The organism is Nitrospira sp., from assembly GCA_024760525.1.
Lineage (GTDB): Bacteria > Nitrospirota > Nitrospiria > Nitrospirales > Nitrospiraceae > Nitrospira_D.
In genome coordinates this window covers 3,031,445-3,088,349 of sequence record CP060499.1, presented here as the reverse complement: position 1 = coordinate 3,088,349, position 56,905 = coordinate 3,031,445, and the positions used below count along the sequence as shown (strand labels likewise).

General features: G+C 55.9%; 58 protein-coding genes, 2 tRNA genes, 1 other RNA gene and 2 pseudogenes (2 of these 63 cut by a window edge). 49 read left to right on the top strand and 14 right to left on the bottom strand.

Features of this window, described 5'->3' with window-relative positions; genetic code table 11:
• Positions 1-58: the final stretch of a hypothetical protein gene (locus tag H8K04_14525; GenBank protein ID UVT15027.1), read on the top strand. Its footprint begins 401 nt before the window's first position; 58 of the gene's 459 nt are visible here — the last part of the coding sequence; the start codon falls outside the window, past its left edge; its stop codon occupies positions 56-58.
• 32 nt (positions 59-90) lie between these two features.
• Here H8K04_14525 and H8K04_14520 read toward each other — a convergent pair whose 3' ends face one another.
• From H8K04_14520 to H8K04_14470, 11 genes are all read right to left on the bottom strand, one after another.
• Positions 91-1,197, bottom strand: a complete 1,107-nt coding sequence (locus H8K04_14520; GenBank protein UVT15026.1) for an alpha/beta fold hydrolase — start codon at positions 1,195-1,197, stop codon at positions 91-93.
• A gap of 206 nt (positions 1,198-1,403) precedes the next feature.
• Positions 1,404-1,479: transfer RNA gene (locus tag H8K04_14515), tRNA-Asn, on the bottom strand.
• Positions 1,480-1,542: 63 nt separating this feature from the next.
• Complete coding sequence (locus H8K04_14510; GenBank protein UVT15025.1) at positions 1,543-1,812, bottom strand: hypothetical protein; 270 nt, start codon at positions 1,810-1,812, stop codon at positions 1,543-1,545.
• 75 nt (positions 1,813-1,887) lie between these two features.
• Entirely contained in the window at positions 1,888-2,166 is a 279-nt protein-coding gene (locus H8K04_14505) for a pyruvate ferredoxin oxidoreductase (protein UVT15024.1), read from the bottom strand.
• An 18-nt stretch (positions 2,167-2,184) separates the two neighbouring features.
• Entirely contained in the window at positions 2,185-2,892 is a 708-nt protein-coding gene (locus tag H8K04_14500) for a 2-oxoacid:acceptor oxidoreductase family protein (protein UVT15023.1), read from the bottom strand.
• 14 nt (positions 2,893-2,906) lie between these two features.
• The gene (locus H8K04_14495) at positions 2,907-3,818 is read right to left on the bottom strand and encodes a ferredoxin oxidoreductase (protein UVT15022.1); all 912 of its coding nucleotides are present in this window, start codon (positions 3,816-3,818) and stop codon (positions 2,907-2,909) included.
• A 55-nt stretch (positions 3,819-3,873) separates the two neighbouring features.
• Positions 3,874-5,085: a ferredoxin oxidoreductase gene (locus H8K04_14490; GenBank protein UVT15021.1), complete on the bottom strand. Its 1,212-nt coding sequence runs from the start codon at positions 5,083-5,085 to the stop codon at positions 3,874-3,876.
• A 39-nt stretch (positions 5,086-5,124) separates the two neighbouring features.
• The gene (locus H8K04_14485; protein ID UVT15020.1) at positions 5,125-5,757 is read right to left on the bottom strand and encodes a carbon monoxide dehydrogenase; all 633 of its coding nucleotides are present in this window, start codon (positions 5,755-5,757) and stop codon (positions 5,125-5,127) included.
• A 323-nt stretch (positions 5,758-6,080) separates the two neighbouring features.
• Positions 6,081-7,352: a hypothetical protein gene (locus H8K04_14480; protein ID UVT15019.1), complete on the bottom strand. Its 1,272-nt coding sequence runs from the start codon at positions 7,350-7,352 to the stop codon at positions 6,081-6,083.
• 82 nt (positions 7,353-7,434) lie between these two features.
• Positions 7,435-7,713 carry a hypothetical protein gene (locus H8K04_14475; GenBank protein ID UVT15018.1) on the bottom strand — a complete coding sequence of 93 codons (279 nt, stop codon included), beginning with the start codon at positions 7,711-7,713 and terminating at the stop codon, positions 7,435-7,437.
• Between the two features lie 53 nt (positions 7,714-7,766).
• Complete coding sequence (locus H8K04_14470) at positions 7,767-8,183, bottom strand: DUF2203 domain-containing protein (GenBank protein UVT15017.1); 417 nt, start codon at positions 8,181-8,183, stop codon at positions 7,767-7,769.
• 475 nt (positions 8,184-8,658) lie between these two features.
• Here H8K04_14470 and rho point away from each other — a divergent pair, with 475 nt between their 5' ends.
• The 12 genes and pseudogenes from rho to H8K04_14410 all read left to right on the top strand — a co-directional run bounded on the left by rho (position 8,659) and on the right by H8K04_14410 (position 17,793).
• Positions 8,659-9,906, top strand: a complete 1,248-nt coding sequence (rho, locus tag H8K04_14465) for a transcription termination factor Rho (protein ID UVT17998.1) — start codon at positions 8,659-8,661, stop codon at positions 9,904-9,906.
• A 95-nt stretch (positions 9,907-10,001) separates the two neighbouring features.
• Positions 10,002-10,208: a 50S ribosomal protein L31 gene (rpmE, locus tag H8K04_14460; protein UVT15016.1), complete on the top strand. Its 207-nt coding sequence runs from the start codon at positions 10,002-10,004 to the stop codon at positions 10,206-10,208.
• Between the two features lie 98 nt (positions 10,209-10,306).
• The gene (gene prfA / locus H8K04_14455; protein ID UVT15015.1) at positions 10,307-11,386 is read left to right on the top strand and encodes a peptide chain release factor 1; all 1,080 of its coding nucleotides are present in this window, start codon (positions 10,307-10,309) and stop codon (positions 11,384-11,386) included.
• A 14-nt stretch (positions 11,387-11,400) separates the two neighbouring features.
• On the top strand, positions 11,401-12,279 hold the full coding sequence (gene prmC, locus H8K04_14450) for a peptide chain release factor N(5)-glutamine methyltransferase (protein ID UVT15014.1): 879 nt from the start codon (positions 11,401-11,403) through the stop codon (positions 12,277-12,279).
• A 10-nt stretch (positions 12,280-12,289) separates the two neighbouring features.
• Entirely contained in the window at positions 12,290-13,558 is a 1,269-nt protein-coding gene (murA, locus tag H8K04_14445; GenBank protein UVT15013.1) for a UDP-N-acetylglucosamine 1-carboxyvinyltransferase, read from the top strand.
• A 9-nt stretch (positions 13,559-13,567) separates the two neighbouring features.
• On the top strand, positions 13,568-14,266 hold the full coding sequence (locus H8K04_14440) for an ATP phosphoribosyltransferase (GenBank protein UVT15012.1): 699 nt from the start codon (positions 13,568-13,570) through the stop codon (positions 14,264-14,266).
• Positions 14,263-15,546 carry a histidinol dehydrogenase gene (gene hisD, locus H8K04_14435; protein UVT15011.1) on the top strand — a complete coding sequence of 428 codons (1,284 nt, stop codon included), beginning with the start codon at positions 14,263-14,265 and terminating at the stop codon, positions 15,544-15,546. Before H8K04_14440 ends, hisD begins: the two co-directional genes overlap by 4 nt.
• Positions 15,543-16,151 (top strand): imidazoleglycerol-phosphate dehydratase HisB, encoded by a 609-nt coding sequence (gene hisB, locus H8K04_14430; GenBank protein ID UVT15010.1) that lies wholly within the window; start codon positions 15,543-15,545, stop codon positions 16,149-16,151. The genes hisD and hisB (H8K04_14430) overlap by 4 nt, the downstream gene beginning before the upstream one ends.
• 20 nt (positions 16,152-16,171) lie before the next feature.
• On the top strand, positions 16,172-16,456 hold the full coding sequence (locus H8K04_14425) for a BrnT family toxin (GenBank protein UVT15009.1): 285 nt from the start codon (positions 16,172-16,174) through the stop codon (positions 16,454-16,456).
• The gene (locus H8K04_14420; GenBank protein UVT15008.1) at positions 16,437-16,658 is read left to right on the top strand and encodes a hypothetical protein; all 222 of its coding nucleotides are present in this window, start codon (positions 16,437-16,439) and stop codon (positions 16,656-16,658) included. Before H8K04_14425 ends, H8K04_14420 begins: the two co-directional genes overlap by 20 nt.
• A gap of 2 nt (positions 16,659-16,660) precedes the next feature.
• Positions 16,661-16,771: pseudogene (gene hisB / locus H8K04_14415) on the top strand (imidazoleglycerol-phosphate dehydratase).
• A gap of 683 nt (positions 16,772-17,454) precedes the next feature.
• Positions 17,455-17,793 (top strand): hypothetical protein, encoded by a 339-nt coding sequence (locus tag H8K04_14410; protein ID UVT15007.1) that lies wholly within the window; start codon positions 17,455-17,457, stop codon positions 17,791-17,793.
• Positions 17,794-17,856: 63 nt separating this feature from the next.
• Here the strand turns inward: H8K04_14410 and H8K04_14405 are convergent.
• Positions 17,857-18,269, bottom strand: a pseudogene (locus tag H8K04_14405) (DUF86 domain-containing protein).
• A gap of 262 nt (positions 18,270-18,531) precedes the next feature.
• Between H8K04_14405 and hisH the strand changes: the two are divergent.
• The 10 genes from hisH (at position 18,532) to H8K04_14355 (ending at position 27,359) form a co-directional block, all read left to right on the top strand.
• Positions 18,532-19,140: an imidazole glycerol phosphate synthase subunit HisH gene (gene hisH, locus H8K04_14400; protein UVT15006.1), complete on the top strand. Its 609-nt coding sequence runs from the start codon at positions 18,532-18,534 to the stop codon at positions 19,138-19,140.
• Positions 19,131-19,880, top strand: coding sequence for a hypothetical protein (locus tag H8K04_14395; protein UVT15005.1), 750 nt, complete (start codon positions 19,131-19,133; stop codon positions 19,878-19,880). The genes hisH and H8K04_14395 overlap by 10 nt, the downstream gene beginning before the upstream one ends.
• A gap of 2 nt (positions 19,881-19,882) precedes the next feature.
• The gene (gene hisA / locus H8K04_14390) at positions 19,883-20,620 is read left to right on the top strand and encodes a 1-(5-phosphoribosyl)-5-[(5-phosphoribosylamino)methylideneamino]imidazole-4-carboxamide isomerase (protein UVT15004.1); all 738 of its coding nucleotides are present in this window, start codon (positions 19,883-19,885) and stop codon (positions 20,618-20,620) included.
• A 1-nt stretch (position 20,621) separates the two neighbouring features.
• Positions 20,622-21,404: an imidazole glycerol phosphate synthase subunit HisF gene (gene hisF, locus H8K04_14385; GenBank protein UVT17997.1), complete on the top strand. Its 783-nt coding sequence runs from the start codon at positions 20,622-20,624 to the stop codon at positions 21,402-21,404.
• A gap of 4 nt (positions 21,405-21,408) precedes the next feature.
• Positions 21,409-22,077 carry a bifunctional phosphoribosyl-AMP cyclohydrolase/phosphoribosyl-ATP diphosphatase HisIE gene (locus tag H8K04_14380; GenBank protein ID UVT15003.1) on the top strand — a complete coding sequence of 223 codons (669 nt, stop codon included), beginning with the start codon at positions 21,409-21,411 and terminating at the stop codon, positions 22,075-22,077.
• A 90-nt stretch (positions 22,078-22,167) separates the two neighbouring features.
• A complete protein-coding gene (locus H8K04_14375; GenBank protein ID UVT15002.1) occupies positions 22,168-22,512 on the top strand; it encodes a histidine triad nucleotide-binding protein in 345 nt (114 codons plus the stop codon).
• Between the two features lie 147 nt (positions 22,513-22,659).
• On the top strand, positions 22,660-24,483 hold the full coding sequence (locus H8K04_14370) for a DNA primase (protein UVT15001.1): 1,824 nt from the start codon (positions 22,660-22,662) through the stop codon (positions 24,481-24,483).
• A 2-nt stretch (positions 24,484-24,485) separates the two neighbouring features.
• Complete coding sequence (gene rpoD / locus H8K04_14365) at positions 24,486-26,300, top strand: RNA polymerase sigma factor RpoD (GenBank protein ID UVT15000.1); 1,815 nt, start codon at positions 24,486-24,488, stop codon at positions 26,298-26,300.
• 155 nt (positions 26,301-26,455) lie between these two features.
• Positions 26,456-26,532 (top strand) — tRNA-Ile (locus H8K04_14360).
• Between the two features lie 53 nt (positions 26,533-26,585).
• On the top strand, positions 26,586-27,359 hold the full coding sequence (locus tag H8K04_14355) for a hypothetical protein (protein UVT14999.1): 774 nt from the start codon (positions 26,586-26,588) through the stop codon (positions 27,357-27,359).
• Here H8K04_14355 and rnhC read toward each other — a convergent pair.
• Positions 27,356-28,024, bottom strand: coding sequence for a ribonuclease HIII (gene rnhC / locus H8K04_14350; GenBank protein ID UVT14998.1), 669 nt, complete (start codon positions 28,022-28,024; stop codon positions 27,356-27,358). The genes H8K04_14355 and rnhC overlap by 4 nt on opposite strands.
• A gap of 113 nt (positions 28,025-28,137) precedes the next feature.
• On the opposite strand from rnhC, the gene H8K04_14345 reads away from it, so the two are divergent.
• The 15 genes from H8K04_14345 (at position 28,138) to queA (ending at position 43,163) form a co-directional block, all read left to right on the top strand.
• The gene (locus H8K04_14345) at positions 28,138-29,007 is read left to right on the top strand and encodes a M48 family metallopeptidase (protein UVT14997.1); all 870 of its coding nucleotides are present in this window, start codon (positions 28,138-28,140) and stop codon (positions 29,005-29,007) included.
• Positions 29,008-29,096: 89 nt separating this feature from the next.
• Positions 29,097-29,525, top strand: an RNA gene (rnpB, locus tag H8K04_14340) — RNase P RNA component class A.
• A gap of 226 nt (positions 29,526-29,751) precedes the next feature.
• On the top strand, positions 29,752-31,527 hold the full coding sequence (ilvB, locus tag H8K04_14335) for a biosynthetic-type acetolactate synthase large subunit (GenBank protein UVT14996.1): 1,776 nt from the start codon (positions 29,752-29,754) through the stop codon (positions 31,525-31,527).
• 78 nt (positions 31,528-31,605) lie between these two features.
• A complete protein-coding gene (gene ilvN, locus H8K04_14330) occupies positions 31,606-32,124 on the top strand; it encodes an acetolactate synthase small subunit (GenBank protein UVT17996.1) in 519 nt (172 codons plus the stop codon).
• Between the two features lie 47 nt (positions 32,125-32,171).
• A complete protein-coding gene (gene ilvC / locus H8K04_14325; protein UVT14995.1) occupies positions 32,172-33,185 on the top strand; it encodes a ketol-acid reductoisomerase in 1,014 nt (337 codons plus the stop codon).
• A 139-nt stretch (positions 33,186-33,324) separates the two neighbouring features.
• The gene (locus H8K04_14320; GenBank protein UVT14994.1) at positions 33,325-33,975 is read left to right on the top strand and encodes a phosphatidylserine decarboxylase family protein; all 651 of its coding nucleotides are present in this window, start codon (positions 33,325-33,327) and stop codon (positions 33,973-33,975) included.
• Positions 33,972-34,778, top strand: coding sequence for a CDP-diacylglycerol--serine O-phosphatidyltransferase (gene pssA / locus H8K04_14315; protein UVT14993.1), 807 nt, complete (start codon positions 33,972-33,974; stop codon positions 34,776-34,778). Before H8K04_14320 ends, pssA begins: the two co-directional genes overlap by 4 nt.
• Positions 34,779-35,316: 538 nt before the next feature.
• Positions 35,317-36,864, top strand: coding sequence for a 2-isopropylmalate synthase (locus tag H8K04_14310; GenBank protein UVT14992.1), 1,548 nt, complete (start codon positions 35,317-35,319; stop codon positions 36,862-36,864).
• Positions 36,865-36,930: 66 nt separating this feature from the next.
• Positions 36,931-37,293, top strand: coding sequence for a cupin domain-containing protein (locus H8K04_14305; GenBank protein ID UVT14991.1), 363 nt, complete (start codon positions 36,931-36,933; stop codon positions 37,291-37,293).
• A 35-nt stretch (positions 37,294-37,328) separates the two neighbouring features.
• On the top strand, positions 37,329-38,402 hold the full coding sequence (gene leuB / locus H8K04_14300; protein ID UVT17995.1) for a 3-isopropylmalate dehydrogenase: 1,074 nt from the start codon (positions 37,329-37,331) through the stop codon (positions 38,400-38,402).
• Between the two features lie 15 nt (positions 38,403-38,417).
• Positions 38,418-39,620: a hypothetical protein gene (locus H8K04_14295; protein UVT14990.1), complete on the top strand. Its 1,203-nt coding sequence runs from the start codon at positions 38,418-38,420 to the stop codon at positions 39,618-39,620.
• Between the two features lie 7 nt (positions 39,621-39,627).
• Positions 39,628-40,650, top strand: coding sequence for an aspartate-semialdehyde dehydrogenase (locus tag H8K04_14290; GenBank protein ID UVT14989.1), 1,023 nt, complete (start codon positions 39,628-39,630; stop codon positions 40,648-40,650).
• Positions 40,651-40,678: 28 nt separating this feature from the next.
• Positions 40,679-40,933: a DUF2905 domain-containing protein gene (locus H8K04_14285; GenBank protein UVT14988.1), complete on the top strand. Its 255-nt coding sequence runs from the start codon at positions 40,679-40,681 to the stop codon at positions 40,931-40,933.
• Positions 40,930-42,144, top strand: coding sequence for a SpoIID/LytB domain-containing protein (locus H8K04_14280; GenBank protein ID UVT14987.1), 1,215 nt, complete (start codon positions 40,930-40,932; stop codon positions 42,142-42,144). The genes H8K04_14285 and H8K04_14280 overlap by 4 nt, the downstream gene beginning before the upstream one ends.
• Positions 42,144-43,163, top strand: coding sequence for a tRNA preQ1(34) S-adenosylmethionine ribosyltransferase-isomerase QueA (gene queA / locus H8K04_14275; GenBank protein ID UVT14986.1), 1,020 nt, complete (start codon positions 42,144-42,146; stop codon positions 43,161-43,163). Before H8K04_14280 ends, queA begins: the two co-directional genes overlap by 1 nt.
• A gap of 22 nt (positions 43,164-43,185) precedes the next feature.
• Here the strand turns inward: queA and H8K04_14270 are convergent, their stop codons facing one another.
• Positions 43,186-43,884, bottom strand: coding sequence for a SurA N-terminal domain-containing protein (locus H8K04_14270; protein ID UVT14985.1), 699 nt, complete (start codon positions 43,882-43,884; stop codon positions 43,186-43,188).
• 249 nt (positions 43,885-44,133) lie between these two features.
• Between H8K04_14270 and H8K04_14265 the strand changes: the two genes are divergently transcribed.
• The 11 genes from H8K04_14265 to H8K04_14215 all read left to right on the top strand — a co-directional run.
• Positions 44,134-44,592 carry an RDD family protein gene (locus tag H8K04_14265; protein ID UVT14984.1) on the top strand — a complete coding sequence of 153 codons (459 nt, stop codon included), beginning with the start codon at positions 44,134-44,136 and terminating at the stop codon, positions 44,590-44,592.
• An 83-nt stretch (positions 44,593-44,675) separates the two neighbouring features.
• Positions 44,676-45,707: a rod shape-determining protein gene (locus tag H8K04_14260; protein UVT17994.1), complete on the top strand. Its 1,032-nt coding sequence runs from the start codon at positions 44,676-44,678 to the stop codon at positions 45,705-45,707.
• Between the two features lie 12 nt (positions 45,708-45,719).
• Positions 45,720-46,592, top strand: a complete 873-nt coding sequence (mreC, locus tag H8K04_14255) for a rod shape-determining protein MreC (GenBank protein ID UVT14983.1) — start codon at positions 45,720-45,722, stop codon at positions 46,590-46,592.
• Positions 46,589-47,089, top strand: a complete 501-nt coding sequence (locus H8K04_14250; GenBank protein UVT14982.1) for a hypothetical protein — start codon at positions 46,589-46,591, stop codon at positions 47,087-47,089. The genes mreC and H8K04_14250 overlap by 4 nt, the downstream gene beginning before the upstream one ends.
• An 8-nt stretch (positions 47,090-47,097) precedes the next feature.
• Complete coding sequence (mrdA, locus tag H8K04_14245) at positions 47,098-48,969, top strand: penicillin-binding protein 2 (protein ID UVT14981.1); 1,872 nt, start codon at positions 47,098-47,100, stop codon at positions 48,967-48,969.
• A complete protein-coding gene (gene rodA, locus H8K04_14240) occupies positions 48,966-50,087 on the top strand; it encodes a rod shape-determining protein RodA (protein ID UVT14980.1) in 1,122 nt (373 codons plus the stop codon). The genes mrdA and rodA overlap by 4 nt, the downstream gene beginning before the upstream one ends.
• 162 nt (positions 50,088-50,249) lie before the next feature.
• A complete protein-coding gene (locus H8K04_14235; GenBank protein ID UVT14979.1) occupies positions 50,250-51,758 on the top strand; it encodes an Rne/Rng family ribonuclease in 1,509 nt (502 codons plus the stop codon).
• 102 nt (positions 51,759-51,860) lie between these two features.
• Positions 51,861-52,979, top strand: a complete 1,119-nt coding sequence (gene dprA / locus H8K04_14230; GenBank protein UVT14978.1) for a DNA-protecting protein DprA — start codon at positions 51,861-51,863, stop codon at positions 52,977-52,979.
• Between the two features lie 94 nt (positions 52,980-53,073).
• The gene (topA, locus tag H8K04_14225; protein ID UVT14977.1) at positions 53,074-55,413 is read left to right on the top strand and encodes a type I DNA topoisomerase; all 2,340 of its coding nucleotides are present in this window, start codon (positions 53,074-53,076) and stop codon (positions 55,411-55,413) included.
• An 89-nt stretch (positions 55,414-55,502) separates the two neighbouring features.
• On the top strand, positions 55,503-56,108 hold the full coding sequence (locus H8K04_14220; protein UVT14976.1) for an acyloxyacyl hydrolase: 606 nt from the start codon (positions 55,503-55,505) through the stop codon (positions 56,106-56,108).
• Positions 56,109-56,272: 164 nt separating this feature from the next.
• Positions 56,273-56,905, top strand: the start of a protein-coding gene (locus H8K04_14215) for an MFS transporter (protein ID UVT17993.1). The gene runs 669 nt beyond the window's last position; the window shows 633 of its 1,302 coding nt (coding positions 1-633); it begins with the start codon at positions 56,273-56,275; its stop codon lies beyond the right edge, outside the window.

Genomic DNA, 56,905 nt, shown 5'->3' with positions numbered 1-56,905 from the left:
AAAATGCGTTCCGCTCGTTTCATCGACAAAGCCTCATAAACTGGACAAGGCGGCATAGTCCAATTCAGCCGCAACCCCGGCATGGCTTTGTTAGATCCGTCTCGTTAAAAAGTCTACGATTCGATTCTCCGCCCAGTAGGGATCCTCTCCGTTCCGGCTTCGATGAAAAAATCCACAATGACCTCCGTAGCGAGGAGCGATCATGCGAATTCTGGGATGCCGTTGAATCTTCGGCACAGTGAACATCGGGTAGGGAATGAAGGGGTCGTCTTGTGCTGTAATGATGACGGTAGGAACGGAGATGTTTTCGAGCACATGGCGTGCCCCCGCCCGATCGTAGTAATCGGCGCCGTCCCGATATCCGCCGTCTCCAGCGGTGTAACAATCATCAAATTCACTGATCGTGGCGATCTGATCGAGTGCCGACAGATCCCACTTCCCAGGCAATAGCGCCGCTTTTCGCCGAAGGCGTGATTTCAACCTCGTCAGAAAATGACGATGGTAGAGCCAATTGCGCGGTTCTTCCAACGCGCGTGCGCATACAGTCGGGTCGATATTCGGGCATACAGCTGCAACTCCCGCGAGGGCCGGTTCGGATTGGCCGAACTCACCGGCTGCCTTGAGCACCAGATTCCCTCCCATGGAATAGCCGACCAACCAGATGTCGTCCAATCCGTCTCGATGAACCAACTCGCTGATGATCGCGCGGTAATCTGCGCTCAAGCCGCTGTTATACAGAGTTGAGGAGAGATGTTCGGTCCCGCCACAAGTTCGTTGATTCATACGAACGACGTTGAAACCCGAGCGATAGCTCTTTGCCGCGATGCCGCGCATGTATCGAGAATCGCTGCAGCCTTCAAGTCCATGGACCAAGATCACGGTGGGAGACGTCTCGCGATTGTCTTGCCAATGACAGAATCCTTGGAGTTGCGCGTGTGGTTCGACGGAAAAGAGACGTGACTCTTGAGGCAATCCTGCCAGGGACGTGTCCCGCGGCAGGTAGCGAGGGACGAGCGTCATGAGATGAGCGTTCCGAAGGGGGGCCGGAGGCTGAAAGGACGAGGCAATATCAAGTATCGTGTGATTGATCATAGGCTGCAGTATGGTGCACCAGGCCTTTTCGATGGAGAGTGGACCTTGCTGCCCATTTTTCTCATACCATATGCGTCCGATGAGAAGCATCGATTTCTGAACCATACCGCCATTCTAATAGAGGAATTGTGCTTCGGCTATCGGTGAAGTCATGAGGATTTGTTGTGAGCAGGGTTGGATTCCGGCAAGAGATGGCTATATCGTATGAAGAAGCGAGCACTGAATCGCCGGCCGGATTGTCGACATTGCATGGGAGAGAAAGCCACTACAGGGAGAAGTCTCAACGAAGGGCAATCCGACACAAGATAAATTGGCTCCCCGGGCAGGACTCGAACCTGCGACCAGCCGGTTAACAGCCGGCTGCTCTACCAACTGAGCTACCGGGGAACAGAGGTTCAAGTGAAAGAAGGTAATATTCTAGCAAAACTTTTCGTGCAATAGGGAGATTTTTTAGACGTCGAAATCTTCGGTCTCGTCTTCATCGGATAAAGCGTCGGTGTTGCCTTTGGCCAGTGCGGCATAATGTTTGGCCCATGTGAGATAGAGATTGCCGCTATCGCGCATGGTGTCGGCTGCTTTAACGAGTTTTTCGACGAGTTCCGGGTCCTTGCCCGTGGCTTGGATGACCGCTGCCCGTCGCTCGATCGCCTTTGGATATTCGTTGACCAAGCCGGCAATTTCCCCGAGCAACTCATCAATCACGTTGTCTTCATTTTCCATAGGGACCTCACTAAGCAGCAACAAAAAGCCCCATAGCGCTGACGCTATGGGGCTTTCAATTCGAATCGAATCGGTTTAGCCCTGGTAGGCTTGCCCCAAGGCTGCGGATTCGCCCTTTTTCGACATCAACTGTCCGGTAGCGCTAACAGCCTGCATTGTGATGGCTTCGTGCTTGGCGGCGTTGCAGACGACGACACATAGTTCGCAGCCTTTGCAGCGGTCGATAATAACTTCGGCTACCATCTTGCTGGTGTTCAAATCTAAACAGTTGGCCTCTGGACAGTACATGATGCACAGCCGACAGCCTTTCTTGGCCGTGCATTTTTCATCGATGACTTGCGCGACATTATACATGCAACGTGATTCCTTCTGTTACGCAGCGACGGCCGGATTGCCGACTCGCAGCTCGATCTTGTTCTTCTCGGCCCATTCTCCGGCGATTTCGTAAGCCCGCTTCACGGTTGCTAGATTTTTCGCCAGGAGCATTTCTTTCTTGGCGAACTTCTTCTTGATCGCTTCGTCCAGTGAGGCGGTTCCACCGGAAGCGACAAACTTCTTGCCGAATCTTTCTTGGAGGGCACCATCTAAAGCTTCCATCGATACGCAATTGGTAATGCCGGCAACCGAACCGATCATGGTCATGTTGGTCGACAATTCCGTACCTGCAGTCTCGATTGCCAGCTCGGTTCCGGCGATATAAAAGACGGCCACATTCAAGTCTTCGAGGCGCTGAACGTCTTCTTCCGACAACAGAGGTTGGCCGGAATTGATAATAACTACGCCGCCTTCCTTAATCCCTGAGTAGAACGGCATGGTATAGCTTTTCCCCATCGTAATGACCTGAGGATGGAATACCTCGATCACATCCGGGAATACGAGTTCGCCGCGATCATAGATCCGTTCAATGCCGATTCGGCAATAGCTTTCTGCCGGCGCCATGCGTTTCTCGGCACCAAAGAATGGGTTTGAGATGGAGAATTTCCCATCCCGGTTGGCAGCCATGGCCATGACATGAGCGGCGGTGACGGCGCCCTGCCCGCCCAAACCAGACATCCGGATATTGAGTCGTTTCTTGATCATGAATGGCCTCCGGTCTAATTCGCTTGTGCTTGTGCAGCCAATTGTTTAGCCGCTGCTTTCCGCTCTTTGTCCTTTGCGGCCAGTTCAGCCAACAGTTGCTTTGCCGGTTCGCTGACGTATTCCTTATACGCGAAACGCTCGGTCGGCTTTTCTGAGTCACGCATTTCTTGCAACCCCTCCATGCTGTTCTTGCCGATTTCGAGAATGCATGGCGTGTAGAGCTGGAGATAGGTGGGGCCGATTTCTCGGGCGATATGTACCGCGTTGCGGATGACTTTTTCGACCAGCGACGGTTTGCTGACGGTGCAGTTCACAACATAGTGACAACCGGACTCACGAGCGATCTCAGGCAGCCGCACCTTATCGAACAACTTCCCGACGGGTGCCATCTTGGCGACAAATCCTTTTTGCATGAGCCCGCTCTCCTGGCCGCCGGTGTTGGCGTAAAGCTCATTGTCGAAGCAAATCGTCGTGAATTTCTCTTGCCGGAACCATGCTTGCAGCGTCATGTCCAATCCGATGTCGACAGTGGCACCATCACCGGCGAGGACGACGACGTCCTTCACGCGATCGGGGAATCGGACGCTGAGGGCGCGCTTGAGGCCGGATGCGATTGCGTTCTGGTTTCCGAACAACGAGTGGATGTTATGAACGGCGACCATTGGAAATACTAGGCTCGTACAGCCGGTAGAGCCGACCATGACGGTATCTTCTGGATTCGGGAGAGAGGCCAAGATGTAACGGAAGGCCATCGATTCAGGGCAGCCGGCACACAGTGAGTGCTGCTCAATCAATTCCTTGGATGTCCCGATGTCTTTCCAGCCCCGGTCTTCCTTGCCGTAGGTCGCACTTTTCACGAGGTCTTGGTAGTCCGACGGCATGATGTCGTACAGGGCTTCGGAAATTTGGATACGTTCTTTGCTCATTATGGCCTCCTCAGGTGCGCTCATCTAGAGCGAACAGGTTCGAAATCAACACAACTCAGCTTCCACGACCAGCCAGGGAGAAGGTCTTCATCCCGAGGGCTGTCTTGATCTCCGATACGATAATTTCGGGTGGCATGGTCATGCCGCCGCAGACATGCGGACCGGCATGAACACGATGAGGATTTGGGATCGTCGCCCGGATTTCCTTGGCGAGCCAACCGGTCACGTTGAACTCTGGCACAAAAATGTGTTTCGCGTTCTTGGTAGCCTCTCGAATTTCTTCTTCCGGCCAGGGGCGTAAGGTTTTCACCTTCACCAGACCACATCGCACGCCTTCGTCCTCCAACAACCGGATCGCTTCTCGACCCTGAGAAACAGCAGTGCCTGAAGCTACGATCACGACATCTGCGTCTGTATTTTCCGTGTCGATCAGGCCATTTAGCCAATGGATCGAATGTTTTCGCGAGCGTTCGACAGCAGCCCAAATCTCTTGCTGCCAACTGGCATGGGTTGCATAGCTGATATAGTTACTCTTCATGACAAATGGGTCGCGCATCATGCGAACAGGCGGACATTCCATATCCATACACGGTACGGGGGATCGGTAGGGATCATATGGCGGGAGGCACATGTTCGCAGGAGTGAGATTCACAACATCTTTTGTGTGTGTAACAAAGAATCCGTCGCAGCAGAGTGCGAGCGGGAGGTGTACATCCGGCTCTTCAGAGACCATGTACCCTTTCAGAATCCAATCGAAGAAGTCTTGAGCAGTTTCTGCGTGCCACACCAGCATGCCGGTATTCAGCAAGTAGGCAATCTCAAGAGTGTCCGGTTGTATTGACAAAGGCGAGTTGATACCTCGGCAGGTTACGATCATTTGGATCGGCAACCTCGACCCAGCCCACATTGGAAAGTTTTCCATGGCGCGCATGGTGCCGGGTCCTGCGGTTGTGGTGAATACCCGAGCCCCACCGAACGCGGAACCTGCGCATTGCGACATGACGGCAAATTCGCTCTCGCCTCGGAAATAGTCTCCGATATAGCCTTCCGCAAATAATTCGCCGATCAATGCGGCGGCTTCACTCTGTGGTGTGATCGGATACGCGATCATGACATCGCAGCTTGCCCGACGGAGAGCTTCCTTGATGACTTCGCTACCCGTGAAGAATGAAGGCGTGCGCGGAGCCTCATTCATCATTTTCCAGGTATCTGTATAGGTCTGCCCTTTTTTATTCTGCGTTCCAATGACTGATTTTGTTTCTGCCATGGACTCGGCCTCCTTTCACACGCTCGTGGGTCTCAATCGTTAATTCGAAGCCCCGTTCTTGGTTGACGAACGTGGCTGGACGGTCCCTTTCAATCGCTTCACGGTATCGGCCAATCGCATGATCTTGTCGACGGATGCATCGCGGAATGAAAGCATGGCGTCCTCATGGCCGGCCTGCGCACACATAGCAATAGTATAACAGGATGTTCCACCACGAATGATTTTTAGCGACAGATTAGCCTGGTGACAATGGACGCCGATAAATATGCAGCAGTCGATCTTGTTGTGCCAGATCGTCAAATTGGGATGATTCGGGTTGATCTCGACTTCAGGGTTGATCTTTGGATACTTGGGGCGGTAGTCCGGCATGGGGATCAACATCGGCTTTTGGGTCGGCTGAACGCATTCCTTGAGCGTGTTAAAAAGATGGCGAATGGCCGTCGCTTTCTTTGCAGCCTTTTCGTTCCATGCCCACAGCACCAAAGGCCCGGGGAAGATTGTCGGGACTTTTGCCATTAAGAACTGACGCGCCGCTTCTTCATAGGCTTGTTCTTCCGAGGTGATCACGCCGTTGATGTGGGCTTCTCCAGGATTCGGTAGTCGAATCCCCATGCTGGCAGCGGCTGGTGGAAGAAAGTGTTCTGGCCCTGGGAGCACACGATAGTCACTCATCACAACCTACACTCCGGGAAAATATTGGGTTGATGAAAGAAATGGTGTTTGTTCAGCCACTTGATTCTCCAAGCACTTTAAGCTGTTTCTCAATCATTCCGCAACATCGCAGAAGGCCCACGGAAATGAGCGTTCGGGCCACTAGTAGGATAGACGAATTAGGCCCTTTGTCCCAAGTCGGTCAAGGAACTTGGGGCGTCGCGCACAATGCCCGCCGCATTATAGGTAGCACTCTTTTGGATTGTCAAATGAGGGTTCTACGAGCGGTCCAAAACATGGGTTTGCGCAATGACCCCAAGGAAACTCCGAGCGAAGAAAAGTCGCTATGGGAGCTGTTCGCAGGCTTCCGTTGATCCGAGCATGCACGCTCGTTCGAAATCGTCTTTTGCGGAGCGCCCTTCCAGTCCTTCCTGATAAAGCTGTGCTCTTGCGAGCAAGGTATGAATATCGGTGGGGTCGGCTCGTAGGATCGCGCTGAGGTCGTCGATTGCCTGGATCGGTCTTTCCAACTTTCTATAGACCGTGCTCCTGAGAAAATACGCCTCTTTCTGGTAGGGAATCCAACTATCAGGAATTCGAGGCGGCAAGCACTTATGTAAGACTGTTAGAGCCGCGGCCCACTGTTTGAGCGCGACCAATTTGCGGGCCTCGGCGGTGTACAAAACAATGAGCCGGTGACGCGCCAGGTCAAAGAAGGGATCGAACGCGAGGGCCTGCTCGAACGAGTGCGCGGCTTCCTCGGGGCGATTGAGCCACGTGTTCACGTCGCCATGACCAAGAAGAGCCCAGGTATTCCTGGGATCCATGAGCAGTGCGCGATCGAAATCCATCCGGGCATTGTCGACATATTCGGAATATTCGCTCGGTCTGGATTTGTTGGAATATGCAGCGGAAGCGAGCCGCAGGTACGTTTGGCCGCGTACGATCAAAGGTTCGACGGATTGAGGGTCCAAAGCAGCGGCCTGCGAGGTCAAGTCAAGCTTCTGGGGAAGCAGTTGAGCGAGAATCGCTTTCTCGACCAAGGTCCGAGCCTGTTCACGGGCCTTATGGGTGCGGCCAAGAGGCTCGATAATGAGCGTCCGTGCTCTGATCGGAGAAGTTCTCAGCTCATCAAGCTGCGCCTTGAGTTCAATATTCTCTTTCTGAAGACGACGAAAGTGTTCGGCAAAACGCTGTTCGGAATGCCATCGCTGAACCGCTGCTTGAAGGTTATCAAGGTCGACGACCGCGCGAATACGAATATAGAAACTAGGCCGGTCATTTACGAAAGAGCGGCGTGACTCCAGAATTTCGGTTCTTGTTATTGCGGCAGCAATTGTGCGAACCTCCAATGAACTTGATTGGAGGCTTGTGCCCGACTCGATTCTTTCTAGGTCGTGAAAGGTTGACTCAATGTATAGCCCTGCTTCCTCAACCGCCCTACGTTGGGCTCGCTGGAGCACTCGTTCCTCGGCTGAGGCGAGTGTGTCACCATCTCCCATCACGTAGTGTCCTTCAGCCACGACGGTGGTTTCCGAAGCATTCGTGTGTTGATACAGAGCGAGTATTGAGACAGTGATGAGTGAAATCACACCCAACATGTGGCGAAAAGTCATGCCACAACTATACCGCTCGGGTTCAGGTCAGACAATGCTTCAAAAGTGAAGGGGAAGTCTTGTACGGCGCACGAGGGAGGCGTCAGGCTTGTTTGGGAAAGACCTGCATAAATGGGTGAATTTCAAGTCTTTCGAAGACGCCTTGAACCGTATATGGGTCATTGCGGGCGAACTCTTCGGCCTCCGCCTGAGTCTCGAACTCCAAGACCAGCAAGCTTCCGGCTTTATCCGTCAGGGGGCCGGCCAAAACCACTCGACCTTCCTTATCCAGCGGTTCGAGATTGGCTAAATGAGCAGGCCGATGCACCTTCCGCTTGGCTTCTCCTTCTGGGCTATCATAACCGATGATGACGAACTTCATATCACTGGTCGGCTGATCAGGTTGTCACTATTGGATCGGACCCAGAGATCGGACTAGGTGGGTTCTTCTTCAATGGGACAACGATCGTTGTATCCGGTTGTGACTTCATGCCACCACCGGATTTCTTTTTCGCCGAGTTTCCAGCACAAGTAGACGATTCGCCCGTTGCGAATATGCGGAAAGTCGCACAACCCTAGGTCGATGTCCTTCACAACGACTCCCAATTCATGGATAGCGTGGAGGTTGGTGCTGATGTCTTGGAGGCTTTTTACATACGGGACTCCAGCGGGCGTCCCACCTCCAAAACAAGCCTTGGCCGAGGCTTTGCTCACTTCCTCACGCGTTCGCAGAAGCACGGCCTTACTTTCTTGGACGGTCGACAGGTGCGCCTGGAGCTGAGGGATTAACTGATTCGCCTCGAAGAGGGAGAAGACCCGGTCTGGGCTGGTTTCGTTTTCGTCCCGTGCCATATGGTGATCGTGGAGTCTGTGTAACATACTTTACATTCTGTGAACAAGTCGAGAATACGATTATGTTCGAATTGGCTACGACGAGAAAGTTTCTGCAGGAAACAAAAAATCCAAATGCTAGTTGACAACCGATTGGTGCGTGGGTATCATTGCCACAGGATCTAAAACGAGCTGACTCTCTCCCATTTAGAATTCAATTCCGGAACCTATCTCGAATCAAACCTAGCAGCAGTGTGAGTGAAGTCATCAGCAAGCCGACCAGCAGACTTTGTTTGGGCAGCCATAGTTTCCTGAGAAGAAAAATAGACAACGAACTTCCACGAGTTCTTCCAACCCGACAAACCAAGACTTAATTAAGCTCATCGCCGAGACCAAAACGCGCTTTGCATGGCCAATCAGCTTGGGCGAATTCTTCTAGACGGTATCCGAGCCAAGGATGGAGAGGAGTTGTATGTCAGTAGCTAGGGGGGAAGTAATGCATCTTGCAGAGTTAAAACAGAAATCCATTGCCGACCTGAACGATGTGGCCCGGGAACTGAAAATCGAAGGAGCCGCCAATCTGAGAAAGCAGGAGCTGATCTTTGCGATCCTCCAAGCTCAGACGGAAAAAAACGGGGTAGTCTTCGGAGAAGGGGTGCTGGAAACTCTTCCCGATGGATTTGGCTTTCTCCGCGCACCGGACTCCAATTATCTGCCGGGTCCCGACGACATTTACATCTCGCCGTCACAGATCCGCCGGTTCAACCTTCGCACAGGCGACATTGTGTCGGGTCAAATCCGTCCCCCGAAAGAAAGCGAGCGGTATTTCGCCCTGCTCAAGGTCGAGAAGGTCAACTACGAAGACCCTGAAGTCGCGCGGGATAAGATTCTATTCGATAACCTCACCCCCTTGTATCCCGAAGAGCGACTCAATCTGGAATTCGACCGCGAGGAATATTGTACCCGCGTGATGGATTTGACGACTCCGATCGGTAAAGGCCAACGGGGGTTGATCGTGGCGGCTCCCCGGACCGGGAAGACGATGCTGCTGCAGGCGATTGCCCGAGCGATCCTCAAGAATCACAAGGAAGTGACTCTTATTGTGTTGCTGATCGACGAACGACCGGAGGAAGTCACCGACTGGCAACGACAGGTAAAGGCGGAAGTCATCAGCTCCACCTTTGATGAACCGGCTCAGCGGCATGCCCAAGTGGCTGAAATGGTATTGGAGAAGGCAAAGCGGCTTGTTGAACACAAGAAGGACGTCGTCATTCTCCTGGACAGCATCACGCGCCTTGCTCGTGCCTATAACACTATTGCGCCGCCCAGCGGGAAGGTGCTCTCCGGCGGTCTAGATTCCAATGCTCTACAACGGCCGAAGCGCTTCTTCGGAGCGGCTCGCAACATTGAGAACGGCGGGAGCCTGACCATCATGGCGACCGCGCTTGTGGATACCGGCAGCCGTATGGATGACGTCATCTTTGAAGAGTTCAAGGGAACCGGGAATATGGAAGTTCACTTGGATCGCCGTCTGGCCGACAAGCGCCTCTTCCCCGCGATCGATATCAGTCAGTCCGGGACGAGAAAGGAAGAATTGTTGGTGGACAAGGATCGGCTCAATAAAATGTGGATTCTGCGCAAAGTCCTCAGCCCATTGGGGACGATGGAAGCGATGGAGTTCTTGATGGATAAGATTAGTGGCTCCAAGAGCAATCAAGAGTTTCTCCAATCGATGAACCGATAGGCGGTGCTTGTTTCTTGGGCTTCCTTCAGATAAAGTATTGCCCTTTAGGAATGGGGCACTTGCGTTTGAAATTTTTCGGCAAGGAGTCGTAAGTCATGCAGAAGGGTATTCATCCGGTCTATCGTGAAGCGACCGTCCACTGCGCCTGTGGAAACTCGTTCAAGACACGTACTACCATCGGTGACGTCAGCGTTGATATCTGTTCCAATTGCCACCCGTTCTTCACGGGTACGCAAAAGATCGTGGATACTGAAGGACGCGTTGAGCGGTTCAAAAAGAAGTACGCGAAGACGGGCAAGTAGCGCAGCACCCGGTATGAAAGAGACCCTGCTTCGTGAGCGAAGCAGGGTCTCTTTTTTTATTCCCTCGACGTGACCGTGTAAGATTACAGGTAGGAACGATGGAAGCGGTGTTACTCAAGAAATGGGAGAGCCTCGCGTCACGGTTTCAGGAGTTGACCGATCAGCTCATGGATCCGTCCGTTGTCAGCCAACCGACCTTGTTGCACAAGCTCAGTAAGGAGAGGACTGATCTCGAACCGGCGGTCAGACTTTTGGGCACTTACCACGAATACGCGAAACAACTGGAAGACGCGATGCAAATTCTTGCCGACCCCTCTGCCGGCAGCGAGTTGCATAAGCTCGCGGTGGAAGAGAAAGCCGACTTGGAGCGACAACGGGAGGAAATAGAAGGGCAAGTCAGAGAATTCTTGATTCCAAAAGATCCACGGGACGAGAAGAGCTTGGTGCTTGAAATTCGAGCCGGAACCGGCGGAGACGAGGCGGCATTGTTCGCCGGTGAGCTGTTTCGGCTGTACATCAAATATGCTGAAAAGAAAGGGTTTAAGGTTGATACCGTTGAAGCATCCGAAACGGGCATCGGCGGCTACAAGAACATTGTTGCTTTGATCGAGGGCAAGGGAGCGTACAGCCACTTCAAATATGAAGCCGGTGTGCATCGAGTGCAGCGGGTCCCCGTGACGGAGGCGAGCGGCCGCATTCACACATCCACCGTGACCGTGGCGGTCATGCCGGAGGTCGACGAAGTGGACGTGCAGATTGATCCGAAGGATCTACGAATCGATACGTTTTGTTCATCTGGTGCAGGTGGGCAAAGCGTGAACACGACATACTCAGCTGTTCGAATCACGCATCTTCCAACCGGTGTCGTCGTGACCTGCCAGGATGAGCGGTCGCAGCTGAAAAACCGAACCAAGGCCATGCGGACCTTGCGTGCCAGGATCGTCGAGGCTGAACGGGAAAAGCAAGATGCGGAGATTGCTCAGAACAGAAAGTCGCAGGTGGGAAGCGGCGAGCGGAGCGAGAAGATTCGCACCTACAACTTTCCACAGAACCGGGTCACGGATCACCGAGTCGGTATGACGCTTCACAAGCTGGAATTGGTGATGGAAGGCGACCTTGATGAGATCGTTCAGGCACTGAAAGCTCAACAGCAGCAGGCTGAAACGGCGAAGGTATAGGTGCGGAAGTCTCTATGAATACTGAGCTGAAGACGGTCGGTACGCTTATGGCGTGGACGCGCCAGGCATTGGATCGCTCTGGGACCGCCAACTCAGCACAGGAAGCCGTATGGCTGTTGGCCAATGCTCTGGGTCTGGAGCACCATCAGTTGGCAAGTCGGGCGGAACAACCGGTGACCCCCGATCACCTGGCGCGGGCAGAAGCCTTGGTGTCTCGGCGGATAAAACGAGAACCCCTGCAGTACATTTTGGGCACGCAAGAGTTTTGCGGGCTCGAGTTTCGTGTGAACCCAGCGGTGCTGATTCCTCGACCGGAGACGGAACTGCTGGTCCAGGCTGTTCTCAAGGAGGGTGGGCTTGCCAAAGGTGCGACGCTTGTTGATGTTGGTACAGGGTCAGGTTGTATTGCCGTGACGATCGCGACCGTTCTCGAGGGGGTGCGAATTCTTGCTCTTGATTGTTCCGCTGCTGCGCTGACGGTCGCAAAGGGTAATGCAGAGCGACATGGAGTGGGTGACAAGATTGTCTGGATAGAAGGGGATCTCGTATCGCCGCTTCGAGACCGTGATGTGGGTAGAGCGGTTGATGTCATTGTCTCCAACCCTCCATACATTTCTGACGAGGAATGGGTTCGCCTTCAACCTGAGGTGCGGAATTTCGAGCCTCGCGGTGCCTTGCTTGCCGGGCCACGAGGAACGGAGGTCCACGAACGATTATTCCAAGACTCGAAGGAATTCCTTGTCCCTGATGGATTACTCGTCATGGAAATCGGCCTGGGACAGGGAGCGCTTGTGCGACAGGCGGCGGAACAAACCGGAGGCTACACGGGACTTCAATCTGTAAAAGATGAGGCCGGTATTGAACGAGTCCTCATCGCGAGGCGGGCAGGGTAGGAACCACTGCATGGATGAAATTCTCATCAACGGCGGCAAACGGCTGTATGGGGAAGTCCCCATCAGCGGTGCAAAGAATTCCGCGCTCCCGATTCTGGCCTCAACCATTCTGGGCGGCGGGGAATGTGTGATCACCAATGTGCCAAGGGTCGTTGACGTGCTCACAATGGGAAAGCTCCTGGGAATTCTCGGTGCCAAGGTCTCGCACGAGGGGAATCGCGCGGTCATCCAAGCCGGTGTGATTGAATCGACCGAGGCTCCCTACGACCTTGTCAAGACCATGCGCGCATCCGTATTGGTGCTTGGACCCTTGGTTGCACGGTGGGGCGAAGCCAAAGTGTCTCTTCCCGGAGGTTGCGCGATTGGCTCCAGGCCGGTGAACCTTCATTTGGCGGGATTGGCGAAATTAGGAGCTGACATCGCGATCGAACATGGCTATATCACGGCCAAGGCGAAACGATTGAGGGGTGGACACATCTACTGTGACACACCGACGGTAACCGGTACCGAAAACATCATGATGGCGGCATCGCTGGCCGAAGGCGTGACTGTACTGGAGAATGCGGCGAAGGAGCCGGAGATCGTGGACCTTGCCGACTTTCTCGTGAAGCGCGGCGCCAGAATCCAAGGGGCCGGAACAGACGTGATGACGATCGAAGGCGTGCGTGAGCTCCATGGCGGAGACCACGAAGTGATCCCTGATCGCATTGAGGCCGGCACCTACCTGGCTGCGGCTGCCATGACCCACGGCGATGTGACGGCTAGGCACTGCCGTCCGGGGCACCTTGAGGCCGTGCTGATGAAGTTGCGCGAGATGGGGGCTGATGTGCAGGAGGAGAAGGACCTGGTGCGTTTGACCATGCCTGACAAACTTAGGGGAACCGACGTGAAAACCTTGCCGTTCCCTGGGTTTCCCACCGATATGCAGGCTCAGGTGGTTGCCTTGATGAGCCTGGCCGAAGGTACAAGTGTGGTAACGGAGACGGTGTTTGAGAGCCGGTTCATGCATGTGGAAGAATTGCGACGGATGGGAGCTGATATCCGTGTGGAGGGTAATCGACTGGTTGTGACCGGACGAAAGAAACTCACCGGTGCCCCGGTCATGGCGTCCGACCTTCGTGCCAGTGCCGGTCTGATTGTCGCGGGTTTGGCTGCAGAGGGGACGACTCAAGTCCAACGGGTCTATCACCTTGATCGGGGGTATGAGCGGATCGAAGAGAAACTAGGAGCGTTAGGGGCCGACGTTCGGCGCCGGCAGGTTACGGCGAAGACTCACTAGGGGTTGTCGATGTTGACGATCGCACTATCCAAGGGAAAACTCATAGAATCCGCGCTGGATCTCTTCCGCCGAGCCGGGTACAAAATTGCCGGATTGTCGGGGGAGAGCCGCCGGCTGATCTTTGTCAGTCCCGAAAATGATATGACGTTTCTCATTGTTCGCCCCAGCGATGTGCCGACCTATGTGGAATATGGGGGTGCCGATGCCGGAATTGTCGGAAAAGACGTCTTGATGGAGCAGGATAGTGACGTATACGAACCATTGGATTTGGGATTCGGAGCGTGTAGAATCTCCGTCGCCGCGCTCCAGGGAGAGGCATCGAATGATCGCCTGTCGTCCAAGATTCGCATCGCCACGAAATACCCTCGAATCACCGAGCGCTATTTCAACACGCGTGGAATTCCGGTTGAAATCATCAAGTTATACGGCTCCATTGAGTTGGCTCCGGTGGTGGGACTGGCGGATCGAATCGTGGATTTGGTCGAGACCGGCAGCACACTCAAAGCGCATGATCTTGTCGAAGTAGAAGTCATTGCCCAATCGACGGCTCGTTTCGTCGTCAATCGGGCGAGCCTTCGACTCAAGCAGGAACCACTGATGATGTTGATACGCAAGCTTCGGGCTGTGGTGCCGAACCAGCGTTCTCTATCCGGTAACGGTCGCCCATCGACCACCGGCGCGCGCAGGAAAAAGATGGTTCGTTCATGAAGATCGTCACGCAGGCAGATCGCAACTTTCTCCCATCCTTGAAGAAAGCCGCTCTTCGAGGTCGGACGACCGGCGCGGCAGTTGAAAAGATCGTGCGCACAATCCTGCAAGCGGTCGAGCGAGGCGGCGATAAAGCGGTCCTTCGTTATACCAAGCAGTTCGATAAGGTGGCGCTGAAAGCCGACGCACTTCGTGTGACGCCGGAAGAGATCAAGAACGCCTACTTTCATATCAGGAAAGACGAAGGGGACGCGCTTCGTCTGGCAGCCCAACGGATCACCTCCTTCCATGAGCGGCAGCGGACGAAGACATGGATGTATCAGGACGGGGATGCCACGCTGGGACAAGTCGTCGGACCGGTCGACGCCGTCGGGGTGTATGTGCCTGGAGGAAAGGCGGTCTATCCGTCCTCCGTGCTGATGTGCGCAATTCCAGCCAAAGTAGCCGGTGTGCCTCGCATCGTGATGGTCACGCCGCCCCAGAAGGGCGCGATTAACCCGTATTTGCTGGTTGCGGCCGACATTGCCGGGGTCACGGAAATTTACCGCGTCGGTGGAGTTCAAGCAGTCGCGGCCCTTGCCTATGGGACGAACACGATCGGGCAAGTAGACAAGATCGTCGGACCAGGAAATATCTACGTCGCCACAGCCAAGCGACTGCTCTATGGTACCGTGGGAATCGACATGGTTGCTGGCCCCAGTGAATTGCTGGTGGTGGCTGACGAGGACGCGAAACCCGCCCATGTGGCTGCCGATCTGCTCTGCGAAGCCGAACATGACGAGGACGCGCAGGTATTCCTTGTCACGACCTCCGAGCGGTTGGCCAAGGATGTATCGAAATTGATCGAGGATCAACTCAGAGGGCTGAAACGAGAAAAGATTGCGTCAAAGTCGATTGCGCACCATTCCGTGGCGTTTGTCGTGCCCACCATGGACGAAGCCATAGCGGTAGCCAACGAAATCGCGGCGGAACATCTGACGCTCTCAGTGGATAATCCCTTCGATTATCTCGAGAAGATCCGTCACGCCGGAGCATTGTTCTTGGGGCGCTATACGCCGCCGGCAGTCGCCGATTATATGGCGGGGCCGAATCACGTCTTGCCGACGGGTGGAACCGCGCGCTTCTTCTCACCGCTGTCCGTCAACGACTATGTGAAGGTCAGCAACATCGTCCATTACACGAAACAAGAACTGGCCAAGATCAAAGATCCGTTGGTCCGGTTGGCGCAGATCGAAGGATTCGACGCGCATGCCAAGTCGGCACAGAGCAGGTTCTCATGAAGAAAAACGGGTCGGCACCACGACAAGCCAGCATCCAACGCGCCACCAAGGAAACCGACATCCGTGTCGAGTGGACCCTGGACGGCAGCGGACAGGGGAAGATCGACACCGGAATCCGGTTTTTCGATCATATGTTGGAGCTGCTCTCCAAACATGGGTTTTTCGATCTGACGGTACACGCCAAGGGCGATCTCGACATCGACGAACATCACACGGTGGAAGATGTCGGCATTGTGATGGGGAAGGCGCTGCACCAGGCCTTGGGTGAGAAGGCGGGCATCAAGCGATTTGGGTTTGCCTCGGCGCCGCTCGATGAAACATTGGCGCAGGTCACCGTCGATCTCAGCGGCCGACCGTTCCTCGTCTACAACGTGAATCTGCCGGATCGAAAGATCAAGGCGTTCGATCTCGGCCTGTTCGAGGATTTCTTTCAGGCTTTTGTCACCCACGGCGGCCTAAACCTCCATGTGAATCTCCTCTATGGCCGTAACCCCCACCACATCATGGAAGCGATCTTCAAGGCGCTGGCCAAGGCGCTCGACCAAGCGACGATGCTGGAGGAGCGACTGGCCGGGAAGGTGCTCTCGACCAAGGGTATGCTGTAGCGGATTGGGGTGGGGTATGAATGGGGCTGCTGTTCGAATGGGATGAACGAAAGGCCAGACAGAACCTCCGCAAGCACGGCATCTCATTTGAAGAAGCGAGTACCGTATTTGGCGACACACTGTCGGTCACGATCGACGACCCTTTCCATTCGGTGAGGGAGCATCGGTGTGTGACATTGGGGCATTCATCGAAGCATCGGTTGCTCGTAGTAGTCCATGCGGACCGAAGCGGACGCATCCGTATCATCAGTGCTCGCCCTGCTACGCGCCGTGAAAGGAACACCTATGAAGAAGCTTCTCCGTGAGAGGCGGCCCGACATGCTGCCGGAGTACGATTTTAGCAAGGGTGTTCGCGGGAAGTACGCAAATCGGTATGCAGAAGGCAGTAACGTTGTCGTACTCTCGCCCGATGTCGCAAAAATATTCCGTACGTCGGAGTCCGTGAACGAAGCATTACGAACGTTGGTTCGAGTAGTAGGAAAACCGTCGAGAAAACTGACGGCGTGACGCACCACATCATGGAAGCGATCTTCAAGGCGCTGGCCAAGGTGCTCGACCAAGCGACGATGCTGGAGGAGCGACTGGCCGGGAAGGTGCTCTCGACGAAGGGGATCTTATAACGCAAGAAGCACAGCCGAATATGATTTCTCCACAGGGCAGGTTTCTGAAAGGGAGCCTGCCCTGTGTCTTTGATTATTGGCCATAGACTGACTCAAGGACCATTCGAACTAACTTCCTAGCAATGAGGGTTTTGATTGTCTGACCTGGTGACGAGGTGCCCGTTCGTTGGAAAGAGGTTTTATCTACGGCTTGGAAGAAAATTGAGTTGGGGACGAGGGTGAAGCATCGCGCCAGTGCGTATGAAGGTTGGATAGGAGGGTGGACAGATAATCGGCAATCATTCGAGGGGAATAAGGTCAACCCTGATGGAATGCAGTGTCGCGTTTATATTCATCAGCATCACTCCTTTCGTTTCGCCGCTGAAGAAGACTTGGAGGTCTATGATGACCTAACCGGAGTTCTTGACCGCACAAAACTAGACTTTGAGCATCCAATAGGTGGTGACGAGTTTTCACAATTGCCCATATCTTGTCGGATTCTAGCCTTGGGGCTGTATCGTGCTCGTCCTCTGCTGAAAAGCTCTCCTGAGTACCTCTTCCATACCAACAGGATTGACGGATTAAAGCAAGAATGGGAGCACAATACTTAGATTTTAGGTGAGGAACAATCTGGAGAGGGCAATGTTGGATATTTCTTTAATCGACTGGACCCTATCCTCAAAAAAGGATTTCCGATAGCAATCGTGCCTAGCCATGACCCTGACAAGCCTAACTGGGGACTCTCTAAATTGGTCCGCAAGCTTTCTGAGGCCGGTCGTATCGATGCGACTTCTTGCCTAATTCGCATCAGAAAAATCGACCCCCCTCAGCATAAGCTCAAGGAGTTGAGGGAGAGGAAAAGACTAAAGCGACACCTGGATAGTATCGAAGTTCAAAATGAGTTGCTCGTAAAATCAAAGACGGTTCTGTTGTTAGACGATATCGTAAAAGCAGGAGCGTCTCTTATGGCATGTAAGAAACTGCTTCTTGATGCGGGAGCATCAGAAGTCGTCTGCCTGGCGCTAGGAAAGGCCGTGCAGTAAAAAGGGCAATTCGTGTTAGTTGTAAGTGTTGATTCTTCGAAGGACAAAAAGTAACAAGTCGATCTAGGATTCCGACCGTAGTAAGTGCTTGCCGAACCTCAGTATATCGTCGAGTTTGGTGGCAATGATGGATTTAACGATATCGAGGTTCAACTTGTCATACTCCTCAATTGCCACGTTCCTAAATCCCACCATGCGCTTCATTGCTGCGGCTAATGCCTCATCGGGCAGGGAATGAGCTTGCAAGAGGTCGAACGCATCCCGGCGTCTCGCGGGACGCCCAGCGTGCACTTTCTCACGACATGCATCGCGAGATCGATCGAAACTTCGCAGGCTCGTTGGAGATTGAGCAGAATGGAATCCTGTGTCGTAAGGTCCTGATAGAGGTTGGACGCTATGCCACCGTAGACCGTGCGGATTCTTTCGACGCAGGGTTCCAGACTGGTGACCTTGTTGATGACCACATCATCCGGCAGATACCGATCCGCGCATGCGAATCTCGTTGAGAATTTCTCGCCGCTCTTTCCTCAGACGGGCATAGGCCGAGCAGACAAGATCCTCGAATTCTCCTTGTAGTCGTTCGCTGACCTTGAAACTGGTTCAGTCTCATCCTGTCAATTGAAACACTTGGACTTTCGACTCCGTACTCCCGGTATCCAGTGAACTTGGCGATACAGATTGCCAGTGGCAGGAACCGTTCAGTTGCGGTATTGTTACGGCCTCTTACGTGTGACTGACATGATTGCCATTATTGATTACGGCATGGGGAATTTGCGCAGTGTTTCGAAAGCCTTTGAGGCTGTCGGACACCAGGCGATTGTCACACGCGATGCGTCGACAATTCAGAATGCCAGCCACGTGGTGTTACCGGGTGTCGGGGCGTTCGGGGACTGCATGGCGAACTTAAGACAGTATGGTTTGATCGAGCCGATCAAGACCACGATTCAGTCGGGAAAGCCGTTTTTGGGGATCTGCCTGGGATTTCAGCTCCTGTTCACCGAGAGTGAAGAGTTCGGCACTCATGAGGGGCTCGACATTCTTCCGGGGAAAGTCAGACCCTTTTCACAGGAGCGGGCCCTCAAGGTTCCACACATGGGCTGGAATCAGGTCAGCATCCAACGGCATTGTCCCATATTCGAGAATATCCCGGACGGGGCCGATTGGTATTTCGTCCATTCGTTTTTTGTGGAACCACGCGACAAGCAGATTACGGCTACGACGACGACATACGGCATCCCCTTCACGTCGAGTATCTGGAAGGACAATGTGGTGGCGTGCCAGTTCCATCCGGAGAAGAGTCAAGCGGTAGGGCTGCAATTGATCAAGAATTTTGGAGCATGGGAGTGATGCGGCATGTCCGGCTGTTCCGTATGATTCTTGCGGTCGGTCTCGTGGCGCTGGGGGGCATCGAGATAGGCTGCAGCGGACCAAAAGTCGAAACGAAGTTGTCCAATGAACTCCCCCGGTATGCCATTCGATCCATTGCCCTCATACCGTTTACATCGATCGCGACGCCCCAAGCACCTGATCAAGGCGAACTCTACCTCCCGACTCCCGACAGCGTCCGCCGGTCCGATATTTCTTTGGTGATTCCGCCGAATACGCAGCCCGCTCCGAAGCAAACGATGATTGTGCCGGGATATGCGGCTGAGAAGGTGACGGAGCTGTTTTGGGGGCGCCTGCAGGATCGAAAAGGGGTTCGCGTGTTGTCTCCTGCCGATTCGGCGAGAGTTTCCTTGGGTAATGGAGCGCAGGCTGGAATGAGGCCGGAGAAAGCCGCAGCCGAAGTTGCGAAACGCCTGAAGGCGGATGCCGCATTGATGGGTCTCGTATCCGTGTACCAAGAGCGGGTCGGCAGTCGATTAGGGGCCAATCCTCCGGCGACCGTCGGCTTTAATGTTAAGGTGGTGGCGTCGGACGGGCAAGTGCTCTGGGCTGGGGGATACTATGAACGTCAGCGGCCCATGACCGAAGACCTTATGGGGTTTTTGCAGCGATGGGCCTTCATCACGGCGGATGAACTGGCAGAATACGGTGTCGACGAGATCCTGAAAGAGTTTCCATTCGGCGCGGCGGAGGATAAGTAATTATGTTGGTTATTCCTGCCATCGATCTGAAGGACGGGCGTTGCGTGCGGCTCCGGCAAGGCGATATGGCCGCCGAAACGATCTATTCTGACGATGTTGCGGAAGTCGCATGCAGGTGGCAACAGAGCGGAGCCGCTTTGATCCACGTCGTGGATTTGAACGGAGCGGTCGACGGCGAGCCCAAGAATCTGCCGTACATCCAATCCGTCATGAGGTCGGTCAGTATATCGGTTCAGGTCGGTGGCGGCATCAGGACTCTGGAAACGGTTCGGCAGTATCTGAGTGCCGGCATCTCGCGCGTGGTGCTCGGTACGGCCGCGCTGATGGATCGGGCCTTTCTCGATCAGGCTTGCCGGGAATATCCGCGGCGGATCGTGCTTGGGCTCGATGCGCGGGACGGCCGAGTGGCGGTCAAGGGCTGGACAGCCGTGTCGGATGTCAAAGCGATCGAACTCCTGAAAGACCTCTCGAGTTGTGCCATTGGGGCGGTGATCTATACCGACATTGCGCGAGACGGCATGCTGAGCGGGCCGAATCTGTCTGCCTTGAAAGATATCGTGGACGCCTCGCCATTTCCGGTGATCGCCTCGGGAGGAATTGCTCGTCTAGAGGATCTTCGTGCGGTCCAGTCGCTTGGTCCCAAAATTGAGGGAGCGATTGTCGGCAAGGCACTCTACGATGGCAAGCTGGACTATCGGGCCGCAGTCGCCGCTCTTACTCCCAATCCCATCGCCGGGTGACATGCTGACCAAGCGCATCATTCCCTGTCTTGATGTCAAAGAGGGCCGAGTGGTCAAGGGTGTCAGCTTCGTGAATCTCCGCGATGCCGGTGATCCGGTTGAAGCAGCCGTGGGGTATGATCACGAAGGGGCGGATGAACTCTGTTTTTTGGATATCACAGCCTCGCATGAAAATCGGAAGACGATCATCGACGTCGTCGAGCGGACGGCGGCCCGTGTATTCATGCCGGTAACGGTCGGCGGCGGCGTGGGAACGCTCGACGATATTCGAGCCTTATTGAATGCAGGGGCAGATAAAGTAAGCATCAATACCGCAGCGGTCCGACGGCCTGAGTTCGTGCAAGAAGCCGCTCAGCGGTTCGGCACGCAATGCATCGTCGTGGCCATCGACGCAAAGCAAGCCACGGGGGGGCACTGGGAAGTCTACACGCATGGTGGGCGGCAACCGACCGGACTCGATGTGGTCGAGTGGGCAAAGCGGATGGAACAGTACGGCGCCGGTGAGATCTTATTGACCAGCATGGATCAGGATGGCCGACAGACCGGGTACGATTTGGACCTGACAGCCGCCGTATCAGGAGCCCTCCCGATTCCTGTGATTGCGTCGGGTGGAGTGGGGACGCTCGACCATCTCTACGATGGTTTTGTGAAGGGCAAAGCGGACGCGGTCTTGGCCGCTTCCATTTTTCATTTTCGGACCTATACGATCTCCCAAGCGAAGGCCTATTTAAAGGAACGTGGTGTCCCAGTCCGCATCAATCATACTATCGCTCGAGTCGCGTGATCGAATGAACCAAACAGAGGTTGATCGCTTTAAATTCGATGAGCAGGGCCTTCTCCCGGCGGTGATTCAGGATTGGCTCGATGGGACAGTGTTGATGCTCGGGTATATGAATCAGGAAGCGCTTGCCAAGACGGTTGCCACAAGAAGGGTGCATTTTTGGAGCCGGTCCCGAAACAAGCTATGGGAGAAGGGGGAAACGTCCGGTCATACGCTCCATGTGAAAGAGCTCTTCATTGACTGCGACGATGACACCATTCTCGTGAAAGCTCAACCGGCCGGGCCGACCTGTCATACAGGGGAACGGGCCTGTTTTTTTTCGAGACTAGATGAACAAGGCCGTGTCGTTCGTCCGAACTCACAAGATGCCCAGGGAGGAATTCTTGAAAGCGTGCTCCGGACCATCAAAGATCGCCGCTCCACCCCGCAGGCAGGCTCTTATACCTCGAAGCTATTCGAGGGGGGGCATGACAAAATCCTCAAAAAGGTGGCCGAGGAAGCCGGGGAAGTCCTGTTGGCGTCAAAAGGCGGTAAGAAAGAGGAGGTCGTCTACGAGATCGCCGATCTGTTTTTCCACACGCTGATGGTCCTAGGGTACCACGATATTTCGTTGCAGGACATTTATGAAGAGTTGGGACGTAGATTTGGGAAGCCGGGCTTGCGGTTGGAGAAGTAGGCATAGGCCATCCTCGACGAGCGCTGCTTGGTTCGATGGTTGGATCCGGCCTCGCATAGTGGAAAAAGAAACCTGCTTCATGAGGTCGATATGAGCGATTGTCTCTTTTGTAAGATCGTGGAGAAGAAGATTCCGGCGAAGCTGGTCCAAGAGGATGAGCACACCGTGGCCTTTGACGACATTCATCCTCAAGCGCCTGTCCATACGCTGGTGATCCCCAAACGGCATGTGTCGGCCATTCAGGATCTCGGGGCCGGCGATGAATCCTTGCTGGCGCGATTGCTGATGAGTTGTACAAAAGTCGCAGCCCTTAAAGGGCTTCAGGAGTCCGGCTATCGGCTGGTGACGAATACCGGGAGAGATGCTGGGCAGACGGTCTTCCATCTCCATTTTCACGTGCTCGGCGGGCGACACATGAGTTGGCCTCCAGGCTGAACCCGATGGTGAAAATGCCGGCCGGCTTCGTTCTCAGTCAATTGACACCTTTCGTTTTCGTCTGTTAGTCTACTCGGTCAATTATTCTAGTCATTTAGCAACCGTTCCGTCCGGTCGTGCGAGACGGCATGAAGGAGCCCGGCTCTCGTGGGTAGAGGTTTGATTTCTGAAGATGTGATCAACCGGATCAGGGATCGCGTCGACATTGCCGATGTCGTCGGACAACATATCTCCCTCACCAGAACCGGACAGAATCTCAAAGGGCTCTGCCCGTTTCATGCGGACAAAAATCCCTCTTTCACGGTGAGTCCTTCCAAACAAATTTTTCACTGCTTTGCCTGTGGCGCAGGCGGGAACGTCTTTACATTTCTGACCAGGCTGACCGGTGAAAGTTTCCCGGACGTGGTTCGGGATCTTGGACGAAAGGTCGGGATCGAGGTTCAGGAGGCTTCTCCGCATGCCCAGGCTCAGATGTCACAGCTGCAACGGCTTGAGCAGCTGAATCAGGCGGCGGCGCTCTGGTTCCAGCAAAACCTGCGGGATGGTCGAATCGGAACCGGTGGGCGCCAGTATTTGGAAGCCCGTGGAATTCAACAAGCTACTATTGATCGCTTTTTGATCGGCGTCGGCTCGGCGGAATGGGATGGCTTGCTCAGAGCATTGACGAAGCAGGGCTTCTCAACCGCCGAACTTCTTACCGCCGGATTGATCAGTCCCAGAAAAAACGGGTCGGGCTATTGCGACAAATTTCATGACCGGGTGATGTTCGCGATCACCGATCTTCGCAAGCGCGTGGTGGGGTTCGGCGGGCGCGTGCTGGGCGAGGGCATGCCCAAGTACCTTAATTCACCGGACACCCCTCTGTTCAAGAAAAGCCAGACGCTCTTTGCTTTGGACCACGCGCGTGACGCCGTCGGCCGAACGAAAACCGTGATTGTGGTCGAAGGATATTTTGACGCGATTGCGCTGCATCAAGCCGGCATTGCACATACCGTCGCCACGCTGGGCACCGCCTTGACCCCTGAACATGTACAAATCATGCGGCGTTTTGCCGACAATGTCGTTCTGCTCTTCGATCCGGACGCCGCAGGGGTGCGAGCAGCCTTGAGGGGGTTGGATTTGTTCGTGAACAGCGGGTTGGGGGTCAAAGTGGTCACGTTACCGGCAGGCGAGGATCCCGACACGTATGTTCGAAAACATGGTCCCGACTCGTTCGTACGTTTGGAGGAACAGGCGCCGAGTCTACTGGACTTCGCGTTGGAGCATAGTCTCAAGGCGACGGAAGCGGGTACGATCGAGGGCAGAATCCGCAGCGTGGATGAGATCCTCCGAATTCTACAGAGGAGCGAACATCCGATCGAGCGGGAAGAACGCCTCAAAGTTGCGGCCGAACGGTTGGGAATCAATCAATCGCGTTTGATCGAACGCTATCCCGCACTCATTGCCCGGCAGAGACAGGATTCCGGGACAGCGCGACCAGGGGGTGCAGGTAAGACGGTAGATTTCCTCTTCAAAGGCATGCCGGAAGAGCGGGACTTGGTGGTCCTCATGTTGGGTGGCATGCTTTCGGCGACCGATGTGCGGCGTCTGCAGCCAGAGAAATTTTCTGTGGAGGCCTGTCGCAAGCTTGTGAAACTGGCGTTGACCCACGTGGGCCGCGACGGACGCATTCAGATCCAGCCGGTATTGGATGAGTCCATGGATGATCCCGATTGCGGGACCCTGGCCACGGAGCTGTCGCTTCGTGAGGATCATTTCGACGACGTGCCGGCTCACATCAACGATTGTCTGGATCGTCTGGACCGAAAGCGATCGGAACAGGCGCTGAGGGAGCTTATTGCGGGACTGAAAACGGCCGAACGCGAAGGTCGGGTGGACGATGCGCGTTTGTTGAACGCGAAGATCAACGAAGTACGGATGCGGAAAGCCGGCACGCAGGCCGCCGGTGTGGTTTCATTGGTGAAGGAGTAGTCATGCCGAAACAAGAGTTGCTCGGTGAGGTGAAGAAGCTGATTACGATCGGGAAGGAAAAAGGATTCCTGACATATGACGAGCTCAATAGCACTTTGCCCGCTGAAGTGGTGTCTTCAGACCAGTTCGGCAGCATTATGGCGATGTTCGGTGAGATGGATATCGAAATCGTCGAGGGGGCGGAGGGGGAGCGGCTACAGAAACGATCTGAAGGCGAGGGCGGCGAGGATGTGGAGGACGTCGAGGCGGAGGCCGAGGAAGAGAACGATAAGGCGATCGATCTGACGCCTGGGGCGCTCAGCCGTACCGACGATCCTGTGCGCCTCTATCTCAAGGAAATGGGGAGTGTGGCGCTGCTCAGCCGCGAAGGCGAGATCGAAATCGCCAAGCGAATTGAAGAGGGCAAAAAAGATATCGCCTCGGTGATCTACGGCATGCCGATGACCATCGAGTTCGTCCTGGCTCTTCGCGATCAGCTCAAGAACGCCAAGATCGATGTGCGCGAAATCGTGCCGGTTCAAGAGACCGAGGAGGATTTTGAGGAAGAGCAGCAGCCGGTGGAGCGGGATTACGAAGAGCTGCGGGTGAAGACGCTGGAAGCATTGAACTCCGTTCGGAAGGTCTCGCTTGCGCTCAAGGCGCTGGCGGAGAAGGGCAAGCATATCGGCAGTGATCCGGTCAAACAAAAGAAGTACAAGAAGCAATTCGATGCGATCCGCCAGCAAGTGGTGAACAAGATTGAATCGGTGAACCTCCATGGTGTCTTGAAAGACCGGATGGTGCAGCGCGTTCGCGATCTCGCGGTCCAGATTAGGGCGGCGGAACGGGAGGCGGTCAGTTGCCAGCGCCGCATCGGGGTGGGCGGAGAGGCCGGGGCCGAGCTTCTGCGAAAGATGTGCCGGAGTCGTCAGGATTTCTTGGCGGTCAAACGGAAAACCGGAGTATCGGAAGAGACCCTGCTGGAGATTCGGAAAGTCTATCAAGCCGCCAAAGGGAAGGTCCGCCAACTCGAAACGGAAGAAGCGCTTGTCCCGGCTGAAGAAATCAAGGACGCGGTCAAACATCTGGACATTGCCGAAGAGAAGGTCAAGCGCGGGAAGGCGGAGTTGGTCGAAGCGAATCTGCGTCTCGTGGTCAGCATCGCCAAGAAGTACACCAACCGGGGCCTGCAGTTCCTCGATCTCATCCAGGAAGGCAATATCGGGCTCATGAAGGCGGTGGACAAATTCGAGTATAAGCGCGGGTACAAGTTCAGTACCTACGCCACCTGGTGGATTCGGCAGGCGATCACCCGGGCCATTGCCGATCAGGCGCGAACGATCCGGATCCCGGTGCACATGATCGAAACGATCAATAAACTCATCCGGACCTCCAGGCATCTCGTGCAGAAGCTGGGGCGAGAACCGCTTCCCGAAGAGATTGCCGAGCGCATGGATTTGCCGTTGGACAAAGTTCGGAAGATCCTCAAGATCGCCCGCGAACCCATCTCGCTTGAAACGCCTATCGGAGAAGAGGAAGACAGTCATCTTGGTGATTTCATCGAGGACAAAAAGGCCGTGTCTCCGTTGGAAGCCGCGATTCGTTACGACTTGCAGCGGCAGATCAACAGTGCCTTGGAAACTCTGACGCCGCGCGAGGAAAAAGTCTTGCGGAAACGGTTCGGTATCGGAGAAGCGACCGACCATACGTTGGAAGAAGTCGGCCAGGATTTCGAAGTGACACGCGAACGTATCAGGCAAATCGAAGCCAAAGCTCTCAGGAAATTGCGGCATCCGAGCCGCAGTAAGAAGCTGAGGAGTTTTGTCGAAAGTCTCTAGAGGGCGAATCTCACGGTGGTCTGATTTGACTCCATTCGGAGGGACAGCCTAGAATCCAGGTTCAGGTTGATGCGAATACCGAGATTGAGGACGACGAAGTCGTCAGGCGCAAGTGGTCACTCAGACATCAGCCTGAGCTCGAACCCTTTCCGATCGGGCCCATAGCTCAGGTGGTTAGAGCGGCTGACTCATAATCAGCTGGTCCTAGGTTCAAGTCCTAGTGGGCCCACCAGCCGGAAGCGCGCCTGATGCCTTCAGGGCGCCAGTCGTGATGGAAAGGACACGTTGAATCAAAAACTCTCCCCACTCATCGAACTGCAAAAGCTCGACCTCCGCATCATGGAGGTCAGTGAGATCCGCAGAAAAATCCCTGAACGTCTCCATGCCGCCGAATCTCCACTCCGGGAAGCAGCTCAGCTCCTGAATGATACGAAGGCAGCCGTTGAAGCCGCCACCAAGGAGCGGCGCTCCCACGAAAAAGATCTCGAAGCCCATGAGGCACACACCGAGAAGATGAAGTCGCACGCGGCAAGCCTGAAGACCAACAAAGAATATCAGGCACATTTATTCGAACTGGAGCTGGCGAACAAGAAGCGGGGAGATTTCGAGGAAAAGATTCTGTTGTCGATGGAGAAGATCGACGAGCTCCAGAAGACCGCAAACGAGCTTCACGAGAAGCATCGTGCCCTTGAGAAGGTTTTTGTCCAAGAGAAGGAAAGGCTGGATACGCAGGACAAGGAACTCGCTGTGGAACTGGCTCAACTTGAAACGCACCATCGCGAAGCATCGGCTCGGGTTGAGAAATCTCTGCTCGATCGCTACACTCAGGTCAAGGCCTCACGGAGGGATCAGCCGCTTGCCGCGGTGCGTGACGGCATCTGTCTCGGATGCCGCCTTCAGATCCCGCCGCAGCTCATTGCGCAAGTCAAACGATCCGACAATTTACACCTCTGCCCCTACTGCCGTCGTATTTTGTACTGGGAAGGCGAGCCGGTCACGGAAGCTCCCTCAATAGTGGGAGGGAAGCCGTCGGACTTCGAAGTGGGAGAATCGGTCTAGGGTAGTTCCGCCAGGATGGCTTGGGTGGTTTTGAAGTGGAGCTTTGCCACGGAGTCCAGCCGTTCCTGCCCGTGTTTCTTGATGATCATCTTCGCAGCGAGTTCGACGGCCGGAGAAGCGCCTTTCGGTAGGGTGGTGCCGACTTCGCCTGACAATCGCTTCAATCGGAGTAAAAATTCGGCCCGAGCCAGGATAGACGCCGCAGCGACGGCAAGATCCGATTCCGCTTTCGTCCGTTGTTCAAGCACGATCTTCCGGCCCTTTTCCTGCAACACATTGAGGATCAATCGCTCATCTCCGAACTGGTCGGAGATGGCTCGCTCGCAGGTTACGCGTTCAAGCAAGGTCTCGAGCGCTTTGGCGTGTCCCCAGGCGAGCAGGCGATTGAGGTTACGGATCTTCCCGTAGAGCTCGTTGTATTTCTTCGGTCCAATCGCGATGACGCTGTGTGGGCAAATGGTTTTAATGTCGGGAGCCATTTCGAGAATGCGACCGTCGGAGATGTTTTTGCTATCTCGGACCTGCATGAGCGCGAGCTCGCCTTGTGTGGTGGCGTCGACAAAGACGGCGGCGATGACGAGCGGACCGAAGTAGTCGCCTTTTCCGGATTCGTCGATCCCGATGCGCTCAATTGAACTGGTGCTGTGGGGATGTCGCGCGGTCATGAGGCTGCTCTCCCCTCTGGAAATCCTGTCTAGGGCGGCGTAATCTACCAATGGAATGCAGGGTGGTCAATCGAGGACGGCGGATCCAGAAGACGCATGTGGTTGGAGGATGTATGATGCACGCCCGGCTATTGAGGCAAAGGACCATGATCGCATGTCTCGTGGTGGCGGGGTTCGGCGTGGCAGGGTGCGAGACCAACCCCTACACAGGCCGGTCGCAGTTGTTGATGTCGTCGGTGGGTCAAGAAATGCAAATGGGGGCGCAGGCGTACAATCAGATCAAAACTGACCCGAAGATGAAACTGTCCCAAGATCCCCGTGAGATCGAACCGGTGAAACGAGTGGCCGCTCGGATCGTCGAAGCTGCGAAACGCTCAAAATATGCGGAGATGGCCAAGCAGTTTCAGTGGGAAGTGTCCGTGATCAAAGATGACAAAACGGCCAATGCGTTTGCGCTGCCTGGGGGGAAAATGGCGGTCTACACGGGTATTTTCCCCATGGCCAAGACGGAAGCCGGCTTGGCAGCCGTGATGGGGCATGAAGTCGTGCATGCGTTGGCTCGCCATGGCGCGGAACGCATGAGTCAAGGGCAGCTGACGAATATCGGGTTACAAGCCGCCGGTGCGGCGATCGGGCTCAGCGGCGGAAATCCTATGCTTGGCCAAGCGACCATGGCGGCGCTTGGAGTGGGGGCGCAGGTCGGCGTGCTGCTTCCTTTTAGCCGAAAACATGAATCGGAAGCGGATTACATAGGCATTCTTCTAGCAGCGGATGCGGGGTATGATCCGCGTGAGTCGGTCGCCTTGTGGGAACGGATGGCACAGTCGTCGGGCGGGGGAGGCCCGGCTGAATTCTTATCCACCCATCCAGGCCACGAGACGCGAATCGACCAATTGAAGAGTTGGATGCCGGAGGCCATGGCTCTCTATCAGAAACGAACTCCGGTGCCCGCTGCACCGTTGCCGGAAGTGAGTGGACGATAGCCGGTCTGAATTCCGTTGATCAATCGTAATGGTACCCACCAGGTCTCCTTGTTTCGGCCTATGGCCTTTCGTATACTGAACCCGCGTGGGTGGAGAACTGGATGGTCGCTCGGTGCGTGTTGGCATCGGGAGGAAAGTCCGGACTCCATGGGCAGGGCGCTGGGTAATTCCCAGGCGGAGTAATCCGACACCGGCACCACAGAAATCAAACCGCCGATGGCCAAGGCGATGGGATCCCATCTGGTCGCCGCGGCACAGGTAAGGGTGAAACGGCGGGGTAAGAGCCCACCGCGGTGGTGGTGACATCACCGGCAGGGTAAGCGTCGCCCGGTGCAAGGCCAAATAGGAGGACATGTGCAGCGCTCCTCGCGGACTGTTGCACACCGACTGGCCCGGTCGAGGTCTTCGGGTAGGTCGCTTGAGGTTCGAGGTAACTCGAATCCCAGAGAAATGATCATCCAGGCAAAGGGGGAAACTTCTTTGCGGGACAGAATCCGGCTTACAGGTTCTCCGCCCACGCCCTTTTGGGGCGAAGCCCGTCATCCAAACGATCTCAAATTTGTTTCTCTGGGCGTTCCATGGGGCCTCGTATTGACGGTCGTCCTTGAGGATGCTAGGATCTCGAATCTTTCCCCTTGATTTCAAACACATTTGTGCACGATGATGCGTCTTTCGCAAGGCGTGTCTTTTGAGGTCTGATCCTTTGACGGCAGGCCGAATCTTGCGGTCGTAGGGAGGGTTGTCATGAAACTCACCGGTGCTGAAATCTTCATCGAATGCCTGAAGCGAGAGGGAGTCAAAACGGTCTTTGCGCTTCCCGGTGGAGTGGTCTTGAAGATTTTCGATACGCTCCATCAGCAGAAGGATGTTGAGGTGATCCTGACGCGACATGAACAGGGCGCGGGGCACATGGCAGAAGGCTATGCCAAGGCCACCGGCAAGGCCGGCGTATGCTTGGTCACTTCCGGTCCCGGTATGACCAACGTGATTACGGCGTTGGCCGATGCCTACATGGATTCCGTCCCATTGGTCTGTTTCAGCGGCCAAGTCCCGACCAGTTTGATCGGGAACGATGCCTTTCAGGAAGCGGACAATGTGGGCTTGAGCCGGCCCTGTACGAAGTACAATTTTCTCGTGAAAGATGTGAACGATTTGGCGGCTACGATCAAAGAGGCGTTTTATATCGCGACCACCGGCCGTCCAGGCCCTGTGCTCGTCGATATCCCGAAGGACGTGTCGATGGCCAAAGCGGAATTCACCTATCCGAATTCTGTCTCGATCCGAGGCTACAACCCGACGTACGACGGAAATAAGTGGCAGATCAAGCAGGCGGCCGAAGCGATCATGAAGGCCAAGAAGCCGATTCTCTATGTCGGTGGCGGCGTGGTCTTTTCAGGCGCTTCGCAAGAACTGCTCGAACTGGCCGAGATGACACAGATTCCAGTAGACATGACCCTGATGGGACTGGGCGCGTTCCCCGGAGAGCATCCCCTCTCCATGGGTATGATGGGGATGCACGGGACCTATCAGGCCAACATGGCTGTGCATTACTCCGACCTTGTGATCGCAGTCGGTGCGCGGTTCGACGACCGAGTCACAGGGAAGGTGTCGGAGTTCTGTCCCTATGCGAAAGTGATCCATATTGATATCGACCCGACGTCCATTCGGAAAAACATTCACGTCGACATCCCGATCGTCGGCGATTGCAAGGCGGTGCTCCGTGAGTTGAATCAAATCTTGCGCGCGACGGTGAACGGCGAGCAGAAAGAACTGCGGAAGCCGTGGTGGGATCAGATCCGAGAATGGCAACAGGCCCACCCGTTGACATATCACCAAGAGAAGGACGGGCCGATCAAGCCACAGCAAGTGGTCAAGCGGTTGTATGAACTGACCAAAGACCGCGATCCGATCGTCTCGACCGATGTCGGACAGCACCAGATGTGGGCTGCACAGTATTTCAAATTGGCGAAGCCGAACAGGTGGTTGACCTCGGGCGGACTCGGCACGATGGGCTTTGGTTTCCCTGCCGCGATGGGGGCACAGGCCGCCTTCCGGGATCGTTTGGTTCTTTGTATTGCGGGAGACGGCAGCGTCCAGATGAATATGCAGGAGATGGCGACGGCCGTGGTGAGCAAACTGCCGGTGAAGATCATCATCTTGAACAACGGATTTCACGGTATGGTCCGGCAATGGCAGGATCTATTCTACGAAGGGCGCTACGCGTCGAGTTATCTGGATACGACTCCGGATTTCGTCAAGCTGGCGGATGCCTATGGAGCGGTGGGATTGCGGGTCAAGAAAGCCGACGATCTCGATGCCGTGCTCAAAGAGGCCTTGTCCACGGATAAACCCGTCATTGTGGATGTTCCAACGTATCCGTTTGAGAACTGCTATCCGATGATTCCGGCCGGCGGATGTAACCATGAAATGATTCTGGAAGATCCGCCGGAGTTGAAGAAGAAACAATCCGGTGCGGCGAAAGTGACGCCGGAAGATAAAGATACGGTGCTCACAGCTTAAAGGAAGTGCTGAGTGGTGGGTGCTCAGGGCTGGGTGTTCGGCTCAGCTCTCGGTACTCGAGTCTCAGTACTGAAAAAGATGGAACACATCATCTCGGTAACGGTTGAAAATAAGTTCGGGGTTCTTTCAAGGGTCGCGGGGTTATTCAGCGGTCGGGGGTTCAATATTGAAAGCTTGTCGGTCGCGCCGACGCTTGATCCGTCCATGTCGCAGATGACGATTGTGACCACGGGTGATGAGCGGATCATTGAGCAGATCGTGAAGCAATTGAACAAGCTTATCGACGTGATCAAAGTCGTGGACTTGAATGAGACGGAGTTTGTCTCACGGGAGACCGCGATCATTAAGGTCCATACGAAGGATGAGGATCGGGCCGAGGCGCTCAGAATCGTGGATATCTTTCGGGCGAACGTGATCGATTCGACGCCGAGTACTTACACGATCGAAGTCTCCGGAGATCCCAAGAAAATAGAAGCGATCATCAACTTGTTACAACCTCTTGGAATCAAGGATTTGGTACGCACCGGCCGGGTGGCCGTCGCACGCGAACCGGTCCGTTCTGCGGCGGTCCAGACGAAGAAAGTGGCCCGCGAGTAACGTCCTGCTGAGTATGCAGAATTGCTAGAGAAGGGAAAGGGTTGGTCATGAAAATCTACTACGATAAGGATGCCGATGTTCAGCAGATCCGAAGTAAGACTGTGGCCGTGATCGGCTATGGGAGCCAGGGTCACGCCCATGCGCTGAACCTGAAAGAAAGCGGGGTAACGGTCGTCATTGGGTTGCGTGAAGGCGCGTCTTGGAAAAAAGCTGAACAGAGCGGGCTCAAAGTCATGCCGGTGGCCGATGCGGTTAAGGCGTCCGATGTGGTGATGATTCTGGCACCGGACGAGGCGCAGGCCGCCATCTATCGGCAGGAAGTCGCGCCTAATCTCAAAGCCGGGTCATATTTGGCGTTCGGTCATGGGTTCAATATTCATTTTGGCCAGATTGTGCCGCCGGCCTCGATCAATGTCTTTATGGTGGCCCCAAAGGGACCTGGACACCTCGTGCGTTCGGAGTATACGAAGGGCAGCGGGGTCCCTTGTTTGCTTGCGATTCATCAGGATCCCAGCGGCGCTACCAGGCAAGTGGGATTGGCCTATGCGAGCGCGATCGGGGGCGGACGCGCCGGTGTGATCGAAACGAATTTTCGTGAAGAAACCGAGACTGATCTGTTCGGTGAACAGGCGGTGCTCTGCGGAGGACTGACCTCGTTGATCCAGGCTGGGTACGAGACGCTGGTCGAGGCGGGGTACTCACCGGAAATGGCGTATTTCGAATGTTTGCATGAGGTAAAGCTCATCGTCGACCTGATTTACCAAGGCGGGATCGCCAATATGCGCTATTCGATCAGCACGACGGCGAAGTATGGCGATGTCACTCGAGGCCCGCGGGTGGTCACCGAACAGACCAAGCAGGAAATGAAACGGATTCTTGAAGAGATCCAAACAGGGCGGTTCGCCAAAGAATGGGTCCTCGAAAATCAAGCCAATCGGCCGGTCTACAATGCGCTGCTTGCCAAAGGCGAGGCGCATCCCATCGAGGCGGTCGGAGCCGAACTGCGGGGAATGATGCCGTGGCTCAAGAAAGATCAACTCGTCGATAAGACTAAGAACTAGGGATTTCCGGTTCTGGTCTCGCATCGTTCAATGATTTGACGTACAATGAAAGTGTACGTCTTGCCTTTCCACCCCTGCGATCTTTGTTTTGCGGAGAGGCGTGTTCGTTGTCGCATCCTTCGTAGACTGAGGTAACTCCGTGGCAGATCGTGCGGTGGGCGTTCCCTTTGCCAAAGAAGGAATTCCCTTCATTGCGGTTCCCGCCGGCGTTACACTGTTGACGGGATTGCTGGGCTGGCCGGTCGTCGCGTTTGTCGGTGCCGTCGCGACACTGTTTTGTGCCTGGTTTTTTCGCAATCCGGCCAGGGTCGTCCCGCAAGGTCAGAATCTTGTGGTCGCTCCCGGTGATGGGAAGGTGATTGCGATCGAGGAAGAGTTTGAGCCGAGATACCTGAAAGAGCGCAGCGTCAGGGTCACGATCTTTTTGAATGTGTTCGACGTCCACATCAATCGGATGCCCTGTGACGGCGTGATCGAAAATGTGCAGTATCAACCGGGCCTTTTCATGGTGGCCAGTAAGCCGGAAGCCACGTTCATGAATGAACAGAACGCCTTGATGATCAAGACTCCTGAAGGCATCAAGGTCTTGTGTGTGCAAGTGGCCGGATTGATCGCCCGGCGTATTGTGTGTTGGGTCTCGCCACGGGATCCGGCTGTCCGAGGTGAGCGGTATGGGTTGATCCGGTTTGGGTCGCGCATGGATACCTTTCTCCCGATCGGTACCACGTTTCGGGTGGCTGTCGGGCAGCGGGTGAAGGGCGGCGAAACTATCCTAGGAGAATTGCCATGAAAACGGCAGGCTTCAGGAATTCGTTCGGGAAAGAGGGGAAGCGGCGGAAAGCCGCCATGCATCTCATCCCCAATCTGTTCACGACAGGCAATTTGTTTTGCGGAATCTTCGCCATACTGTCCGTCTTCAACGCAAACTACTTGGAGGCGGCGATTGCAATCCTCGTCGCGATGATTTTTGACGTCTTGGACGGGAAATCGGCTCGCCTGACCAACAGTACGAGCCAGTTCGGTCTGGAGTACGATTCGCTGTCCGATGTGGTCTCGTTCGGTGTCGCACCGGGTCTGCTGATCTATTCATGGGCGTTGAGCGGGCAAGGGACGTTCGGCGTGGCGGTGATGTTCGCCTACGTGGCCATGGGAGCCGTGCGGTTGGCACGATTCAACTCCACGGTCGCCTTGTCCGACGGCAAATATTTTACCGGATTGGCTATTCCCGCGGCTGCCGGAGTCGTCGCTTCTCTGGTGGTCTTTGATCACTACCTCCTGAAGATGGGTGCGGAGACCCGGCCGATCGTGGTGCTGCTTATGACGCTGGCCCTCTCGTTCTTGATGGTCAGCACGATCAAGTATCGAAGCTTTAAGGAACTCAAATTTAAAGGCCACCGGCAGATTACCTATCTGGTTTGGGGTATTCTCACACTGATGATGGTGGCAGCCTGGCCGGCGGTTATGTTATTTGTCATCTTTGCCGGTTACGCATTGATGGGGCCGGCTGAAAAAGTATTTTGGCTGGTTGCCCCGGCCGGCGGAAAAAGGAATATTGGGAAAGTCGAGCCGTCGCCGATCGAGTCAAAACCGTAGCCGTGAACAATCGACGGGAGGAACGGCAATTCTCGTGAACGGCTAAGACGAGGAGTAGTACGCGAGCAGTCTAGAAAACAGAATGTTAAAAGCGGTTATCCAGCGAGAACGAAGCTGGGAACCGGTTTCAACATTGTGAAGAGAGAGCTGGTGGGTGGTGCAAACCAGCCTAGACATCGCCGAACTCGCCTCTGAGCCGAATCTCCGAACATGAAGTAGGAGATTCCGTCTTGCCTTCGTAAGAGGCAAATGAAGGGCCTGATGATCATCAGGCTGAATCAGGGTGGTACCACGGAGCGCGTCAAGCCTTCGTCCCTGGGTCTTACGGGATGAAGGCTTTTGTATTTTATGGCTGATGAAAACGATTGCTGACTTTGTTCTCGGCTCGAAAACGTCCTCAACGTACTTGAGAAAGTACGCCTCCGGCGTTTTCCTTCGCCTGCGGCCTTGCTAGGGGAGAAGGCGCGACTCGGCGCGCCTAGGGTGGGCGGGTGAGAAAGTAAGACTTTTTGAGCAGCTTGTGAATCGGAGGTGAGTCATGGCACGCATGATCAGAATTTTCGATACAACCCTGAGGGACGGTGAGCAATCGCCTGGGGCCAGCATGAACGTGGAAGAGAAGGTCATGGTGGCCAAACAACTGGCGCGGCTCGGCGTGGACATTATTGAGGCCGGATTTGCCTATAGCTCGCCCGGCGATTTCGAGGCGGTCCGGCGGATTGCGCAGGAGGTCGAAGGGCCGACGGTCTGCAGTCTGGCGCGTGCCCGTCCCGAAGATATCACCCGGGCTTGGGAGGCGCTCAAAGGGGCGCCGAAGATCCGAATCCATACCTTTCTCTCGACGTCGGATATCCACCTGAAGCATCAGTTTCGGATGACGCGCGAGCAGGCTAAACAGCGCGCCGTGGAGATGGTCCGGCTGGCGCGTGGCTATGTCGATGACGTCGAGTTTTCGCCGATGGATGCGAGCCGTTCAGATCCATCGTTTCTCCACGAAGTGATCGAGGCGGTCATCGCCGCCGGGGCCGGCACCGTCAATATTCCCGACACGGTGGGGTATGCGGTCCCACAAGAGTTCGGCGCACTGATCAAGGGGATTTGCGACAAGGTCCCCAACGCGAAACAAGCCGTCATTTCCGTCCACTGCCACAACGATTTGGGTGTGGCGGTGGCCAACAGTCTGTCGGCCATTATCAATGGGGCGGGCCAGGTCGAGTGCACGATCAACGGAATCGGCGAGCGCGCGGGTAATACCTCCTTGGAGGAAATCGTCATGGGTCTGCGGACCAGGAAGGATTTCTACCAAGCCGACACCGAGATCAAAACCGAAGAAATCGCGAAGACCAGCCGTTTGGTCAGTAAGATTACGGGAATGGTGGTACAGCCCAATAAGGCGATCGTCGGAGCCAACGCCTTTGCCCATACGTCGGGCATTCATCAGGACGGCTTGCTCAAAGAGAAAACAACCTACGAAATCATGCGCCCGGAGTCGATCGGATTGGTCGAGAGCCAGATGGTGATGGGCAAGTTGTCCGGGCGTCATGCGTTTCGGCAGCGCCTGGAAGAGCTGGGCTACGCGCTCAGCGAGGAAGAGATCAACCACGCGTTCGAGCGATTTAAGAAACTCGCCGACCAAAAGAAGGAGATTTTCGAGGAAGATCTCGAGGTCATCGTCTCGGAAGAGTTGTCGAAGATGGCCGACCGCATTGCGCTCAAAACATTTCACGTCTCGAGCGGAACGGACCAGGTCCCAACGGCCACGGTCGAACTGGAGATCGATGGGAAGTCCATCGCTCAAACCGGCACAGGCGATGGGCCGGTGGACGCCGTCTATCGCACCATTGCCGCGATGACGCAGACCAAGAGCAAGTTGTTGATGTATGTCGTGAAAGCTATTACCGGTGGCACCGATGCGCAAGGCGAAGTCTCGGTGCGGGTTCAGGAAGACGGCCGGACGGTGACGGGCCACGGGGCCGATACCGATATCATCACGGCCTCTGCCCGGGCCTATTTAAGCGCATTGAACAAGCTGGCCTATCTGGCGACGAAACAGGCTCAAGGAGAACAGAAGGTGAACTTGATTTGACGGCGCTCTCCACGATACAGTCTCAATTTCCGTGACTTAGCGTGTTGAGGTTGAGGGGGCTTGTCCGTGTTCAAGGTGACGCTGGCGGATCGCCCCGAGTTTCTAGCCGGCGACGATACGCGCTTGCGGGAGATTTTTCACCCGGCCAAGCATCAGCTCAAACTGAAATATAGTCTTGCCCACGGCACTCTCCCTTCCGGTCAACGATCGAAGCGACATGTTTTGGCGTCGTCCGAGGTCTATTATTTCATATCGGGCTGTGGCCGATTGACGATCGATGAGCACGTCACGCCGGTCGAAGCCGGGACGACGGTCTATGTTCCCCCTGGAGGGCAACAGTTTCTCGAAAATACCGGCACGACAGATATCGAATTCTTGTGTTTCGTGGATCCGGCCTGGCGAGTTGAAGATGAACGCGTGTTGGAATAGACCATGGGCGGATTGAAGGATCGAAAGGAGCAATGGTGAAGGCCAAGATTGCAGTGCTGGCCGGTGACGGCGTCGGACGCGAGATCGTTCCTGAAGCTGTGAAGGTTCTCAAGGTCATCGCGGATAAATATGGGCATTCGTTCGAATTTGCCGCGGCTGATATCGGCGGTCAGGCGATCGATAAGGCGGGAGTTCCGCTGCCGAAGGATACATTGGCGCTCGCGAAGCAGAGTGATGCGGTCTTGCTGGGAGCCGTCGGTGGCCCCAAGTGGGAAGGGTTAGAGTACAGCCTGCGGCCAGAACGCGCGCTGCTCGGAATCCGAGAGGCCTTAGGGCTCTATGCCAACTTGAGGCCGGCAAAGCTGTACTCCAATCTGGTGGATGCGTCCACGTTGAAGCGTGAGGTCGTCGAGGGGATCGACATCCTCGTGATTCGCGAACTCACCGGGGGAATCTACTTCGGCAAACCCAAGGGCATTGAAAAGCTGCCCAATGGCGAAGAACGGGGATTCAATACGGAGGTCTATTCCACGGAAGAAGTTCGGCGGATCGCCAAGGTCGCATTCGAAGCGGCGCGGAAACGGCGCAAGAAGGTGACCTCGGTCGATAAGGCGAACGTGTTGGAATCCTCGGAGCTGTGGCGAAAGGTCGTCATCGACGTCCACGCGTCCTATCCGGATGTTGAACTGGGGCATATCTACGTCGATAACGCCGCCATGCAGCTGGTGCGGAACCCCCGACAGTTCGACGTGCTCCTCTGCAATAACATGTTCGGAGACATTCTCAGTGATGAAGCAGCGATGCTGACCGGTTCGATCGGCATGTTGCCGTCGGCCAGCATCGGGGCGAAAGTCGGGCTCTTCGAGCCGATTCATGGGAGCGCCCCTGACATTGCAGGCAAGAATATCGCCAATCCCATCGCCACGATTGCCTCGGCTGCGATGATGTTGTCGTACGCATTTCACCTCGAGAAAGAGGCTGAAGCCATCGAACAAGCCATTGTGAAAACGCTCGACCTCGGGTATCGCACGAAAGATATTCAGAGCCCCGGAGCGCGGATCGTGGGGACCGTCGAGATGGGCGAGGCCATCGTGAGAAATCTGAACTAGTCAGCGGCCTGATCTATGGCAACCATTCTTTCCACGTGGATGATCAAAACACTCGCCGGTAACGGCGAGGCGGGTTTTGCGGGAGACGATGGATCGGCGGATCGGGGCTGTTTGAATGAACCCAAAGGCGTCACGATCGATCACCACGGACACGTGTATGTGGCCGATTCAGAAAATCACGTCATTCGAAGAATTGACTGCGTCAGCGGTATCATCTCGACCGTAGCCGGGAGACCCAGCAACGACCAGACCCATGCACCGGAGCGACGGGAAGCAAGTGTCCCGCCCACCGATGAAGACCCGTTCGCTGATGGTGGTCGAACCACCACGGAGAAATTTACACAGCAGGCCGATTTGAGCGGAACTGTCCGATATTGGACCAACGGAGCACCCACCTCACAACGGTATGGTGGGGACAGTGGGCCGGCGGTGAGCGCGGATCTCAATTTTCCCACAGCGGTGGCTGTAGACCGGGAGGGGAATCTCTATATCGCCGATACGATGAATCATCGTGTGCGGATGGTGGACACGGCAACCGGGATGATCTCGACGCTGGCAGGAACAGGTCAGGCTCGTTTTTCCGGCGACGGCGGTCCCGCGCATCACGCTGCGCTCAATGAACCCTCGGCCTTGGCCGTCGACAATGAAGGCAGGCTCTATATCGCCGATCAAAGCAATCATCGTGTGCGTGTGGTAGACCTTAAGACTCGCGTGATTCACACGGTTGCGGGAACCGGGACAGCAACGTACGACGGAGATGGGCAGCACGCTGTTGACGCAGCTCTTGCGGGTCCCAGTGGATTGGCCTTGGCGGCCGACCGACTGTATATAGCCGATACCTTCAACGGCCGAATCCGATGTGTTCAACTCTCGTCTGGTTTGATATCCACTGTGGCGGGCGATGGCGGAGCCTATCGGTATGAATCGCCGTCGGATCCGCCGTCGCCGAGTCTTTCGCGCCCAACGGGAATTGCCGTCGATCATCAGGGAAACCTCTTCCTGACCGATTCCGACAGTCACCTCATCCGGCAGTGGGATTGGGCAGATGGGGTGGCGTGCCGCGTGGCGGGTGTTGGGGTTCCTGCCTATTCAGGAGATGGCGCGGTCGCGAAAGAAGCGAGTCTGTGTTATCCGTTCGGTATCGCAGCCGGCCGGGACGGAACGTTGCTGGTGGCGGACACCTTTAATCATCGTATTCGCATGTTGGCATTGGAGTAGGCGTCTCATGATCAAGAAGAAACCCGGATACATCGTGGCAATCCTTGGCGCGACCGGCGCCGTAGGGAAGGAAACACTCGACATCCTGGAAGAACGAAAATTTCCGCTGGCGGGACTCCGGCTCTTTTCGTCCAAGCGATCGGCCGGCGAGGTGATGACCTGCCAGGGTAAGGAGTGGACGGTTGAAGAGTTGACCGAATCCTCGTCGTTCGATGAGGTGGATCTGGCGTTTATCTCCGCGACGGACGCCATCAGTCAAGAATATGGTCAGCGATTGGGAGCGGCCGGCATTGCGGTGATCGATGATAGTGCCGTATTCCGTATGGATGATCAGGTTCCCTTGGTGGTTCCGGAAGTGAATGCCGCAGCCTTGCGTTCCATGCCTCGGGGGATCGTCTCCATCCCCAACTGTACGACCACCCCCTTGGTCATGGCGCTCAAGCCCCTTCACGATGCGGTGGGGGTGAAGCGAGTGGTGGTCACGACCTTTCAATCGGTGTCCGGAACCGGCGCCGCGGCCATGGATGAACTGATGGATCAAACGAAAGACTTGCTGGCGTTCCGCGACGTCACAACCAAGGTCTATCCCTATCAGATCGCCTTCAATTTGTTGCCGCACATCGGCTCGTTCAACGAGGGAGGCGATTGCTCGGAAGAAGTCAAGATCGCGAAAGAGACCCGAAAGATTCTCGGCGCACCGAACCTTCGGGTTACGGCGACCACGGTACGCGTTCCCGTGCTGCGTTGCCACTCTGAAGCGATCAATGTGGAATTGGAACGTCCGTTGAATTCAAACGAGGCGCGTGCCGCGTTGGCAGCGATGCCCGGCGTGATCGTCTACGACGATCCGGTGAAGAAGCTGTACCCAATGCCCCTTGACGCGACCGGAAAAGACGAGGTCTACATCGGCCGTGTGCGGGAGGATGAGTCGATTACCAACGGCCTCAACCTCTGGGTCGTGTCCGACAACCTTCGCAAGGGAGCGGCGCTGAATGCGATTCAGATCGCCGAGTGTCTAGTCAACAGCTAACAGCATTCTGCCAACTGGATGGAAGTTGATGCCGGAATGGAATACGCTGGGCAAGCTCTTAATCGGGATAGGGCTTGGCATCGTCGGGCTTGGGGTCCTATTGGTTCTGGTGGACCGGATTCCCGGCCTCGGAAGCGCGTTCAGTTGGCTGGGAAAGCTGCCGGGTGATATCTCCGTCAAGCGTGATAACTTCAGCTTCTATTTCCCCATCGGGACCAGCATCGTCCTCAGCATCTTTCTGAGTCTGCTATTCTATCTCCTAGGATGGTTTTTCCGAAGATGATAGCAAGACGGCTCCTGGCCGGCGCGGCTGGAATGGGACTCTGCTTCGGCTGTCTCATGATGCCGGAGGCCCAGGCCGCTCAATCGATTCGTGTTCTGTTGGCGTCGGATGTTCGGCAGTTGGAAGTGTATACCGATCAGACCCTATGGGTGACCGATGAGCGTGATCAGGCGTGGGCGTATCGGTCCGCGCTCCGGATCAAGGCTCAGGGCCAGGTGCTGCTTCTCAACGGCAAACCGGTGGCGAGCGATCAGCTGATGGTGCGGGCGGGAAGTCATGACGTGAAAATCTGGTTGAATGGGAACGGCAATAAGGCAGTCCTGCGCGCAGGCGATGAGAAAGGTGCAGTCCAGGTCAGTGGGTCGATCCAACTCGTCCGGCGAGGGAAAGGCCTGCTCGTCGTCAATTACGTCGATTTGGAGGAGTACGTCAAAGGTGTGGTGCCGGCCGAGGTGAATCCCGCCTGGCATCCCGAGATGTTAAAAGTTCAGGCAGTTGCGGCCAGGACGTATGCGTTGTATCAACACATGCTCAGCGCTGCTCGGGATTATGATGTGGTTGCCGGGACTCAAGATCAGGTGTATCGTGGCCGCCAGGGTATCGATGGACGGATCATCCAGGCCGTAGAATCCACAAGAGGCATGGTCGTGACCCATCAGGGCGCTCCCATCTATGCCGCCTTCTCATCGACGGCCGCAGGGATCACGGAAGATGCCACGATTGTGTGGTCGAAGGATCTGCCCTATTTGAAAGGCGTTGAATGCCCGTTCGACATCGAGTCCCCGCACTATCAGTGGAAAGCGTCGTTTACGATCGATGTGTTGGAGAGGAATTTACGGCAACAAGGATTTGCGGTGGGAACGATCACGGCCATCGCACCGCTTACCTATAGCCGTGCAGGACGCGTGGCCACGTTGCAGATTTCGCACTCCCTGGGTGAGCTCGTTCTGCGTGGAGAAGATCTGCGTAAGGCGGTAGGGTATACCGTGGTGCCCAGCACGCAATTTACGATTGAGTCCGTCGGCCGGGATGTCATTCTTTCCGGGTATGGAGCAGGCCATGCAGTGGGCCTCTGCCAGTGGGGCGCGAAAGAACTGGCAGAGCTGGGGTATTCCTTTTCGAGCATTCTTCGCTACTACTATCCTGGGACCGAGCTGCGCGATGCTTCATTAACCCAGGCTCCTCCTGCCCCTTCGGTTCCTCCTTCGTAATGCAACTCTCAGATTATGACTTTCCGTTCGATCCTGCCCTGATCGCGGTGCAGCCGATCATTCCTCGGGATCGAGCACGATTGCTGGTCCTAGACCGGAAGTCGCACCAATTTGCACATCGTCAGGTTGCCGATCTCCCTGAATTGATGAACCCGGGCGACCTGCTCGTCGTGAACGATACCAAGGTCTTGGCCGCACGAGTGTCGGGAATCAAGAGATCGAATGGAACATCTGTTGAGGTGTTATTCGTGAAAGACCTTGGTCACGGACGGTGGGAGATCATGGTGAAAGGCACCCTCCGTATCGGCCAGGTGATCGAATTCGATCGACATTCCCGCGCAACCATCGTGAAACGCGACGCATCCGGTACCGAGGTGACGGTGGACAGCCCGGAGCCTGTGGCACGGCTCTTCGAAACGCAGGGGGTTATGCCGCTTCCGCCTTACATCAAGCGCGCCGCGACTCCGGAGGATCGACGCTGGTATCAGACGGTCTTTGCCAAACACGAAGGGGCGATTGCAGCACCGACCGCCGGGCTTCACTTTACCGAAGAACTGTTTAAGCGACTGGTCGCCTCTGGCGTCAAGGTTGCCACGGTGACCCTCCATGTCGGTCCAGGCACCTTTAAACCGGTGACGACCGAACGAATAGAAGACCATCAGATGGGGGCGGAAGCATTCTCCATCAGTGAGGAAACGGCCGACGCGATCAGGCAGACGAAACGCGCCGGTGGGCGGGTAATGGCCGTCGGTACCACGGTCGTCCGAGCGCTTGAAACCGTCATGAAGGAGAAGGGGATGATGGTTCCTACGTCCGGTGAAAGCCGGCTCTTCGTGACACCGGGATTTCAGTTCAAGGTCGTCGATGTGCTCATGACGAATTTCCACCTTCCACGGACTACGTTACTGATGCTTGTGTCGGCGTTCGCCGGCACCGAGCTGATACGCAGCGCTTACGAAGAAGCCGTCGAAGAACGCTATCGCTTCTACAGTTACGGCGACGCGATGCTGATCAATTAGGCTCAACGAGAGCGGAAGGCCTTCACAGCAGCTCGCGGCGGACGGTGACCGGCAGCTTGGCTTTCATGGACTGTTGGAATGAGACCAGGGCTCGTTGCTGTTTTTGCAAGAGCATGTCGTCCAACACCCGCTGCTTGGCTTCGGCGGCCTTGGCAGGATCGGAATCCTGCGGCCTAGTCATGAGAGATTGCCCCTCGGCAATTTCGGCAGGAGTGAGCGAGACAGAATCGCGAACGATCATCCGAGCCTTATTGGCCAGCACTTCTTGGTGCTGGATCGCCTCAAACGAAGCCGGCGTCAAATGATTCGCCGCCAGGATGCGGCGGTAGAGTTCCGGATCGAAGGCTCCATTTTTCTGAAAGACCGGAGTTTGCATGATCAGCTCGCGCAAATCGGCATCGGAGACTCTCACGCCCATTTCTTCAGCGGCGATGATCCAAACGCGACTGTCGACGAGTTGCCCGATGACGAACTCTTTGAACTCTTCCTCTTTGAAGTCACCGGTGACGTTTTCTTTATAGATACGACGCATGTTTTCATAGGTGCGCTTAAACTCGTCGAGTGAAACCGATTGCTCCCCGACTTTGGCGACAGGTCCGCCGGCTTGCTCACCGAATCCCCACCATCCCATGGTAATCACGAAGGCAACAGCCAAAATGCCCATGATGGATTTGAGCAACCAAGGGTAGTTGTGAGATGCATCGCGCATCGTCTTAATCATGTCGATCCTCTTTTTTGTGTAAAGAGAGAAGTGTACTTCCGGACAAAACGAAAGGCAAGAGCGGCGATCAGTGAAAAGATCCGGAAATGGGTTCCTCGAATTCGCGCATACTTCCCGTCGATGTCGCAATGAGTGCATGGGGCGACTCGCAAGGACACCCAAAAAGGAAGCTCTGAAAAAGATTGGTCTTTGTTTGTGCAAGATGATGCGTTTTGTTATACTTTGTCACTAATTAGGTAAGGAGATCCCTTGGCAGGGGAGGGGCTGACCTCGGCGTCGTTTGAATCAAGAGTCTATCCGAAGGCCCATGTCCTGAACCGGTTCATTGCGAAGTTGATCGACCTGTTCATTATTGTCGCCGCAGGCGAAGTCGCTCCTCCGGTCGGCTTTCTTTCCGGTCTGGCCTACATCTTGATCGCCGATGGGTTTGCGGGGGGACGAAGTATCGGCAAACGGTTGGTCGGCCTGCAAACCATGCGGTTGGATGGGCGGGATACGGCCGGCTTTCGAGAATCGATCATCCGGAATCTTCCGTTGGGCGGTGCACAGATCGCGTATGCGGTCCCATACATTGGATGGCTCGTATCCCTAGCTATTTTGGCATTCGAAAGTTTTTTGATCATAGGGAATGAGCAGGGTCGTCGACTCGGCGACGAAGTGGCTCGAACGCAGGTGTTGGATGCGGGTCAACTCGCAGTCCCGGACTAGGTAAGATAGAGCAAGCGCACAGGCTGGGCGCTGAGTCGTCCGGCCAAGATGAAGGGAGAGACGCCGTGGGGTTCCCGGGAGATGTGTTCGGTTGGTTCTCCGACGACCTAGCGATTGACTTAGGCACGGCGACGACCCTCGTCTATGTCCACGGGAAGGGGATCGTCCTCAACGAACCCTCCGTCGTCGCAGTTGAAAAGAAAAGCGAAAAAGTGCTGGCCGTCGGAACGGACGCCAAAAAAATGCTTGGACGCACGCCCGGGAATATCGTGGCGGTTCGGCCGATGAAGGAAGGCGTGATCGCCGACTTCGAGATGGCCGAACAAATGCTGAAGCATTTCATCCGGAAGGCTCACAATCGCAGCGCGTTTGTTCGACCACGGATCATCATCGGTGTCCCCTCCCGTATCACGCAGGTAGAGCAACGGGCCGTGCGCGACTCCGCCGAATTGGCCGGGGCGCGGGAGGTCTATCTGATCGAAGAGCCTGTCGCCGCGGCCATCGGATCGGGATTGCCGATCACGGAGCCGTCCGGCAACATGGTGGTCGATGTGGGAGGCGGCACGACGGACATCGCCGTCATCTCGCTGGGCGGGATCGTGTACAGCGAATCCGTCAAGGTCGCCGGCGATCGCATGGACGAAGCGATCATGAATTACATCAAGAAAAAGTACAACTTGCTCATCGGGGAGCATATGGCGGAGCGGATTAAATTCGAGATTGGGTCCGCCTATCCCTTCGAGGAGCGGAAGACCATGATGATCAAAGGCCGAGATTTGATTTCAGGTATCCCGCGGACATTGGTCATCGACGACGCCGAGGTCCGCGAAGCGCTGCAAGAGCCGATTGGAACGATCGTGAATGCCATCAAGATCGCGTTGGAAAACACACCGCCCGAACTGGCCGGGGACATTATCGATCGCGGAATCGTGTTGACCGGCGGCGGCTCCCTTCTCAAGGGCATGGACACACGATTCCGTGAAGAAACGAACTTGCCGATCATTACGGTGGACGATCCGCTGACCTCCGTGGTGTTGGGGGTGGGCAAGATTTTGGATGAGCTGGATCTGCTCCGGAAGGTATCGGTCATGTCCCAAGCGAATAATCTCCGGTAAGGCCCATCCCTCATGCGGATGGTCAATTTACGCGCATCGTATAACGCTAAACGTCTTGCCCTCGCTCTCGCCGTCATTCTCGTGCTCGGCTTCCTTCTTGTACCGGGCCAACTTCAGAGCATCTTTCAGCAGATGGGCAGCCCGGTTGGGTGGGCCCTCAGTTGGCCTCTCCAAGCCGTTGCCGGGATTCATGATCGGATCGCCGACCTCTGGGGCCGGTTTGTGGCGCTCCAGGGGGTCGAAGAAGAAAATAGACAGTTGAGGAGAGAGCTGGATCTACTCAAGGAACAAAATGGGCAGTTGCAAGAGGCCTCGGCGGCGACGGAGCGGCTCGCGTCCTTGCTGGAATTCAAGAAACAAGCGCTTCCCACACTGGTGGCCGCCCAAGTGATCGGTCGCGATACCGGCAATTGGTACAAGACGATCATCATCAATAAAGGGTCGTCCGATGGCCTCCAGCCGGACCATGGCGTGATTACGCCTGCCGGTGTGGTCGGTCGCATCGTCAAGACGACTCCATCCACTGCCGTGGTGTTGCTCGTGACGGATCCCAACAATGCGATTGCCGGATTGATCCAGCGAACGCGAGATGAAGGCATTGTCGAAGGAACCACGCAAGGGTTGGCGAGCCTCAAGTATATTCCATTGTTGTCCAGCGCCCGATCAGGCGATCGTGTGGTCACGTCAGGATTGGTCGGGGGATTCCCCCGTGGCCTGCCGATCGGGACGATCACGAAGATCGACAAGGAAGAGGAAGCGTTGTTCCAATCTGCGGAGCTGTCTCCGGAGGTCGATCCGAATCGTGTCGAGGAAGTGCTGGTGATTCAGTCTTCCGCAGTTTCGACGGAGGGAGCGCAAATCGGCGCTCCGAAACGGAAGCCATGAAAGCGCTGATTTACATCGCGCTGATCGTCGGTCTTGTCCCGATTCAAGCCGTGCTCCTGCCGCACATCAGTTTGTGGGGAGTGAAGCCGGATCTCGGCTTCGTGGTCGTCTGCTTGATCGGCCTCATCGGCGGAGAGCTTGATGGATTGCTGATGGGTCTCGTTCTGGGCTGGGCGATGAGTCTGTTTTCTGCTCAAGATCCGTTCTCTGCGGCCATGATGAAGGGGGCCGTGGGTTTTATGGCCGGTCTGGCCGGCCGGCAAGTGGTCTATCTAAGCCCCATCGTGCTCGTGATGGGACTTCTCCTCGTCTCGTTTCTCGTCGGACTGGTCACCCCGTTCGCGTTGAAACTCAGTGTGGAACAAGATCTCTGGTGGGCTGTCTGGACGGTTGTGTTGCCGCAAGCCTGTCTCGATGCCGTGATCGGAGGAGCCGTCTATTGGCTGATGTGGAGTCGCCTGAATATTGAGCAATGGGTTTCCGAATATCGGGTCTAAGCATCTGTATGGCGAGCGCGCACTATCCGGAAACAGAATTCGGTGATCTCCATCGCAGACTCTTCATTCTGCGCGTGGGACTCTTGCTGGTGGTGGCGCTGCTCGGCCTCCGACTGTGGCATCTGCAGATTCGAGAGGGGCCGTACTATCGAGACTTGTCGGAAAACAATCGCACCAGACAGGTGCTGTTGGAGCCGGCGCGGGGCCTGATCTACGACCGGCATGGGGTTCTCCTCGCGAATAACGTACCGAGTTTCAGTCTCTATGTCACATTGGAAGACGTGAAGGATCGTGAAGTCTTGATTCAGCAGTTGACCGATCTCCTCGGCCTGGACCCCGCGCTCGTACGAAAAAAACTGATGATCAGAGGCAGCAAACTGCTTCCTCGTAAGATCAAAGACCGGATGACGTTGCGCGATGCCACGCTGGTCGAATCACACCGTCTCGATATGCCCGGCGTCATGATTCAAGTAGAGTCCCAACGCAACTATCCTGGCGGCGTGACGGCGGCCCATCTCTTGGGCTATGTCGGTGAGATTTCGGCGGATCAGCTTGAGAAACCGGAGTTTGTCGATCTCCATCAGGGCAGCATCGTGGGGCAATATGGGGTTGAAAAGTCCTATGATCGGCACATGCGGGGAGTGGCCGGTCAGAAGAGCGTGGAAGTCGACGCGCTCGGCCATGAAAAGAAGGCCTCGGTCGTCGAGAGGCCGCAAGCGGGGAACGACCTTTATCTCACGATCGACGTGCGTCTCCAGAAACTTGCCGAGGATCTGCTGGGCGTGGAACAGGGCGCCATTGTTGCGCTCGACCCGACCAACGGTGATATTTTGGCCATGGCCAGCCGCCCCGCCTTCGATCCGAACCTGCTGTCGCGGGAACTGACGGCGAAACAATGGGTCGAGATTGTGCAGGATGAAGGGCGTCCATTGAACAATCGAGCCTCACAGGGGCAGTACCCTCCCGGTTCCACGTTCAAGATCCCGATGGCCATCGCGGCCCTGGAAACCAAAACCATGACGCCTTCCAGTACCGTGCACTGCAACGGGGGCTATCAGTTCGGAAAGCGGCTTTATCATGACTGGAAAGTCGGTGGACATGGCTATGTCGATCTCCATGACGCCTTGGTCCATTCCTGTGACGTGTACTTTTATACGATCGGTCAACGTATGGGGATCGATGTGATGGCGGAGTTCGGAAAGGACTTCGGGCTCGGACGGGCCACGGGAGTGGAATTGCCGTCGGAACGATCCGGTATCATGCCATCCACCGCTTGGAAGCAAAAGGCCAAGAACGAATCCTGGTTGCCGGGTGAGACCATTTCGGCGGCCATCGGACAGGGCTATGTGACCGTGACGCCATTGCAGATGGCCAGTCTGGTCGGTACGGTCGCCAATAACGGTGTCAGTTATCGTCCCCGGCTCGTGCAGGCAGTCATGGATCGAACGACCGGGAATCTTCAAGAGTTACCGGCCGTTCCACGTGGAAAACTCAACGCCAAGCCGGACACGTTCCGCATCATCAAGGATGCCTTGGCTGACGTCGTCACGAAGGGAACGGCGACGAGGGCGAAGTCCTCTCTGGTGACGATCGGTGGGAAAACAGGGACGGCTCAGGTGGCGGCCCTCCGGACCGGGCCGGAGGAAAACATCCCCAAAAAGTACCGTGACCATGCCTGGTTTGTCGCCTTTGCTCCGGTGGAATCGCCGAAGATCGCCGTGGCTGTGCTGGGCGAACATATGGGACACGGTGGAGCCGCCGCCGCCCCACTGGCCAAGGAAGTCATCGAAACATACATGAAGCTCACCCCGCAGGTTCCCGTTGTCACGTCGGATCTGTCCGGCGTGGCCCAGCCGGGGCGCCCCTCGAAAGACTCATGATCGATCGTCTGACTGAGAATCGCGGCCTCGATAGCTTCGATATCCGCTATGTTGCCTTGATTCTGGCCATTTTGGGAATCGGGGTGCTCTCCATTTATAGTGTGACGCAGGGGCAGCCGGGCGGGATCGCGCCGTTCTATCTTAAGCAGATGATGTGGATCGGTTTGGGCGCGGCGGCGTTCATCGTCATGTGGGCGTCGGACTACCATCACCTCGCGCGGTTTGCCTATCCGGCCTATGCGTTTATTCTCCTGATGCTGCTCTTTGTCCTTTTCGAGGGACGCACGAGCAAAGGGGCGCAGCGATGGATTGCACTGGGCCCGCTCAGTTTTCAGCCGTCCGAGTTCGCCAAGCTCATTCTCGTGTTGGTGCTGGCGCATTATTACTCGAAGGCTCCTCGTGTCGGATGGTTGCAGCGCGTCATCCTGCCGGGGCTCTTGGTGCTGCCCGGCCTTCTGCTCATCTTGAAGCAGCCCGATCTGGGGAGTGGACTGAGCTTTGTTGCGGTCTACGCGGCGATGCTGCTCATGGTCGGGGTTCGCTCGCAAGCCTTGGGTTTCATTCTCTTATTCGGGATCATGCTGTTTCCATTTGCCTGGGAGGGGCTGTGGGGGTCCTTGCATGATTATCAGCGACAGCGCATTATGGCGTTCGTCGACCCGGATTATGACCCGGGTGGAAAGGGCTATCATGCCCTGCAATCGAAAATTGCAATCGGGTCAGGGGAACTCCTGGGCAAGGGACTCTATGGCGGCACCCAAAGTCAGCTGAAGTTTCTGCCCGAAGGCCACACCGATTTTGTGTTCGCCGTATTTGCGGAAGAATGGGGATTTCTCGGGGTGCTGGTGCTCTTGACCTTGTTTATCGGATTGATCTGGTTATCTCTGGAGATCGCCTCCAAGGCGAAGGATCAGCTTGGCGCCTTGCTTGCCGTAGGGATTGTGGCGATGCTGTGCTTCTGCGTCGTGGTCAACATCGGCATGACGGCAGGCATGTTTCCGATCGTCGGCATCCCCTTGCCTCTGGTGAGTTACGGCGGAAGCGCCACGATTATGACCATGGCGGCGTTGGGTTTGCTGTTGAACGTCAAACGAAAGCGGTTAAGCCTATTTTATTGAGCGAAGCCCGAACGCGCGGAACAATCATGTTCCACCGTTCGGAAAAGGATATTATCGAACGTCGGCCAAGTGTGCGGGGTGGTATCCGCCGTGGACCTGGGCGTGAGCCCGCGTCCATCGCGTCCTCCGAACTGCGGCGGCGTTCAGATCAAAGGAGTCAGTATGGGAAATGAGATTGCGATAACCGTCTCGCGGGAAGAAACCCGCGTGGCCGTGCTCGACGGCGGGGTCGTCACCGATTTGTTCGGAGACCGCGCCAAGCACAAAGATTTTGTCGGAAACATTTATAAGGGAAGAGTCGCCAAGGTGTTGCCGGGAATGCAAGCCGCGTTCGTGGATATCGGCTTGGAAAAAGCCGCGTTCATGCATGTCTCCGATCTCTTGGTTGACGCGGAGCCGGGAGACATGTTGGTCGAGGACGATGAAGACGAAAAAGATTCGGATATGCTGAGGCCGAAGCGCCAGAGCGCGAAGCCCATCGAACAACTGTTGAGTGAGGGCCAAGAGCTGATGGTGCAGATTTCCAAGGGGCCGATCGGCACCAAGGGGTCACGAGTCACCACGTATGTCTCGCTGCCCGGGCGATACCTCGTCTTTATGCCGAACGTCGACCATATCGGCGTGTCGCGGCGCATTCCGCGGGATGAAGAACGGGCGAGGCTGAAAGAAATCATGCGCCGGGTTCGCCGCCAGGGTTGCGGGTACATCGTGCGGACGGTGAGTGAAGGCGTCAAAGAAGACGAACTCAAATCCGACGTCGATTTTTTGCACGTGCTCTGGCAGGACGTGTTGACCAAGCGGGAACAATTGCCCGCTCCCGCGTTGTTGCATTCGGATTTGAGCCTGAGCTTCCGTGTGGTGAGAGACCTGTTCGGCAAGAAAGTGGATCGACTCTGGATCGATTCGCGGGAGGAATACGAAGCCATTCGGGATTTCGTGCAGCGCTTTTCCCCCGAGCAGACCTCACGGATTCATTTTTACGACAAGGAAGAGCCGTTATTCGATCATCTGGGGGTCGAACAGGAAATCGCGCGCGCGATGAGCCGGAAGGTGTGGCTCAAATCGGGCGGCTATCTGGTGATCGATCATACCGAAGCGATGACGGTGATCGACGTCAATACGGGGCGGTTTGTAGGAAAGCGGGATCAGGAAGAGACCATCTTGCGGAACAATCTGGAGGCGGCGAAGGAAGTCGCCTATCAGCTCAAACTGCGCGGCATCGGCGGCATCATCATCGTCGACTTCATCGATATGGAGCGTGAAAAGAATCGGGATAAGGTCTACCACGCGCTGGTGGATGCCATGGCGTCGGATAAGGCGCGGACGAGGATCTCCAGGATCTCGGATCTCGGCTTGATCGAGATTTCCCGCGAGCGTGTCCGGGAGGATCTGTTGCGCTCGCTGTCCGAGCCCTGCCGCTACTGTGAAGGCCGTGGCTATACGAAGTCTCCGACGACCGTGGTGTACGAAATTTTTCGCGAGATCCGACGGATTGAACCCGCGTCCGATCAGCAGCGGATTATCGTGGGGGCCCATCCGACGGTCGCCGAGCTGCTGCAAGACGAAGAGCGCCATGGGGTGGAAGTACTGGAGCGCGATTGTTCGGCAAAAATCATCATCACGCCGGATAGTCAATTGCACCTTGAGCAATACGATCTGGTCGTGCTCTAGCCACGTGCGGTATAGGCCGGCACCTTCCGTCGGATGCGCGTTCAGCAGGGCACGACTTTCCTGCCGTTGAGACCAATTCCCCATCGTTCACTGAGACCGATCATGGACGAAGCGTCATTGACCTCGTGGCTCACGCTCCAAGCCGTCGACGGCGTCGGGGATCGTACGCTTCTTAAATTGGTGCAACGGTTTGGATCTCCCAATGCGGTGCTGTCAGCGTCGATGGACGATTTGAGGTCGGCGGGGTGTAGTCCGGAATTGGCCGAATCGGTCCGGCAGGGGCCTGATTCTGGTATCCGGAGGCAGATCGATCGTCAGGTCCAGATCGTCGGACGTCTGAAGATTCATACGATCACGGCCTTTGATCGATCATACCCAGCGCGGCTCAGAGCGATTTCCGATCCCCCGCCGTTGTTGTATGTAACCGGGACGTGGTCGCCGCGGGATGAGGTGGCAGTGGCGATTGTGGGTGGACGAGGGGCCACTCCGTCCGGCAGGATCGTCACGGAAGAGATTGCGAAAGAACTCGCCGGATGTGGCGTGACGATCGTGAGCGGCCTGGCGCGTGGAATCGATGCGTCGGCGCATCGAGGGGCGCTGGCGGGGAAGGGGCGCACGATTGCTGTATTGGGGTGCGGCATCGATCGGACCTATCCCTCGGAGCACCAGGCGCTCAGACGCAGCATCGAATCGCATGGAGCCGTCATTTCTGAGTTGCCGATCGGCGCGGCTCCGCAAAGTCATCACTTCCCGCGAAGAAATCGGATCATCAGCGGACTCTCGCTGGGTGTGCTGGTCAGTGAAGCGGCGACCAACAGCGGTTCGCTCATTACGGCCAAGTTGGCGCTGGAACAAGGCCGAGAGGTCTTCGCCGTGCCTGGTTCCATCAAAGAAGAGGCCTGCCGTGGATCGAATCGCCTCATCAAAGAGGGTGCGAAACTGATCGAAGGAGCTCAGGATATCCTTGATGAGATCCTTCCACAAATCGACGCCCGTCAGCGGATGCTGCTTCATCTGGATGGGACAACGATCGAAGCGCAGGCGCCGCTAGGAACAGATGATACGTTGGTGTATGAGGCGCTCTCCCATGAGGCGTGTTCCGTTGATGCCGTGATCGAAACGACAGGGCTGAGTGCCGCGCAAGTGGCGGCGACGCTGCTGACGCTCGAGTTGAACGGCCGGATTCGCCAACTGCCGGGCCAACACTACATTCGTCTTTAGCCCGCGTGTTTCTGCGGCGAGCACCATTCTAGTTGCACGAAACCCGGATATTTGGTACGGATGATACAATCCTTGTGAGACAGACGGAGTTGTCATGGCAAAATCTCTGATCATCGTTGAGTCACCGACGAAAGCGAAAACGATCACAAAGTATCTGGGCCGCGGGTATACCGTGATGGCGTCGGTGGGACACGTCAAGGATCTGCCGACCAGCAAATTGGGTGTCGATCTCGAACACGATTTCGAACCGCAGTACGTCACCATCAAAGGCAAGTCGAAGGTGTTAGCTGAGATCAAGAAGAAGGCTGAAGAGGCAGACAAGATCTTTCTGGCGCCGGATCCTGACCGAGAAGGGGAGGCGATCGCCTGGCACCTCGAACAGGAGCTGTTGGGCAAATCGAAAAAGAAAAAGAAGGACGGAAAGATTTTTCGGGTCCTGTTCAATGAGATTACGGAATCGGCGATCAAGCGGGCGTTGCAGTCGCCGGGCGAAATCGATATGAAGTTGGTCAATGCGCAGCAAGCCCGCCGTATCTTGGATCGTATCGTCGGCTATCAAGGCAGCCAGTTGCTCTGGAATAAAGTCCGGCGCGGACTCAGTATGGGGCGGGTGCAGTCGGTGGCTATGCGGTTGATCTGCGAGCGCGAAGCGGAGCGGGAAGCATTCAGGACCGAAGAGTACTGGTCGATTACCGCGCTGCTCGCCGGGGCCAATCCTCCCGCATTCGAGGCCAAGCTCCACAGCATGAACGGAGCGGAAGCGTCGATCGAGAACAGCGAGCAGGCCGGCCGGATCGTCGCCGATATTCAAGGGAAGACATTCGTCGTCCAATCGATCGAGCGTCGGGAAAAGAAACGCAACCCCGTCGCGCCGTTCATCACGAGCCGCCTGCAGCAGGAAGCGGCGCGGAAACTGCACTTTTCGCCCAAGAAAACGATGACGCTCGCGCAGCAACTGTATGAAGGGATCGAAATCGGCGCAGAAGGGGCGACGGGTCTCATCACCTATATGAGAACCGACTCGCCTCGCATCTCGAATGAAGCGACGGCCGATGCGCGCGAGGTGATTCAGTCTCGATTCGGCGCGCAATATCTTCCCGCGACGCCCAATGTCTATAAGACGTCGAAGGCGGCCCAGGAAGCCCATGAAGCGATCCGGCCGACGTCGGCGGGTCGCGACCCTGAATCGATCCGCCAGTATTTGGATCAGGATCAATACAATCTCTACAAGTTGATCTGGAATCGATTCATCGCCTCGCAGATGGTTCCGGCGATTTTGGACGTGACTCGCATCGATTCAACGCCGGTTGAGACCAAGGAAAATTATCTCTTCCGTTCCACCGGAACCGTCGTGAAGTTCCCCGGGCACACGATCGTCTATATGGAAGGGATCGATAAAGAGTTGCCTTCACAGAAGCCGAAGGCCGATCAGGAGGCGGATGACGACGAGCGCCAGCTGCCGGCTCTGTCCGAAGGAGAGCGGTTGCGGCTTGCCGAGCAGGAAGGGCAGTCGGCCCTGGGGTTGACCTCGAAGCAGCATTTCACGCAGCCGCCGCCCCGATATAACGAAGCCCTCCTGATCAAGGAGCTGGAGGAAAAAGGGATTGGGCGTCCGTCCACCTACGCCACGATCATCTCCACGATCCAAGACCGCAAATATGTCGAAAAGACCGAAGGGCGGTTCATCCCGACGGAAACGGGCCGCACGGTCAACGATTTCCTTTTGAAGGGATTTCCGGCCGTCGTCGATGTCGATTTTACGTCGCATCTGGAAGCAGAGCTCGACGAAGTGGAAGAAGGCAACAAACAATGGGTCGATTCGGTGCGGGATTTTTACAACCCGTTTGCGGCGGATCTGGAGAAGGCCAAGACGATTCCCGGCCCCAAGGATACGGTCGAGCCTCCGACGAACATCCCATGCGAGAAGTGCGGCCGGATGATGGAAATCAAATGGGGACGGAACGGCAAGTTCCTCGCCTGCCCGGCGTACAAAGACGATCCGCCCTGCAAGAATACGCAGAACTTCGAAAAGCTGCCGGACGGCACCATCAAGATCGTGCCCAAGCAGGAGCTGACGACCGATCAGGTCTGCGATAAATGCGGCAGTCCAATGGTCGTCAAGACAGGACGATTCGGCAAGTTCATCGCCTGTTCCGGCTATCCGCAGTGCAAGACCACGAAGGCCCTGGCGTTGGGTGTCAAATGTCCACAGCCCGACTGCGGCGGTGATCTCGTGCAGAAACGAACGCGCAAGGGCCGATCGTTCTTCGCCTGCAGTAACTATCCCAAGTGTGAATATGCTCTCTGGGACCGTCCCGTGCCGAAGGCTTGCCCAACCTGCCAAGCTCCGTTTTTGATAGAAAAAGTCAGCAAGCAAGACGGTCGGAGCGTTCAATGCCGCAATCAGGATTGCGGCTACCGCGAAGCCGGGTGACGACTCGAATGGTCCTTCCATCTTCCTCGCAGTCCGTCAATCACCACACCTCGTATTTCACGTGAACGACGATTAACCCGGCAAGATCAATGTCCATTCATCCCATTCGCGCCGCGGCACTGTCGTTGTGTGTGGGCCTGGCCTGGCTGTCACCGGTTTCAGCGGAAGAACCATCTCCGACGACGGATAGAAAACAGACGGTCGGGTTCGTGGTCGGTGGAATGCTCCCGGTTCGACTGATGGATGCGCAATCGTCGAAGTTGAACGGGTTGGCCGTCCATCCCTCGTGGCAAATCGCGTTGACCGATACGATCGGCGACGGGTGGTGGAGCGGCTCGATTGCGCTTGGGGCCGAGTTGGCGCTGCTGGGGATCACCCAACCGACCGGCGCGTATGGTGTGGGAGTGACGCCCAAGATCGCCTATACGTTCACCTCGTTTGGCCGGCTGAAGCCCTATGTCGAGGGCGGCGGTGGTCCGCTCTGGACGAATTTCAACGGCCGTATTCCCGAACAAGGAACGGATTTCAATTTTCTGGTCTGGGGCGGCACGGGCGCAAACTGGGAGCTGACCGCACGATGGTCGCTCAACGCCGGAGTCCGGTTCAGCCACATTTCCAATGCCGATACGGGTAGCCCGAATCGTGGGCTCAATTACATCCTGCCGTTTATCGGAATCTCCACGAAGCTCTTCTAGGGTTACCTGACAAGAAGTCCCAGCGTCTCTGCTACGACCACGCACCGTGACTGTCTCATTGGACAAAAGTCCTTTGCGAGCCGGATTTTTGTCCGAACCCGACTAGGATCTTTCCGAGTCTTCCCTTCTCATCGATAGGCATTATTGTGATTGTAAATAAGTCGATGCGGGTGAGCCAGGCATTATCCAGGAGCGAGGACGTGGCAGACGGCGGCGAACGTGAGAGTCGGGGCTGGTATTTGATCCGCACCAGGGACTTTGGGCTGCTATGGTGGGGACAGGTCGTCTCTCAAATTGGGGAAGGGCTCAATAAAGTCGCTCTACTCTGGTTTGTGTATACCCTCACCGGTTCGGCCCTGAAAGTGACGATCGTCGGATTGCTCCAAACCGTCCCACCCTTGCTGTTGGGGCCTCTCATCGGGGTCTTTCTCGATCGCCTGCCGAAGAAGACCGTGATGGTGTGGGTGGACTTGATTCGTGCCGTCATGACCTTTCTCATTCCGGCGCTATTTGCTTTCGACCTCCTTTCCCTTGAAGGCTTGTACGTGTTGATCTTCCTGACATCGATCGTCTCGACCATCTTTGGACCGGCCTTGGTGTCGGCTGTCCCGCGCTTGGTTCGTCCGTCCGAATTGGTGAGAGCGAATGCCTTGATTCAAGGCACGAATAACATTGGGTTGTTACTGGGACCGGCCATCAGCGGCGTGCTTATCGCAATGATAGGCGTGGAGAATGTCCTGTATGTGAATTCGGTCACCTTCCTCGTCTCGGCCTTGTGTCTCATCCCCATGCGGTTG

What these genes read in the sequence shown, in the direction of transcription:
- H8K04_14490 (UVT15021.1), bottom strand. Translation starts at nt 5,085, where the DNA reads ATGGCAGAAACAAAATCAGTCATTGGAACGCAGAATAAAAAAGGGCAG.
- H8K04_14425 (UVT15009.1), top strand. Translation starts at nt 16,172, where the DNA reads ATGGGGCTGCTGTTCGAATGGGATGAACGAAAGGCCAGACAGAACCTC.
- H8K04_14380 (UVT15003.1), top strand. Translation starts at nt 21,409, where the DNA reads ATGAACCAAACAGAGGTTGATCGCTTTAAATTCGATGAGCAGGGCCTT.
- topA (UVT14977.1), top strand. Translation starts at nt 53,074, where the DNA reads ATGGCAAAATCTCTGATCATCGTTGAGTCACCGACGAAAGCGAAAACG.
- H8K04_14440 (UVT15012.1), top strand. Translation starts at nt 13,568, where the DNA reads ATGTTGACGATCGCACTATCCAAGGGAAAACTCATAGAATCCGCGCTG.
- H8K04_14220 (UVT14976.1), top strand. Translation starts at nt 55,503, where the DNA reads ATGTCCATTCATCCCATTCGCGCCGCGGCACTGTCGTTGTGTGTGGGC.
- H8K04_14485 (UVT15020.1), bottom strand. Translation starts at nt 5,757, where the DNA reads ATGAGTGACTATCGTGTGCTCCCAGGGCCAGAACACTTTCTTCCACCA.
- rodA (UVT14980.1), top strand. Translation starts at nt 48,966, where the DNA reads ATGATCGATCGTCTGACTGAGAATCGCGGCCTCGATAGCTTCGATATC.
- H8K04_14395 (UVT15005.1), top strand. Translation starts at nt 19,131, where the DNA reads ATGGGAGTGATGCGGCATGTCCGGCTGTTCCGTATGATTCTTGCGGTC.
- H8K04_14420 (UVT15008.1), top strand. Translation starts at nt 16,437, where the DNA reads ATGAAGAAGCTTCTCCGTGAGAGGCGGCCCGACATGCTGCCGGAGTAC.
- mreC (UVT14983.1), top strand. Translation starts at nt 45,720, where the DNA reads ATGCGGATGGTCAATTTACGCGCATCGTATAACGCTAAACGTCTTGCC.
- queA (UVT14986.1), top strand. Translation starts at nt 42,144, where the DNA reads ATGCAACTCTCAGATTATGACTTTCCGTTCGATCCTGCCCTGATCGCG.
- H8K04_14290 (UVT14989.1), top strand. Translation starts at nt 39,628, where the DNA reads ATGATCAAGAAGAAACCCGGATACATCGTGGCAATCCTTGGCGCGACC.
- hisF (UVT17997.1), top strand. Translation starts at nt 20,622, where the DNA reads ATGCTGACCAAGCGCATCATTCCCTGTCTTGATGTCAAAGAGGGCCGA.
- hisH (UVT15006.1), top strand. Translation starts at nt 18,532, where the DNA reads ATGATTGCCATTATTGATTACGGCATGGGGAATTTGCGCAGTGTTTCG.
- H8K04_14470 (UVT15017.1), bottom strand. Translation starts at nt 8,183, where the DNA reads ATGGCACGGGACGAAAACGAAACCAGCCCAGACCGGGTCTTCTCCCTC.
- H8K04_14475 (UVT15018.1), bottom strand. Translation starts at nt 7,713, where the DNA reads ATGAAGTTCGTCATCATCGGTTATGATAGCCCAGAAGGAGAAGCCAAG.
- rnhC (UVT14998.1), bottom strand. Translation starts at nt 28,024, where the DNA reads ATGACCGCGCGACATCCCCACAGCACCAGTTCAATTGAGCGCATCGGG.
- prmC (UVT15014.1), top strand. Translation starts at nt 11,401, where the DNA reads ATGAATACTGAGCTGAAGACGGTCGGTACGCTTATGGCGTGGACGCGC.
- H8K04_14295 (UVT14990.1), top strand. Translation starts at nt 38,418, where the DNA reads ATGGCAACCATTCTTTCCACGTGGATGATCAAAACACTCGCCGGTAAC.
- H8K04_14480 (UVT15019.1), bottom strand. Translation starts at nt 7,352, where the DNA reads ATGACTTTTCGCCACATGTTGGGTGTGATTTCACTCATCACTGTCTCA.
- rpoD (UVT15000.1), top strand. Translation starts at nt 24,486, where the DNA reads ATGCCGAAACAAGAGTTGCTCGGTGAGGTGAAGAAGCTGATTACGATC.
- H8K04_14505 (UVT15024.1), bottom strand. Translation starts at nt 2,166, where the DNA reads ATGTATAATGTCGCGCAAGTCATCGATGAAAAATGCACGGCCAAGAAA.
- prfA (UVT15015.1), top strand. Translation starts at nt 10,307, where the DNA reads ATGGAAGCGGTGTTACTCAAGAAATGGGAGAGCCTCGCGTCACGGTTT.
- H8K04_14520 (UVT15026.1), bottom strand. Translation starts at nt 1,197, where the DNA reads ATGGTTCAGAAATCGATGCTTCTCATCGGACGCATATGGTATGAGAAA.
- rpmE (UVT15016.1), top strand. Translation starts at nt 10,002, where the DNA reads ATGCAGAAGGGTATTCATCCGGTCTATCGTGAAGCGACCGTCCACTGC.
- H8K04_14500 (UVT15023.1), bottom strand. Translation starts at nt 2,892, where the DNA reads ATGATCAAGAAACGACTCAATATCCGGATGTCTGGTTTGGGCGGGCAG.
- rho (UVT17998.1), top strand. Translation starts at nt 8,659, where the DNA reads ATGCATCTTGCAGAGTTAAAACAGAAATCCATTGCCGACCTGAACGAT.
- hisB (UVT15010.1), top strand. Translation starts at nt 15,543, where the DNA reads ATGAAGAAAAACGGGTCGGCACCACGACAAGCCAGCATCCAACGCGCC.
- H8K04_14310 (UVT14992.1), top strand. Translation starts at nt 35,317, where the DNA reads ATGGCACGCATGATCAGAATTTTCGATACAACCCTGAGGGACGGTGAG.
- dprA (UVT14978.1), top strand. Translation starts at nt 51,861, where the DNA reads ATGGACGAAGCGTCATTGACCTCGTGGCTCACGCTCCAAGCCGTCGAC.
- H8K04_14270 (UVT14985.1), bottom strand. Translation starts at nt 43,884, where the DNA reads ATGATTAAGACGATGCGCGATGCATCTCACAACTACCCTTGGTTGCTC.
- H8K04_14375 (UVT15002.1), top strand. Translation starts at nt 22,168, where the DNA reads ATGAGCGATTGTCTCTTTTGTAAGATCGTGGAGAAGAAGATTCCGGCG.
- hisA (UVT15004.1), top strand. Translation starts at nt 19,883, where the DNA reads ATGTTGGTTATTCCTGCCATCGATCTGAAGGACGGGCGTTGCGTGCGG.
- H8K04_14250 (UVT14982.1), top strand. Translation starts at nt 46,589, where the DNA reads ATGAAAGCGCTGATTTACATCGCGCTGATCGTCGGTCTTGTCCCGATT.
- ilvB (UVT14996.1), top strand. Translation starts at nt 29,752, where the DNA reads ATGAAACTCACCGGTGCTGAAATCTTCATCGAATGCCTGAAGCGAGAG.
- ilvN (UVT17996.1), top strand. Translation starts at nt 31,606, where the DNA reads ATGGAACACATCATCTCGGTAACGGTTGAAAATAAGTTCGGGGTTCTT.
- H8K04_14510 (UVT15025.1), bottom strand. Translation starts at nt 1,812, where the DNA reads ATGGAAAATGAAGACAACGTGATTGATGAGTTGCTCGGGGAAATTGCC.
- murA (UVT15013.1), top strand. Translation starts at nt 12,290, where the DNA reads ATGGATGAAATTCTCATCAACGGCGGCAAACGGCTGTATGGGGAAGTC.
- H8K04_14280 (UVT14987.1), top strand. Translation starts at nt 40,930, where the DNA reads ATGATAGCAAGACGGCTCCTGGCCGGCGCGGCTGGAATGGGACTCTGC.
- ilvC (UVT14995.1), top strand. Translation starts at nt 32,172, where the DNA reads ATGAAAATCTACTACGATAAGGATGCCGATGTTCAGCAGATCCGAAGT.
- hisD (UVT15011.1), top strand. Translation starts at nt 14,263, where the DNA reads ATGAAGATCGTCACGCAGGCAGATCGCAACTTTCTCCCATCCTTGAAG.
- H8K04_14285 (UVT14988.1), top strand. Translation starts at nt 40,679, where the DNA reads ATGCCGGAATGGAATACGCTGGGCAAGCTCTTAATCGGGATAGGGCTT.
- H8K04_14495 (UVT15022.1), bottom strand. Translation starts at nt 3,818, where the DNA reads ATGAGCAAAGAACGTATCCAAATTTCCGAAGCCCTGTACGACATCATG.
- mrdA (UVT14981.1), top strand. Translation starts at nt 47,098, where the DNA reads ATGGCGAGCGCGCACTATCCGGAAACAGAATTCGGTGATCTCCATCGC.
- H8K04_14345 (UVT14997.1), top strand. Translation starts at nt 28,138, where the DNA reads ATGATGCACGCCCGGCTATTGAGGCAAAGGACCATGATCGCATGTCTC.
- H8K04_14235 (UVT14979.1), top strand. Translation starts at nt 50,250, where the DNA reads ATGGGAAATGAGATTGCGATAACCGTCTCGCGGGAAGAAACCCGCGTG.
- pssA (UVT14993.1), top strand. Translation starts at nt 33,972, where the DNA reads ATGAAAACGGCAGGCTTCAGGAATTCGTTCGGGAAAGAGGGGAAGCGG.